Origin of the sequence: Mycobacterium sp. E183 (assembly GCF_001667735.1) — a bacterium.
In the GTDB taxonomy this organism is placed as follows: Bacteria; Actinomycetota; Actinomycetes; order Mycobacteriales; family Mycobacteriaceae; genus Mycobacterium.
In genome coordinates this window covers 114523-156185 of the sequence record NZ_LZJN01000142.1, presented here as the reverse complement: position 1 = coordinate 156185, position 41663 = coordinate 114523, and the positions used below count along the sequence as shown (strand labels likewise).

General features: G+C 67.9%; 44 protein-coding genes and 2 pseudogenes (1 of these 46 running past the window's edge). 27 read left to right on the top strand and 19 right to left on the bottom strand.

Annotated features, from left to right (window positions below; all coding sequences use genetic code 11):
* Both A5691_RS16360 and A5691_RS16355 read left to right on the top strand, forming a co-directional pair.
* Positions 1-557: molybdopterin-binding protein (locus A5691_RS16360; RefSeq protein ID WP_156669966.1), on the top strand; the 557-nt coding region annotated here is incomplete at its 5' end.
* Between the two features lie 91 nt (positions 558-648).
* On the top strand, positions 649-918 hold the full coding sequence (locus tag A5691_RS16355) for a hypothetical protein (protein WP_068266686.1): 270 nt from the start codon (positions 649-651) through the stop codon (positions 916-918).
* 3 nt (positions 919-921) lie between these two features.
* Here the strand turns inward: A5691_RS16355 and A5691_RS16350 are convergent, their stop codons facing one another.
* A complete protein-coding gene (locus A5691_RS16350; protein WP_082950363.1) occupies positions 922-1350 on the bottom strand; it encodes an SRPBCC family protein in 429 nt (142 codons plus the stop codon).
* A 122-nt stretch (positions 1351-1472) separates the two neighbouring features.
* Entirely contained in the window at positions 1473-2030 is a 558-nt protein-coding gene (locus A5691_RS16345; RefSeq protein WP_067750285.1) for a hypothetical protein, read from the bottom strand.
* A 196-nt stretch (positions 2031-2226) separates the two neighbouring features.
* On the opposite strand from A5691_RS16345, the gene A5691_RS16340 reads away from it, so the two are divergent.
* On the top strand, positions 2227-3993 hold the full coding sequence (locus A5691_RS16340; RefSeq protein ID WP_068017301.1) for a DUF4407 domain-containing protein: 1767 nt from the start codon (positions 2227-2229) through the stop codon (positions 3991-3993).
* Positions 3994-4009: 16 nt separating this feature from the next.
* Here the strand turns inward: A5691_RS16340 and A5691_RS16335 are convergent, their stop codons facing one another.
* The gene (locus tag A5691_RS16335; RefSeq protein WP_067750273.1) at positions 4010-4819 is read right to left on the bottom strand and encodes a DAPG hydrolase family protein; all 810 of its coding nucleotides are present in this window, start codon (positions 4817-4819) and stop codon (positions 4010-4012) included.
* A complete protein-coding gene (locus A5691_RS16330; protein WP_067750267.1) occupies positions 4819-6159 on the bottom strand; it encodes an FAD-binding oxidoreductase in 1341 nt (446 codons plus the stop codon). The genes A5691_RS16335 and A5691_RS16330 overlap by 1 nt, the downstream gene beginning before the upstream one ends.
* 67 nt (positions 6160-6226) lie before the next feature.
* Here A5691_RS16330 and A5691_RS16325 point away from each other — a divergent pair, with 67 nt between their 5' ends.
* Positions 6227-6973 carry an IclR family transcriptional regulator gene (locus A5691_RS16325; protein ID WP_067750265.1) on the top strand — a complete coding sequence of 249 codons (747 nt, stop codon included), beginning with the start codon at positions 6227-6229 and terminating at the stop codon, positions 6971-6973.
* 214 nt (positions 6974-7187) lie between these two features.
* On the opposite strand, the gene A5691_RS16320 is transcribed toward A5691_RS16325, so the two are convergent.
* The 3 genes from A5691_RS16320 to A5691_RS16310 all read right to left on the bottom strand — a co-directional run bounded on the left by A5691_RS16320 (position 7188) and on the right by A5691_RS16310 (position 10430).
* Positions 7188-7475, bottom strand: coding sequence for an ANTAR domain-containing protein (locus A5691_RS16320; protein WP_067750263.1), 288 nt, complete (start codon positions 7473-7475; stop codon positions 7188-7190).
* A gap of 242 nt (positions 7476-7717) precedes the next feature.
* A complete protein-coding gene (locus tag A5691_RS16315) occupies positions 7718-9082 on the bottom strand; it encodes a wax ester/triacylglycerol synthase domain-containing protein (protein ID WP_067750261.1) in 1365 nt (454 codons plus the stop codon).
* Positions 9083-9197: 115 nt separating this feature from the next.
* Positions 9198-10430, bottom strand: coding sequence for a CaiB/BaiF CoA-transferase family protein (locus A5691_RS16310; RefSeq protein ID WP_068017283.1), 1233 nt, complete (start codon positions 10428-10430; stop codon positions 9198-9200).
* Between the two features lie 287 nt (positions 10431-10717).
* On the opposite strand from A5691_RS16310, the gene A5691_RS16305 reads away from it, so the two are divergent.
* The 8 genes from A5691_RS16305 to A5691_RS16270 are packed head-to-tail and all read left to right on the top strand — an operon-like array spanning position 10718 to position 19331.
* Positions 10718-11581, top strand: coding sequence for a mycofactocin-coupled SDR family oxidoreductase (locus A5691_RS16305; protein ID WP_067750259.1), 864 nt, complete (start codon positions 10718-10720; stop codon positions 11579-11581).
* A gap of 4 nt (positions 11582-11585) precedes the next feature.
* On the top strand, positions 11586-12569 hold the full coding sequence (locus A5691_RS16300; RefSeq protein WP_067778637.1) for a thiamine pyrophosphate-dependent dehydrogenase E1 component subunit alpha: 984 nt from the start codon (positions 11586-11588) through the stop codon (positions 12567-12569).
* Complete coding sequence (locus tag A5691_RS16295) at positions 12566-13576, top strand: alpha-ketoacid dehydrogenase subunit beta (protein ID WP_067750257.1); 1011 nt, start codon at positions 12566-12568, stop codon at positions 13574-13576. Before A5691_RS16300 ends, A5691_RS16295 begins: the two co-directional genes overlap by 4 nt.
* Positions 13569-13805: a lipoyl domain-containing protein gene (locus A5691_RS16290; RefSeq protein ID WP_067750255.1), complete on the top strand. Its 237-nt coding sequence runs from the start codon at positions 13569-13571 to the stop codon at positions 13803-13805. The genes A5691_RS16295 and A5691_RS16290 overlap by 8 nt, the downstream gene beginning before the upstream one ends.
* A gap of 17 nt (positions 13806-13822) precedes the next feature.
* On the top strand, positions 13823-14695 hold the full coding sequence (locus A5691_RS16285; RefSeq protein ID WP_068266683.1) for an enoyl-CoA hydratase-related protein: 873 nt from the start codon (positions 13823-13825) through the stop codon (positions 14693-14695).
* A gap of 8 nt (positions 14696-14703) precedes the next feature.
* Positions 14704-16236 (top strand): acyl-CoA synthetase, encoded by a 1533-nt coding sequence (locus A5691_RS16280; RefSeq protein WP_067750250.1) that lies wholly within the window; start codon positions 14704-14706, stop codon positions 16234-16236.
* Positions 16237-16245: 9 nt separating this feature from the next.
* On the top strand, positions 16246-17631 hold the full coding sequence (locus A5691_RS16275; RefSeq protein ID WP_067750248.1) for an SRPBCC family protein: 1386 nt from the start codon (positions 16246-16248) through the stop codon (positions 17629-17631).
* Positions 17628-19331, top strand: coding sequence for an FAD-binding protein (locus A5691_RS16270; protein ID WP_067750246.1), 1704 nt, complete (start codon positions 17628-17630; stop codon positions 19329-19331). Before A5691_RS16275 ends, A5691_RS16270 begins: the two co-directional genes overlap by 4 nt.
* A gap of 8 nt (positions 19332-19339) precedes the next feature.
* Here A5691_RS16270 and A5691_RS16265 read toward each other — a convergent pair whose 3' ends face one another.
* The 3 genes from A5691_RS16265 to A5691_RS16255 form a co-directional block, all read right to left on the bottom strand.
* Complete coding sequence (locus A5691_RS16265; protein ID WP_067784675.1) at positions 19340-20698, bottom strand: hypothetical protein; 1359 nt, start codon at positions 20696-20698, stop codon at positions 19340-19342.
* Positions 20699-21010: 312 nt separating this feature from the next.
* Complete coding sequence (locus A5691_RS16260) at positions 21011-21853, bottom strand: enoyl-CoA hydratase-related protein (protein WP_067750242.1); 843 nt, start codon at positions 21851-21853, stop codon at positions 21011-21013.
* A 72-nt stretch (positions 21854-21925) separates the two neighbouring features.
* Positions 21926-22513: a bifunctional 2-polyprenyl-6-hydroxyphenol methylase/3-demethylubiquinol 3-O-methyltransferase UbiG gene (locus A5691_RS16255; protein WP_067784678.1), complete on the bottom strand. Its 588-nt coding sequence runs from the start codon at positions 22511-22513 to the stop codon at positions 21926-21928.
* A gap of 102 nt (positions 22514-22615) precedes the next feature.
* Between A5691_RS16255 and A5691_RS16250 the strand changes: the two genes are divergently transcribed.
* Positions 22616-23179 carry a TetR/AcrR family transcriptional regulator gene (locus tag A5691_RS16250; protein WP_156669965.1) on the top strand — a complete coding sequence of 188 codons (564 nt, stop codon included), beginning with the start codon at positions 22616-22618 and terminating at the stop codon, positions 23177-23179.
* 31 nt (positions 23180-23210) lie between these two features.
* On the opposite strand, the gene A5691_RS16245 is transcribed toward A5691_RS16250, so the two are convergent.
* Positions 23211-24977, bottom strand: coding sequence for an amidohydrolase family protein (locus A5691_RS16245; RefSeq protein WP_067750326.1), 1767 nt, complete (start codon positions 24975-24977; stop codon positions 23211-23213).
* A 154-nt stretch (positions 24978-25131) separates the two neighbouring features.
* Between A5691_RS16245 and A5691_RS16240 the strand changes: the two genes are divergently transcribed.
* The 4 genes from A5691_RS16240 (at position 25132) to A5691_RS16225 (ending at position 27527) form a co-directional block, all read left to right on the top strand.
* Positions 25132-25800, top strand: a complete 669-nt coding sequence (locus A5691_RS16240; RefSeq protein WP_067750236.1) for a TetR/AcrR family transcriptional regulator — start codon at positions 25132-25134, stop codon at positions 25798-25800.
* A gap of 44 nt (positions 25801-25844) precedes the next feature.
* Positions 25845-26312, top strand: coding sequence for a hypothetical protein (locus A5691_RS16235; protein ID WP_068017286.1), 468 nt, complete (start codon positions 25845-25847; stop codon positions 26310-26312).
* 61 nt (positions 26313-26373) lie between these two features.
* Entirely contained in the window at positions 26374-27036 is a 663-nt protein-coding gene (locus A5691_RS16230) for a cutinase family protein (protein ID WP_369827108.1), read from the top strand.
* 23 nt (positions 27037-27059) lie between these two features.
* Positions 27060-27527 (top strand): nuclear transport factor 2 family protein, encoded by a 468-nt coding sequence (locus A5691_RS16225; RefSeq protein ID WP_067750229.1) that lies wholly within the window; start codon positions 27060-27062, stop codon positions 27525-27527.
* 46 nt (positions 27528-27573) lie between these two features.
* Here A5691_RS16225 and A5691_RS16220 read toward each other — a convergent pair whose 3' ends face one another.
* The 3 genes from A5691_RS16220 to A5691_RS16210 all read right to left on the bottom strand — a co-directional run bounded on the left by A5691_RS16220 (position 27574) and on the right by A5691_RS16210 (position 29817).
* Positions 27574-27954 (bottom strand): DUF5073 family protein, encoded by a 381-nt coding sequence (locus tag A5691_RS16220; protein WP_067750228.1) that lies wholly within the window; start codon positions 27952-27954, stop codon positions 27574-27576.
* Positions 27954-28739 (bottom strand): heavy metal-binding domain-containing protein, encoded by a 786-nt coding sequence (locus A5691_RS16215; RefSeq protein ID WP_067750227.1) that lies wholly within the window; start codon positions 28737-28739, stop codon positions 27954-27956. The genes A5691_RS16220 and A5691_RS16215 overlap by 1 nt, the downstream gene beginning before the upstream one ends.
* Before the next feature lie 178 nt (positions 28740-28917).
* Positions 28918-29817: an SDR family NAD(P)-dependent oxidoreductase gene (locus A5691_RS16210; protein ID WP_067750225.1), complete on the bottom strand. Its 900-nt coding sequence runs from the start codon at positions 29815-29817 to the stop codon at positions 28918-28920.
* Positions 29818-30427: 610 nt separating this feature from the next.
* Here A5691_RS16210 and A5691_RS16205 point away from each other — a divergent pair.
* The 3 genes from A5691_RS16205 (at position 30428) to A5691_RS16195 (ending at position 32508) form a co-directional block, all read left to right on the top strand.
* On the top strand, positions 30428-31237 hold the full coding sequence (locus A5691_RS16205; protein ID WP_067750223.1) for a SigB/SigF/SigG family RNA polymerase sigma factor: 810 nt from the start codon (positions 30428-30430) through the stop codon (positions 31235-31237).
* A gap of 121 nt (positions 31238-31358) precedes the next feature.
* Entirely contained in the window at positions 31359-31982 is a 624-nt protein-coding gene (locus A5691_RS16200; protein ID WP_067750221.1) for a hypothetical protein, read from the top strand.
* A gap of 34 nt (positions 31983-32016) precedes the next feature.
* Complete coding sequence (locus A5691_RS16195) at positions 32017-32508, top strand: DUF2231 domain-containing protein (RefSeq protein ID WP_068017292.1); 492 nt, start codon at positions 32017-32019, stop codon at positions 32506-32508.
* 15 nt (positions 32509-32523) lie between these two features.
* Here A5691_RS16195 and A5691_RS16190 read toward each other — a convergent pair whose 3' ends face one another.
* Positions 32524-33000, bottom strand: coding sequence for a nitroreductase family deazaflavin-dependent oxidoreductase (locus A5691_RS16190; protein WP_068017295.1), 477 nt, complete (start codon positions 32998-33000; stop codon positions 32524-32526).
* A gap of 146 nt (positions 33001-33146) precedes the next feature.
* Here A5691_RS16190 and A5691_RS16185 point away from each other — a divergent pair, with 146 nt between their 5' ends.
* The 6 genes and pseudogenes from A5691_RS16185 to A5691_RS16165 all read left to right on the top strand — a co-directional run bounded on the left by A5691_RS16185 (position 33147) and on the right by A5691_RS16165 (position 37834).
* The gene (locus tag A5691_RS16185; RefSeq protein WP_067889120.1) at positions 33147-33824 is read left to right on the top strand and encodes a TetR family transcriptional regulator; all 678 of its coding nucleotides are present in this window, start codon (positions 33147-33149) and stop codon (positions 33822-33824) included.
* A gap of 39 nt (positions 33825-33863) precedes the next feature.
* Positions 33864-35087, top strand: coding sequence for a cytochrome P450 (locus tag A5691_RS16180; RefSeq protein ID WP_068017298.1), 1224 nt, complete (start codon positions 33864-33866; stop codon positions 35085-35087).
* Between the two features lie 39 nt (positions 35088-35126).
* Positions 35127-35273 (top strand): annotated as a pseudogene (locus A5691_RS28360) (short chain dehydrogenase); the annotation flags it as partial.
* Positions 35259-35483, top strand: a pseudogene (locus tag A5691_RS16175) (amidohydrolase family protein); the annotation flags it as partial. The pseudogenes A5691_RS28360 and A5691_RS16175, both read left to right, overlap by 15 nt.
* 1 nt (position 35484) lies before the next feature.
* Entirely contained in the window at positions 35485-36720 is a 1236-nt protein-coding gene (locus tag A5691_RS16170) for a Xaa-Pro peptidase family protein (RefSeq protein ID WP_067783923.1), read from the top strand.
* Positions 36710-37834, top strand: coding sequence for a Xaa-Pro peptidase family protein (locus A5691_RS16165; RefSeq protein WP_067783921.1), 1125 nt, complete (start codon positions 36710-36712; stop codon positions 37832-37834). The genes A5691_RS16170 and A5691_RS16165 overlap by 11 nt, the downstream gene beginning before the upstream one ends.
* A gap of 155 nt (positions 37835-37989) precedes the next feature.
* Here A5691_RS16165 and dmpG read toward each other — a convergent pair whose 3' ends face one another.
* Genes dmpG through A5691_RS16145 form a run of 4 tightly spaced genes read right to left on the bottom strand, consistent with a single transcriptional unit; the run spans position 37990 to position 41415 of the window.
* Positions 37990-39009 carry a 4-hydroxy-2-oxovalerate aldolase gene (gene dmpG, locus A5691_RS16160; RefSeq protein WP_067783919.1) on the bottom strand — a complete coding sequence of 340 codons (1020 nt, stop codon included), beginning with the start codon at positions 39007-39009 and terminating at the stop codon, positions 37990-37992.
* A complete protein-coding gene (locus tag A5691_RS16155) occupies positions 39006-39959 on the bottom strand; it encodes an acetaldehyde dehydrogenase (acetylating) (RefSeq protein WP_082950359.1) in 954 nt (317 codons plus the stop codon). The genes dmpG and A5691_RS16155 overlap by 4 nt, the downstream gene beginning before the upstream one ends.
* 11 nt (positions 39960-39970) lie before the next feature.
* Entirely contained in the window at positions 39971-40759 is a 789-nt protein-coding gene (locus A5691_RS16150; protein ID WP_067889815.1) for a 2-keto-4-pentenoate hydratase, read from the bottom strand.
* A complete protein-coding gene (locus A5691_RS16145; RefSeq protein ID WP_067783915.1) occupies positions 40756-41415 on the bottom strand; it encodes a TetR/AcrR family transcriptional regulator in 660 nt (219 codons plus the stop codon). Before A5691_RS16145 ends, A5691_RS16150 begins: the two co-directional genes overlap by 4 nt.
* A gap of 91 nt (positions 41416-41506) precedes the next feature.
* On the opposite strand from A5691_RS16145, the gene A5691_RS16140 reads away from it, so the two are divergent.
* A protein-coding gene (locus A5691_RS16140; protein ID WP_068016558.1) for a bifunctional 3-(3-hydroxy-phenyl)propionate/3-hydroxycinnamic acid hydroxylase crosses the window boundary here: on the top strand, positions 41507-41663 show its start. The gene runs 1439 nt beyond the window's last position; the window shows 157 of its 1596 coding nt (coding positions 1-157); it begins with the start codon at positions 41507-41509; its stop codon lies off the right edge, out of view.

The following is a 41663-nucleotide window of genomic DNA, read 5'->3' as shown; positions in this document are numbered from 1 at the left end:
CGCATCATTGGCGCAACGGGCGCCTGCCGGAGACCGTCGAGTACAAAGAGCTGGAGGCAAACGACTTCAAGGACTGGCGGCTGAAGGTCTACGGTCTCGTCGAGCACCCGATGGAGTTCTCGCTCGAGGACCTGATGGCACTGCCCTACCACGAGCAGATCAGCCAGCACTTCTGCATCCAGGCCTGGTCGGGCGTCGCCAAATGGGGTGGCGTGCAGGTGAAGACGATCATGGACATCGTCAAGCCGCTGCCGGAAGCCAACTGGGCGGTGTTCTATTCGATGGGCCTGGGCGCGACGGGCGGCATCTACTACAACGCCCATCACATCGGCCAGATGGACCACCACATGACCATGCTGGCCTACAAGATGAACGACCAACCTCTCCCCTACATGCACGGCAGGCCGCTGCGGCTGCGCAACGAATTGCAGCACGGCTTCAAGCTCGTGAAGTGGATCAAGGGGATCGAGTTCGTCGCCGACTACCGCGACATCGGCAGCGGTTACGGCGGCTACAGCGAGGACCACAAGTACTTCGGACGGCATCAGACGCTGTAGTCGGCGTCGACGCGTCGGTCGTTTGTCCCGACGGCATTCCGGGTAGCACAACTAAGCGGCCCAAAGGAATTGACCAGAGGAGACGCCCCCCATGACGCACAGCCCCGCTCACGCTCGGACCAGCCGCCGGGACTCGGCACGCCAGGCTGAACGCACGCCCGGGCTCGTCGTCATCGTGGCCGCCGCCCTGGCATTCGTGGTGTGCGTGGCGACCTTCGCCCTCGGCCACGCCGGCGCGGTCGTCGCCGCGGCGATCGTCGCCCTGCTCGCGTTCGGTGCCGGGCTGGACTGGCTTGGCATGGACCGCAGGCGGATTCGCCAGGCGGAACGGGATTGGCCGATCGGCCACGCGGCGCGGTAGCCCCTATTGCAGAGCGGCCAGGTTCTTCACGGACTTCTCTACATCCGATCGAAGCACCCGGGCCACCAACCCGCCGATCGGCCCGCCGAGCAATCCGCCCCGCAGATCCGCCGTGAGATGAAAGTCGGTTCCGGGATCCTTGCTCGTGACCGTCATGGCCACCCCGAGCCGAATCCCACCGCGACCGCGACCTTGCAGCTCAATCGCTTTCGGCTCGTCGTAGCGGGTCACCGTCCAGTGGATGACGTTGCGAAAGCCCTTGACCTTCACGCACGACGAGACGCAGGTGCCCTCCTCGATCTTGTCGGGAACGGGTCCGCGCCACCCGGCGAAAATCGTCATCCACTCGTCGAACCGACTCAGGTCGGACGCCAGCTTCCAGGCGGCCTCCGGATCCACCTCCGACGACACCGAGACATCTACACGTGCCAAGTTCCCCCGCTCCTCCCCGACGATGATCGCGGTCGGCGCCGGCACGGCAGCACAGGCGACCCGGCGCGCAACCCGCACTGAGTACCCGCGGACGACCGGGGCTATGCGTCGCGCCGGGGGCCCTAGGGCCAGGCCTCCTGCAGTTGTTGCGCCACGTCGATGATCTGCGCGGCCTGCGACTGCGGCGAGTCGATCTCCTCGGCGACATACTGGGCGACGAACCGGCGGATTTCGCCGTCGACGCCGGCGAGGATGCGCAGCACCTCGCCGCGGAAGGACTTCGACGACACGTTGACGGTGATGTCGGAAGGCCGGGGCTTCGCGACGTCGACGATCAGCAACAGCGGCTCGGCGGCCCGCGCCGTGGCCCGCAATGCGATGTCTCCGGAGACGACGAACCGCTGCTTGTCGAGCCGGAGGTCGAGCAGCAGGTCGATCGACAACGGGATGTGGATGCTGAACGTGATGCTGTCACCCAGGCGGCGGGTGACCTTGGGCTCGTGGATCTTGACGTTGGCGCTGACCTTGGCGATTCCGCCGGGGCCCTGCGCGATGGGCTCCATGGCGAACTCGTTGCCGGCGATGTCGGCGAACGCGGCGGCGACACGCTCGGGAGTGACAGCGACCTCGAAGAATCTGCGACCAAACTCTTCGTAGGTGACAAAATCGTGAGTCTCCATAGGCTCATACCGTCTCACGCCGGCCGCCGGAACCGTCGCTGATCTGCACGCGTCGCGCAAATCCGCGACCACCACGGCTCGCCCGCCGGGATGGCCGGCGAGCCGTCGGATTGTGAGGCACGCCACACCCGGGGGGCTTCGATTCGATCCGACGGGCGGTCGCCTGGGAGGCTTGTTGGCTTGGGAGGTGTTTTCGATGTGCGCCCAGGAAGTTACCGAGAAGCGGTCGGCGTGGTGGCCCGCCGGCCTGCTCACGTGGCTCGGCGGCGGGCAATGGCGCGAACCCGCTGATCGCGGCGAGCGCTCCACGCACGCCGCCGAGACCGGCGCCGGCGCGGTGGTGTTGTTCGGGGCGGTGCTGGCCGTGCTCGTCGCGACCCTGGCGGTCGGCGAGACCGGCCGCTGGTCACTCGCCTCCGTACTGCCGCTGACGGTGGTCTTCGGGTTGCTGGTCGGCGCGGTTGCCCGCGCCACCACGTCCGGGTCCCAGCGCGGCCGGGTCGGCACGGCGGGGCGCGCGTCGGTCGCGACCGCGCTCGGGGTCATCGTCGGCGAACTGGCCGCACTCGTCCTGCTTTCCGGCTCGATCGACCATCGCCTCGACGAACGTGCCCTGCGCAATGCCGGCTCGGCGCCGGCCGTCGCGCAGGCGTCGGCGTCCCTGCAACAAACCAGGGATGCGCGGGCCGCGCTCGACGGCGCCGTCGACGGCGCTCATCAGCAGCAGGATCGGGCCCTGGTCATCGCCCGCTGCGAATACCATCCCACTCCCGCCTGCCCACAAACCCGCATCACGGGTGTCCCCGGTGTCGGGCCCGAAACACGAACGGCGAACGAGCTTCTCGCGGACGCACAGCATGAACTGGACGATGCGCTCGCGGTCCGGGATCGACAGGCCCCGGAGCTGGACGCCAGGATCTCCCGCGAGCAGCAAGCACTCGACGAGGCGCGTCGCGGCGCGGTCGCGGGCGCCGATCGCGGCCTGGGCGCTCGCTGGGTCGCGATGAACGACCTCACCCGCACCGACGCCGGGGCGCTGACCTTGCGGCTGCTGACCATCGCGTTCTGCGTGCTGCTCTACGTGTTGCCCCTGATCCTGAGGCGGTGGCGCGGCGAGACCGCGCTCGACCGGCGCGCGGCGGCACGCGCGGATCGTGAACGCGCGGAACTCGAGGCCGACACCGCGATCGCGATCAAGCGGGCAGAGGTCCGCCGCGAGGCCGAAATCCTGTGGGCCGAGCATCAACTCACTCAGGCCCGGCTCGCCATCGAGGCGCAGACCGAGATCGACCGGGAGCAGCAGCGCCGGCGAATCGCGGACGCCATCGATCCCCCGGTGCGGGCGTCGTCGCAACGGCCCATCGAACCGGCCGACGAAGACATCTATCTGCCGATCGCCGCGGAAGCCGAGGCCGCCAGCCGGGCGATTGTCGGCCTTCCCGCGCCGGCGCAGATCGCCGACGTGGAGAATCTGCCGGCGCCCGTCCAGCGCGACGTGGTGGCGCACGAAGAACGCGGCACGTCGCTCATCCCGTCGATTCCCGACGCCACCAAGGCCGCCGCGCGATGGATTCGCCCGTTGGTGCCCCCGTTTGTGGGGCGGGTGATCGACACCACGACCGCACCGCTGCGCACCGCGCGCCAGGTCTTCGAAGAGGTCGAGGAGTTCACCTTCTCGATGCGACGCACCCACAAAGTCACGGTCGACTCCGAAAGCTCCGAGCCTGGCGAACGTGCCGAGCGGCCTTCGGAGACGAGCGAATCCCCCTTCCCTACAAGAGCTTTCGTCGACTCGGCCCGAGACCGAACCGGCCCGTCCCCGCACTCACGGCTGGGCGGTCCGGACCGGCACGCGCGGTCGCTCGGGAAGGCGCGGCGAAGCGACGATCGGGAGCTCGCCAGGCGGGAAGGGCCGGCCGAGTTGGGCGCCCCCGAAGGCCCGCGTCAGCTCCCGCCCGCTTAGCGCGGCGTCCGCGCGCCTACTCGTCGCCGAAGGCCGCGTGGAGCTCCGGCAGGAAGGCCGCCAGATGATTCATCTCCTGGGCGCAGTGCACCAGCAGGTTGCGCGCGCTGGTCTCGGCGTTGCCGAGCACCCGCGAGGCGATGGGGCGCACGGCCCGCGACGCGACGCCGGGGACGTTGCGCACCGCGATGTGCCGTCCGCCCATCCAGAACCGTGACCGCATCTCCGCGCCGCCGGGGGTCGACCGGACGTGGTGGATGAACCAGCCGACGTCCACCGGGGCCTCGCTGGATCCGAGCCGGGCACAGATCGCCACCGCGCGATCGTCGTCGGGCGGGCAGCCCATGCTTGCCGGCTCGACGAATTGGATTGCGCCGTTGAGGATTGTCGAGCCGATGTATTCGCTGATCAGCGACCAGCGGCCGATGTAACGCCGGGCGCCCCGGCGGCCCGTGTCGTCGCCGTCCTTCCAGGCGGCGGCCAGGTGCGCCCGGGGATGCCAGAGCTTGTACCGGCGGGTGTCACAGCCGTGCCAGCCGAACCACCACGACCACATCGCCGGGGTGACCCCCGGCATGTCGGTGCGCACCGACACCTGGTAGCCGCCGTCGTCGAGGGCCCCGTACCCGTTCTCGGTCTGCTGGTACCCGTCGTCGGCCACCCGCGCGGCGTCGTCGAACGACGGCAGCGCCATGGCGCCTTGCGGCCCGTGTTCGAGCGCCTCCACGACGTGGCGTGGCAGCGGGGCCATTTCGGGCGTGAAGAACTTGCCGAAAGGGGTGTTCGCGTCGTCGCCGCGGTAGCCCAGATAGAGGTCGGTGGCCATCAGAGTCGTCCCATCCAGCTGTTGAACAAGCCGTCGGGGTCGTACTCGGCGCGCACGCGGTCGAGCTTGGCCATGGCGGCGTCACTGGCGAACCGCGCGGGCCGCTGGCCGAGGTTCTCGTCGGCGAGCTGAATGCCGATCGCGAACTCTGACATCGCGGCCATGTTGGACCGCGCCCAGTCCGCGTACTTGGCCTCGTCGGCCGGGTCCTTCCACGAACCGTAGAGCGCGAGGTAGATGTCGCCCTCGATGCTGTAGGCCATGTCCTGGCGGGGCGGGCAGGGGCCCCAGTTCAGCCAGAGGAAGTGCGCGGGATGCGGCGGCATCGTGTCCAGGATCGTCCGGATGCCCGGCAGCAGGTCCTCGGCCGGTGCCGACGTCCACATGTTGTCGACGGCGTAGTGGTGGTCGGACAGGTAGTGGCTCATCGCGACGTCATACCAGCTCGGCAAATCGGTTGGCATATAAGGAATCTTGACGAGCGCCCGATCGGCGACCGGGCAGCTGCCGAACAGCGCCAGGGCCTTTTCCGCCTCCTCGTCGGAGTCCGCGAAGGCGGGCGACGCCAGCGAGATGACCGGGGTGTCGATGCCCATGTTCGGTTCACCGCGTGAGGCCACGGCCTGCAGCTCGACGCGGGGGTCCACTTCGGCACTGACCGCGCGGGTCCATGTGAAGACCTCGTCGGCCAGCTCAAACGGGTAGACGTAGACGCTGGTGCCGCAGGCGCCCGGTCGCGGATAGAGCTTGAGGTAGAACGAGGTGACCACGCCGAAGAAGCCGGGGCCGGCGCCGCGGGCGGCCCAGTAGAGGTCGGCGTTGTTGCTGGCGTCGCAGTGAATCTGTTCGCCTTCGGCGGTCACGACGTCGAGGCCGATGACGCTCTCGCAGGCCGGGCCGTAGACGCGGCTGTTCCAGCCGTAGCCGCCCTGCAGCAGGTAGCCGCCCAGACAGACGCCCTTGCAGTGGCCACCGGGAAAGAACAGCCCCTGCGCCTCGAGGTCGGCCATCAGCAGGCTGCCGCCCTTGCCCGGACCCACTTGGGCGAGGCGCTTCTCGGCGTCGATGACGGCGTGGTCGAGCCGGCTGACGTCGAGCAGCACGGAACCATCGCGCAGGTGGCTGGCCGCGAAGCTGTGTCCGCCCGAAACGATGCTGACCTTGAGCCCGTGGGTCGTGGCGTACCGGATGCCGGCGACGATGTCGTCGGCGTCGATGGCCTGCACGATCACCTCGGGGTGGCGCTCGGGCACCCGCTGGTGCCACACGGTGCCCCGGCGGGCCGCCTCGTAGCCGTCATCACCCCGAAAGTAGTGCCGTCCGGCCGGCAGCCCGCTCATCGACCATCCCCTTTGATTCGGAGTTCGGATCTTTGTGATCCGGGATGCGGAACACTATAGTGGAGGAATGCCGTCCACGGGGGAAAATTCGCCAACTGGTCGCGACGAAGGCATCCAGGTGCTACGCCGCGCGGCCGCCGCGCTGGACGAGATCGCCGCCGAGCCGGGGCGGCTGCGTCTGGTCGACCTCGGCGAGCGGCTCGGGCTGGCCAAGTCGACGGCGCGGCGGCTGCTGGTCGGTCTGGTCGAGGTGGGCTTGGCCAGCGTCGACGGGCAGGGCCGCATTGCCCTCGGCGACCGCCTGTTGGGATTCGGCAATTCCGACGGGGCGCACATCACGGCGGTCTTCCGCCCCACGATCGAGCGGGTGGCGCGCGCGACCGACGGCGAGACGGTCGACCTGTCGGTGCTGCGGGGGCAGCGGATGTGGTTCGTCGATCAGTTGGAATCGTCGCATCGCCTGCGCGCGGTCTCCGCGGTCGGCGTCCGGTTCCCCCTCGAGTCGACGGCGAACGGCAAGGCCGCCCTCGCGGCGCTGGACGACGCCGACGCCGAGTCGGTCATGTCCCGATTGGGTGCCGAGGCCGCCGACCGGCTCCGCGGAGAGGTCGCCGAAATCCGGCGCACCGGAATCGCTTTCGATCGCGACGAGCACACCCCGGGGATCTCGGCAGCCGCCATCGCGCGGCGCACCGTGGGTGACAACGTGGTTGCCATCTCCGTGCCTGCGCCCACCGAGCGGTTCGGCGAGAAAGAACAGCGCATCGTCGACGCATTGCGCGCCGCGGCCGAATCACCGGCCTGGGCACGCTGACGTCAGCGGACCAGGTTGATCCCATAGTCGATTTCAGGCGCGGGCCGATTGGCCGCGCGATTTCGCCGAGACCGCCGCACCCCCCGCCCGCGTGCCGGCCACTGCAACCGAAGCCCAAAAGCGCCACCCTCCGCGCGCGCCTTTGCGTCGTTGTGGTTGGGGACGGCCGGGTTACCCCTCGAAAGCTCGGCCGTCCCTGCGTCTCGATCCCCGCTCAACAGGTCACTGCGGCGGAGGAGAACAAACGTCCCCATTCGTGCCGAGCCGCGGATTGCGCGTCGGTGAAGCTCGGTGTCTTCTCGCCATCGCCGGCCAAATGCACCAGGGCCCACGCCATCGCGAATACCGGCACTTTGTGCCGCAAGGCCGCGCTGTGCAATTCGTCCAGGGCGGCTTCGGACGGGCACCGGCGCAGGCCGATGAGTATGCCCCGCGCGGTGTCGAGGATGCGACCGGAATTCGGGCCACACGAAGTCTGGGCAGGGACCCAGTTCGCCGTCATATTGTGGATACCTCCTGCGGCGCCGTCACGAATCCGCCACTGAATAGCGGACGAGGAATTCCTGCGCTACGCATCGTCGCGGCCGCAAACCTCAAAGGCGCCCTGTGCCATGATTTGTCGATTGATCGCGTTGTGCCAGAGCGCCGCCGGGATTGATATCGGGCCGTGACCGTTTCGGGATCGGCTGCTAACCAACGACTCCGGAGGAATTCCGGATTGTGTTGCAATCCGGCTACCGCGAATTAGGTTGCCAACGCGAGTAATTCGTCGAAGCCGCCGACGATGGCGTCGTGGAAGACGTCGTAGTCCGGAATTGCGGTGGTGTCGACGTTCAGGCCGAGCCCGCACGTGTCGACATACGTGAGAAGGGTGACGTTGACTGCGGAGCCGATGGTGGGGCCGAACGCGTATTGCGCTCGCACCGGGGCACCGCCGAGGAAGACCGGTACGGGTACGCCGGGCACGTCGCTCGCCACGAAGTCCACGTGGCGCAGGACCGAGCCGATGTACCACCGGGGCGCCAGATTGAGCATCCCGGCGATCAATTGCGTGTATGGCAGGGATCTTTCGTTGCGCACCGCCGCGGTGCGCTGCCGGATCGCTTGGATGCGCTTCGCCGGGTCGGCCTCGCCGACGGGCACGTCGAAGCGCATCAGTGTGATCCGGTTCCCGCCCATGCCATCGTCTTTGGTCCGCAGGCTGATCGGCATCGTGATGTGCAAGTCGCCGACCGCGACACCGTGCTTCTCGTGGTAGAGCCGCAGCCCACCCGCCACCCCCGCGACGAATGCGTCGTTCAACGCCCCACCGCAACGATGCGCGGCCTCCCGGAGCGGCCGCATCGCCACCTGATGCACCCCGAGCCGCCGGATCAGGCCCCGTTCCGTCGCCAACGGCGACCCGGGGCTGTTTATCGGCCGGACGGTTCGGTAGACCGAAGCGGCGGTGTTCGCCGCGGACCGGATGGTGTCGACGGGCCGCCGAATGCCGTCGTACATCAACCGCGGGACCCGGGTCGCCGCGCCCGTCAGGGCGGTGCCCAGCAGGCCGGAGTCGTAGCGCGCGGCGTCGCGATATCCACCCAGCAGCCCCGACTCCGCCGCCTCCGGCTCGGGCGGCAGGGGTTCAACGCGCGACAGGTCCTCGGAGAGGTCGAAGAGGTGCATCGCGATCTGCACCCCCCCGACCCCGTCGGTGAGCGCGTGGTGAAACTTGCAGATCAGGGCCGCGCCCCCGTTGGCCAGGCCGTCGATGAACGTCGTTTCCCACAGCGCGCGAGCCCGGTCGAAGTCCTGCATCTCGGCCACGCGCGCCATCTCGAGCACGTCGTCGAGCGTCCCTGGTCCCGGAATGCTCGCTCGGCGCAGGTGATAGTCCAGGTCGAAATCCCGGTAGTGCTCCCAGCGCGGCGGGGCCGGCGGGGGCGACTGCACCACGCGCTGCCTGAACATGGGCAGTTTGCGGCTGATCAAGTCGAATCGTCTCCGCACCTCGTCCCAGTCCGGCGACCGGTCCAGAAGTACGACGCTGACCACGGTCGATCGCAGCCGTGGGTCGCTTTCCATTGCCCAGGTGAACGCGTCGCTCGCGCGCATGAATGCAGTCATGTCCGTGCTCCTTTGCACAGAACGTACGACTGCGGGCGTCTCAGGTCACCGGGTTATCGGCAGGCGATGACTTTGGTCCCCACAGTTAGCGCCTTTCGTCGACTAGCGGCGAGGCTCACAGGATCGCCCCGAGGTCCTTGGCCCTGGCGATGTCGTCCCAGTCGACGTCGAGCTCGAGCAGGATCTCCTCGGTGTGCTGGCCGTGTTCGGGCGCACGCGCCGGCGCCGGCGGCGTTTCGTCGAACTGCACGGGCGCCGCCACGACCCGGTACTTCTCCCCGTAGTCGTCGACGTTGGTCACCACGTATCCGTTCGGTTCGACCTGCGGATCGTTGAGGGTCTCCCGCGGCGTCGCCAGGGCGCCCCACACACCGGGCTCGTCCTCGAGCGCCTTCTGCCAGTGCGCGAGGTCGTGTCGGGCGAAGACGTTGGTCAGGATCTCGGTGGCCGCGGCGGCGTTGGCTATCAGGTTGCTCGACGGAACGAATCGCTCGTCGGTCGCCAGCTCCGCCAGGCCCATGCGTTCGCAGAATCCCACCCAGAACTTGTCCGGTTGCAAGAAGACCAACTGGATCCACCTGCCGTCGCGGGTCTTGTACCGGTTGACGAGCGGGTTGATGGCCAAGCCGGGCGGTGCGCCCGGGATCCCGTCGATGTCGAAGAAATCGGCCGCCGAGATGGACGGCGCTATCGCCCACATCGCCTGCGCCAGCAGCGACGAGTCGACGATCGTCGGCTCACCGGTGCGCTCGCGATGAAACAGCGCGGCGCAGACACCGCCGGCGAGCGTCGCGCCACCCTGGAGGTCGCCGAACCCCGGACCCTGCACGGCGGGCGTGTCGGTGCCGAAGGGCGTGAGCGTGTAGGCGACGCCGCCGCGCGCGAGGTAGGTGGCCGCGTCGAAGCCTCCGCGATCCCGATCCGGGCCCCGCACCCCCAGCCCGGTGCCGCGCGCGATGATGATCCTCGGGTTGAACGACCGGATGTCGTCGACGGTCAGCCGGGCCCGCTCGAGTGCGCCGGGCAACCAATTGGTAAGGAACACATCGGCACTCGCCAGCAGGCGGCCGAACAGCTCCCGGCCCGTCTCGGATTTGATGTCGACGGCGACGCTGCGCTTGCCGCGGTTCCCCAACTCGAGGATGAAGTCGGCGTCCGGGCGAGCCGCCTGCCGGGTGAACCCACCGACGACCAGCGCGCGTCCCGGATCGCCGGAGGCGACGCCTTCGACTTTGATCACGTCGGCACCCCAGTCCGACAGGGCCGCACCGGCCGACGGCACATAGGTCCACGACGCCAACTCGACGACCCGCACCCCTTGGAGCACACCCCCGCGCACGCCAGACATCGCCAACTCCCTCGGTCGAACCGCCATTCCTTGCTATTTTAGATATTCTAGCTAGTCTAGGGCGTAGCGGTAGACCCGCTGCAGGTCAGCGCAGTTTTTCGTGGAAGAGATGCGATGGATCCGACCGTCGGCCCGATTCCGACGCCACCCCGCGGTGAACGCGCGCCGTCTCCCAGAGCAGCCACGCGGGTGCCCGATCCGGTTCCGCTCGGCCGCCCGCGGCACCGCTCAAAAATGTTGCGCACCAACGTGGTTCGCGGCATAGCCACACGGACGAAGGACGGGCGATGGGCAGGGTAGCGGGCAAGGTGGCCGTGATCAGTGGCGCCGCGCGCGGGCAAGGCCGTTCGCATGCGCGGATGCTGGCCGCCGAGGGCGCGGACATCATCGCGGTGGACCTGTGCGCCGACATCGAGACCAACGAATATCCCCTGGCCCGGCGCGAAGACCTGGACGAGACGGCCCGGTTGGTCGAGAAGGAGGGGCAGCGCGCGTTCACCGCGGTTGCCGACGTCCGCGACCGCGCCGCCCTGTCCGCGGCGATCGACGAGGGTGTCGCCGAGTTCGGCCATCTCGACGTCGTCGTCGCCAACGCGGGCATCTGCCCCCTGACCGCGGGCCTGCCGCCGCAGGCCTTCGCCGACGCCGTGGACGTGGACCTGGTCGGCGTGCTGAATCTGGTGCACGCGAGCCTCAAGCACCTGCAAGCCGGCGCCTCGATCATCGTGATCGGGTCCAACGCCGCGTTCATGTCGTCGATGAACACCACGGGCATCGACGGTGGCCCCGGCGGGGCCGGCTATGCCTTCGCGAAATTGGCTGCGGCGCACTATGTCAACGACTTCGCCTTGGCGCTCGCCCGGTTCTCCATCCGGATGAATGCGGTGCACCCCACCAACGTCAACACCGACATGCTGCACAGCCCGCCGATGTATCGCGCCTTCCGGCCGGACCTGAAGGATCCCGCCCGCGAGGACGCCGAACCGGTTTTCCCGCTCGTGCAGGCGATGCCGATCCCGTACGTCGAGCCCGAGGACATCAGCGAGGCGGTGTTGTTCCTCGCCTCCGACGCGGCGCGGTACATCACCGGGCAGCAACTCCGCGTCGACGGGGGCGGCTTCCTGAAGGTCAAGCCGTGGTCCGGTGCGTGACCGCATGAGCGACGGGGCCGCCGGTGTCGAGCGCCGCCTGTACGAGCTGATGGTGCTGATGAAGGCCGCCGACGATCGGCTGTCCAAAGGCATTGGCACCGGCGAGTTCATGTGCGTGTACTGGCCCTCACGCGGGCAGGAGGGCATCGCCGCCGCGATGGGTGTCGCATTGCGCCCCGACGACCAACTGGTGACCACCTACCGCGGTCTGCACGACCTCATCGGCAAGGGCGTCCCACTGGAAGAGATCTACGGCGAGATGATGGGCCGCGTCGTCGGCGCGGGCCGCGGCAAGGGTGGCACCATGCACATCGCCAAACCCGATAAGGGCGTAATGCTTTCGACCGGCATCGTCGGGGCCGGCCCCCCGGTGGCGGTGGGGCTGGCGATGGCCGCCAAACGCAAGGGCTCCGATCGCGTCACGGTGGTCAGCTTCGGCGACGGCGCCACCAACACCGGGTCCTTCCACGAGGCGGCGAACATGGCCGCGCTGTGGGACCTACCGGTGGTCTTCGTCTGCCAGAACAACCTGTACGCCGAAATGACGCCGACCGTCGACACCATGAAGCTCGCACACGTCGCCGACCGGGCGGCGGGCTACGGCATGCCCGGGGTGCGCGTCGACGGCAACGACCCGCTGGCAGTCAAAGCCGCGCTCGACGACGCACTGCAGCGGGCCCGCTCCGGCGAAGGCCCCACCTTCATCGAGTGCGTGACGTTCCGGTTCCGCGGCCATTACTTCGGCGACCGGATGCCCTACATCCCCAAGGAGCAGTTGGCCGCCGCGATCCAAGCCGACCCGGTCCCCCGGTTCCGCAACCACCTCGTCGAGGCCGGCGTTTGCAATTCCGAGGAGCTCGACCGCATCGACGATGAGGCAACGGCGACAGTGGAAGCGGCGCTGCACACCGTGATGGGCGCCGACGGCCCGTCGATCGACGAGCTGGACTCCGACGTGTACGCGACCCCGATCGGGTATCCGGTATGAGCGCGCAAGAACAAGAGCTGACCATGCGCGAGGCGCTGAACCTCGCGCTGGATCAGGCCCTGGCGGCCGACGACAGGGTCTTCCTGCTCGGTGAGGACATCGCCGATCCCGGCGCGTCCGGTCCGACCGCGGGGCTGTCGACGAAGTATGGCCACGAGCGGGTGCTGGACACCCCGATCTCGGAGGCGGCGATCGTCGGCGCGGCGATCGGCGCCGCCATCGACGGCCTGCTGCCGGTGGCCGAGATCATGATCATGGATTTCATCGGCATCGCCGCCGATCAGCTGATCAACAACGCGGCGAAGTTGCGCTTCATGACCGCCGGACGCACGACGGCGCCGCTCACCATCCGCACCCAGGTGTACGCCGGGCTGGCCACCGGCGCGACGCACTCGCAAAGCCTGGAGGCATGGTTCATGCACATCCCCGGCATGAAGGTGATCGTGCCCTCCACTCCGCGGGACGGGAAGGGCCTCCTGACGGCGGCGATCTTCGACCCGGATCCCTGCCTGTTCGTCGAGACGATCCGGCTCCAGGGCAAGAAGGGCCCCGTCCCGGTCGAGCCCGGGTTTTCAATCCCGTTGGGCCAGGCCGACATCAAGCGGCCGGGCACCGACGTGAGCCTGATCGGCTACGGACGCTGCGTGCACGACGCGCTGGCCGCCGCGGCGATGCTGCACGATCAGGGCGTCAGCGCCGAGGTCGTCGACCTGCGCACCCTGGTGCCACTCGACGTCGAGACCATCATCGACTCGGCTCGCCGCACCCGCCGGGCCGTCATCGTCCACGACGCCGTCCAGTTCGCCGGTCCCGGAGCGGAAATCGCCGCGATCCTGCACTCGGAGTTGTTCTCCGAACTCGCCGCGCCCGTCGAACGGGTGGCCGCCCGGTTCGTCCCCAACCCGGCCGCGGCGGCGCTCGAGGCGCAGGTGTACCCGTCGCCCGAGCGGATCGTCGCTGCCGCGCAGCGGACCCTCGAAAAGACGGGCGCGGGGGCGCATGGCTGACTTCATCATTCGCATTCCGCGGGTCTCGGTGGCCGTTTCGGAAGCCGAGCTGACCGGCCTGCTCGTCGACGCCGGCCAGCACGTGGAGGCGGGCACACCGATCTACGTGATCGCCACGGAAAAGGTGGAACAGGAAATCGAAGCGGGAGCGTCGGGCACCGTGCGGTGGACGGGGCAGGTCGGGAACACCTACGACATCGGCGCCGAAATCGGCGTCATCACTTCTTGAACGAAAGGTGAGCACGTATGGATCTCAACGAGACTCGCGAGAGAATCATCTACCAAAAAGAGGGACCCATAGCCCGGGTCACGCTGAACTGGCCGGAGAAGGCGAACGCCCAGGATCAGAAGCTTGCCGAAGAGGTCGACGCGGCGCTGCTGGACGCCGACCGCGACTACGACATCAAGGTGCTCGTGCTCAAGGCCAACGGCAAGGGCTTCTGCTCGGGCCACGCCATCGGCAACAACGCGGTTGACTACCCGTCGTTCGTGGAGAACGCCATGGTGACCGGCCACCCGTGGAAGGCGCAGTCGGACCTGTTCGTCAAGCCGACCCTGAACCTGTGGGAGTTCTCCAAGCCCACGATCGCGCAAGTGCACGGCTACTGCGTCGGCGGCGGAACCCATATGGGTCTGACCACCGACATCGTCATCGCCGCTGAGGACGCCTACTTCTCCTACCCGCCGCTGCAGGGATTCGGCATGCCCTCGGGTGAATGTTCCATCGAGCCTTGGGTGTTCATGAACTGGCGCCGTGCGGCGTACTACCTGTTCACCGCCGAGGTCATCGACGCCAGAAAGGCGCTGGAGGTCGGCCTGGTCAACGAGGTCGTCCCGCGTGATCAGCTTGACGACCGTGTCGAGGCCATCGCCCGGCACATCGCCCAGGCACCGTTGACGACGCTGATGCTCACCAAGGCCAACCTCAAGCGGGCCTGGGAGCTGATGGGCATGCGGGTGCACTGGCAGAGCTCCAACGATCTCGTCGCGCTTGCCTCGATCAGCAAGGATGTGCAGCAGCTGATTCAGACGGTGTTCAAGGACAAGGTGCTGCCGTCCGAGCACGCCGGGCGGCAGGCCGCGGCGGCCGCCCAGGCTGACGGCGCCGCAGCCACTTAGGGCCGCCGGTGAATCTCGCCGATCACGCGATCGCGGCCGCTTCGTCGCCGGCCCTGATCGCCGACGGCCGGGCGATCCCGTTCGGCGAACTCTATGCCCGCAGCCAGCGCGTCGCCGCTGCGCTGCATGACGCCGGGCTGCGCCCGGGCGACGGTGTGGCCCTGGTCCTGGCGAACCGGCCCGAATTCCTCGAAATCACCTGGGCCTGCCAGCTTTCCGGTCTCTACTACACCGCGGTCAATACCCACTTCACCCCGGAGGAGGTCGCCTACGTCCTGGACGACTCCGACGCCAAGGCCGTGTTCGTCGACGCCAGCATGCCCGATCTGGCCGAGCACGTCCGCGCGGCCAACGCGGCCGTCACCGTCCATCTCGTGGTGGGGGGCGAGCTGCCCGGGTGGGACGGGTACGAGGACGCGCTGGCGGTGGCCGGCGCCGCGCCGGCCGTGGCGGACGGGTCGGAGATGCTGTACTCGTCCGGCACGACGGGGCGGCCCAAGGCCGTCCGCCGCCCCCTCCCGACCGACGGCAACGGCTCGTGGGCGCAGGCGGTCCTGGAGTTGGCGCTCACCCACAAGTACGGGATGAGCCGGTCGAGCGTGTACCTCTCCCCCGCACCGCTCTACCATGCCGCCGGGGTGAACTACACCATGGCGGTCCACCGCGTCGGCGCGGCTGCCGTCCTGATGCGCAGGTTCGACGCCGAGGCCGTCCTGGCCCTGATCGAGACCCACCGCGTCACGCACGCCCAGTTCGTGCCCACCATGTTCGTGCGGATGCTCAAGCTGCCCAGGGCGGTTCGGGAGCGCTACGACGTCTCGAGCCTGCAATGTGTCATCCACGCGGCCGCGCCCTGCCCGGTCGACGTCAAGCACCACATGATGAAGTGGTTCGGGCCGATTATCCACGAATACTACGGCGGCACAGAAGGATTCGCTGGGACCACGATCGGTCCGGAGGAGTGGCTGGCCCATCCCGGCTCGGTGGGCAGGCCCATGTCGCCGGTGCACGTCGTCGGCGACGACGGCGTCGAGCTGCCCGCCGGGCAGGCCGGGGAGCTGTTCTTCGAGGGCGGACCGGATTTCGAGTACTTCAAGGACCCGGCGAAAACCGTGTCGGTGTCCAACGACCGCGGCTGGCGCACCCTGGGCGACATGGGCTTCCTCGACGAGGACGGCTATCTCTACCTCACCGACCGGTCCACGTTCATGATCGTCTCGGGCGGGGTGAACATCTATCCGCAGGAGATCGAGAACCTGCTGATCATGCACCCCAAGCTCGTCGACGCGGCCGTCTTCGGCGTCCCCAACGACGAGTTCGGCGAGGAGGTCAAGGCCGTCGTGCAGCCGGTCGACGGCGTCGCTCCGGGCCCCGAACTCGAGGCCGAGCTGATCGAATACTGCCGAGCGCACGCCGCCGGCTACAAATGCCCGCGCACCGTCGAATTCGTTCCCCAATTGCCCCGGGACCCGAACGGAAAGCTGTACAAGAGACGCCTCCGCGAGCGTTACTGGCAGGGGCGGGCATCGCGGATCCTATGAGGGGATGAAATGGTCACCACCCAGAGCACCGATAACAGCCAACTGAACTGGACCCCGCTTCCGGTGCCGTGGGCGGTCCAGGCCGTCGATCGCATTCCCAAGCAGCGCTACTACGACCCGGAGTTCTACGCGCTCGAAAGCGAAATGCTCTGGCCGCGCGTGTGGCAGATGGCCTGCCGTCTGGAAGAGATTCCCAAGGCCGGCGACTACGTCGAGTACGAGATCCTTGACGAGTCGATCATCGTGGTCCGCCTGGACGCGGAAAACGTTCGCGCTTACCACAACGCCTGTCGCCACCGCGGGGTGAAGCTGGTGGAGGGCAACGGAAACCGGCGCACCTTCGTGTGCCCGTTCCACGGCTGGTGTTGGGGCATCGACGGCCGCAACACCTTTGTGCTCAGGCCCGAGGAGTTCGACGAGCACAACCTGGACCCGGAGGATCTTCGCCTGGTTTCGGTCCGCTGCGAGGTCTGGGGTGGATGCGCGTGGATCAACCTCGACGACGGCGCACCGCCGTTCCGTGACTGCTTCGAGCCGTTCGCATCGATCTACGACGCGTGGAAGGTCGAGTCGCTGCGGGTCGAGTGGTGGCAGTCGTGCCGGCTGCCGGTGAACTGGAAGCTGGCGACGGCCGCCTTCATGGAGGGCTATCACGTCCCGCAGACCCACCCGCAACTGCTGCCGTCCAGCATGCCGAAGCGGCCCGGCACGGCCGAACCACCCGGATTGGCCCAGACCAACCTCTATTTCATGCGGACGTTGGGCGAAGGCATGGCCGGCATGACGCACGAGAACGATGTCCGCATCGCCGAGGGCTTGCAGGACCTCGAACTGCCGGCCGACCCCGCCGAGGCGATGGCCGTGTGGCGCCGCACGCTCAACGACGCGATCGTGCACTGGCATCGAGCCCGCGGCTGCGACATCCCCGACCTCAACGAACTCGAGCGGCGCGGCATCACCGAAGCGATCAATTTCGGCTTCCCCCACTACTTCCTGCTGCCCCAGTACAGCAGCGCCTCGTCGTACCGGATCCGGCCGCTCGGCCCGGAGGAAACGCTGTTCGAGATCTGGTCACTCACCCGCATCCCGCCAGAGCAGAGCACGCCAAAACCGACGCCGCCGGTGCCCATGGCACCCGACGACCCGCGCTGGCCTCCGATACCGGCCCAGGATTTCTCGAATCTGCCCCGACAGCAAAAAGGCTTGCACTCCAAGGGTTTTGAGTACATGCGACTGTCCAGCAGGATCGAGGGCCTGATCTCCAACTTCGAACGGGTGATAGACGGCTTCCTCGCCGGCCTGCCGTACGACGCCCTGGTGCCCGCCATCCAGAAGACCAACACCACCATCGACGTGCCCGTCGCCGACCTCGGTTTCAGCGGGGGGGCACGATGACCGGCCGGTGGGACCGCACGGTCGATCTGCTCATCGCGGGCAGCGGCGGGGGCGGCATGGTCGCGGCGCTGGCGGCGCTGGACTCCGGCATCGAACCGCTGGTGATCGAAAAGCAACCCCTGGTGGGCGGTTCCACCGGCCTCTCCGGCGGCATGGTGTGGCTGCCCAACAACCCGCTGATGCGCGCCGACGGCATCCCGGACTCACACGAGGACGGGCTGGCCTACTTCGACGACGTCGTCGGTGACATCGGCTCCGCCTCATCGCCGGCGCGGCGCGAGATGTTCCTCACCGCGGGGTACGAGATGATCAACTTCCTGACCCGCAAGGGGGTTCGGTTCGTGCGATGCCCGGGCTGGAGCGACTACTACCCGAACCACAAGGGCGGCAACGAAGCCGGCCGCGCCATCGAGTGCGTCCCCTACGATGCGGCCGCGCTGGGAAGCTGGAGCGACAAGGTCCAGCCCTCGATGGCCAAGAGTTACGGCGGGTTCGTCCTCAAGACGAACGAGCTGCGTTCGGTGCAGTACTTCAATCGGTCGCCGCGCGCCTTCGCGGTGGCCATGCGGGTGTTCGCGCGCACCAGGGCGGCCAGGCTCCGCCGCCGCGAAATGCTGACCAACGGCGCATCCCTGATCGGGCAGATGCTCAAAGCTTTGATCGACCTGCGCGGTGAGCCGCCGATCTGGACCGGCGCCGCCATCGAGGACCTGATCGTCGAGGACGGCCGCGTGGTCGGCGCGCGCGTGGCCCGCAACGGCACCGTTCTCAACGTCGAGGCCCGCAAGGGCGTGCTACTCGCCGCGGGCGGCTTCAGCCGCAACGCGGACATGCGCCGCCGCTACAGCGGGGACCAGCCCAACGAGGGGCACTGGTCGATCGCGAACGCCGGCGACACCGGCGAGGTGTTGCAGTCCGCGATCGGCCTGGGCGCCAAGACCGACCTGATGGACGAGGCATGGTGGCTGCCATCGGTTTTCATCGCCGACGGCGGTGACGCCGCGCGGGCGCTGGGCAGCGGCCGGCAGCGGCCGGGCGCCATCTACGTCGACGGAACGGGCCGACGGTTCTGCAACGAGTCCAACTCGTACGTCGAAGTCGGCAAAGCGATGTACGCGAACAAGGCCGTGCCGTGCTGGATGGTTTTCGACGAGGGCTACATCACCCGATACGTGTCGGGTGCCAACCCGTTCAAGAGGCGCCGCCTCCCCGAGGAGCTGGTCACGCGGGGCGCGGTCGTGCGGGGCGAGACCGTCGGCGACCTCGCTCGCCAGATGGGCGTGCCCTCCGACGCGCTTGAGCAGACGATCAAGCGCTTCAACGGGTTTGCGGTCAAGGGCCTCGACCCGGACTTCGGGCGCGGCCAGTCGGCGTACAACGACTGTCTGGGCGATCCCGGGTACCGCCCCAACGCCGCGCTCGGCCCGCTCGAGCGGGCCCCCTTCTATGCCACCAAGGTCGTTCCCGCCGATGTCGGGACGTGCGGCGGGGTGATCACCAACGAGCACGCGCAGGTGCTCGACGAGGACGACTGCGTGATCGACGGGCTGTACGCGACGGGCAACCTCACGGCGACGGTCATGGGCCGGAACTACCTGGGCGCCGGCGGAAGCATCGCCTACACCATGGTTTTCGGTTATGTCGCCGCCCGCCATGCCGCGGGCCGCAGGGTCGCCGGCGAGAGAAGCCGCGCCCGCTAGGACGTCACCTAGAGCACCACGCCTGACGGCGTTCCCCCGGGGGTGGTGGCCCCGGGCTGCCCCGCGGCCGGTGGCTCGGTGGGGGCGTTGCCCGACGCCTGGTCCCCGGCCGCCGCGCCTTCGGCGACCGTCGTCGCCTCGTCCTTTTTCTCTTGGTCCTCTTTGTCCTTGTCCTCGTCGTCCTTTTTCGCTTCGTCGGCGGGCGGCGGCTCCGGGGTGGTGTCCGACGCGAGCTGCGCGGGCGTCGACGCGCCGCCCATGCCCTGGGTGAGCCCCTGGATGCCCTGCATGGCGCCCTGCATGCCCTGCGCAGCACCCTGCAGCGCCGGCGCCATGTTCCCCGCCAGCTGGCCGAGCTGCGCGGGCGTCGGGGTCGGCGTCGGCGACGGCGCCGTCCCCTGATCGGGCTTGGGCTCGGGCTTGGGATCCGGCTTCGGCGTTTCCCCGGGCGCCTTGATGACGTGGGCCTTGGGCGGAGCGTCCGGGTTCAACGGCTTCAGGGGAATGTTCGCGTACTGGACGTAGTACTTCAATGCCGATTCCGAGGTCGCCTGAAGTTTTTCGTACCAGTCAATGGCCGAAGCGATGTATTCCTGGTAGCCGTTTTCCACGTAATACCGATACCAGTAATCGCATTGCGACACTTCGTAGGTCGTGGGATGCGCGCCGCCCAGGGCGTGTTGATTCATGTATCCGGTGGTGGCGGTGACTTTCTTGTGCACGTCGACGACCCGGTCGGCCTGCTGTCCGAGGTCGGCGCACAGTTTCGCCATCTTGTAAATCCACTCTTTTTGTTGCTGGAAATTCCGTTCGACCTGCTCCGTCGCCTCACCCTCCCAGCGGCTGAACAGCCGGAACCGATAGGTCTGTTCCTGAAATGACTGCTGAAACGCTTTCCACTCCTGCGCAAACGCCCGGAACGACGTGCCCTGGTCCCCCGTCTCGATGTCCTCGGCTGCCTGCCGGACTTCGTAGTAGGGGTATTCGAACGGCGGCGGCGCCGCCATCGGCTCGGGCGCCGTCCAGGGCTCCTCGTCCGCGGCCAGCGTCGGCGCCGCCACCCCCGCAGCGGAAGCGTCGTTGTTCAGGATGTTGCCGATGTCCTCCGCGGCCCCGGTGTCGACCTCTTCGTAGGCCTTGGCCGCGTTCCTCAGGGATTTCGCCAGACTCCTCCATTCCCGTTCGCAGCCCTTGAGGTACAGGCGCAACGTGTCAGCGGTGAGCGCGAGTCGGGTCGCGGTATCGCTGATGAACGAAAGATTGCACGGCCCTTGTGGATTGGAGGACGGAACGGTCGGCAGCGGTTGCTCAAGTTCGGCGGCTCGCGTCAGGAGTTCCTCGTACTCCACATTCAACGTCTGCGTCATGTCGGGTCATTCTCCTTGTGCTGAAGCGAACTTCGCCGGTAAGTCACGCCGGGGAGAGCGCCGTGCCGACATCCTGGACGGGCGGGCACTTTCTCACGGTCTGGCCCGACGGCACGGGCACGCGCCGGGGCATGGGCGGTCCGATACGCTGCAGCCACCAAGCACCCCTCTCGTTGTGCCGGCCATGCGGGTGGTGCAGTGGCGCGCCAGCCGCTACCAGGTGCAATCCTAATTCACCGACCGGGGCTGTCATGCGCCAATTTTCACGGCTCTCACCGGGTCTTCACCGGCTCGCGTTGAGCGGTGATCGGGCTACGGGTTCTGCGGGTCGTCCTGGCCGACGAACTCGCGCGGCTTCATGCCCGACTGCTTCAGCTCGGCCCGCCGGGCCTGCACATCGGTGGCGGCGCCCACCATGTTCGTCAGGATGTGACTGACCTGCAGGTGGACCCGCATCCCCATCAATTCCCACGCACGCTTAACGTTGTTCTTCACCGCCATCAACGTGGTCAACGGGATTTGGCCGATCTTGCGCGCCATCTCCTCGACGGTGTCCTCGAGTTCTTCGCGCGGCACCACCTTGTTGAGCAGGCCCCAGTCGAGGGCTTCCTGCGCGGACAGCGTCGGGGCCAGCAGCAGCCAATCCATGGTGCGATGCCAGTTCATCAGCAACCACGGCTCGATCATGGTGTGGCCGCCGGGCTCGCCGAGGCTCTGGGCGAGCGGCATCTGGAAGTACGCGTCCTCGGATGCGACGCAGAAGTCGGTCAGCAGGCCGAGGTAGATCCCCCCGCCCATGCAGTAGCCGTGAATCGCGGAGATGGTCGGCTTGGGGAATTCCCACAGATACAGCGTCGGCCACAGGAACAGGTCGGCGGTGCCCTTGTACAGGTCCTCGAAGGTCTCACCGAAATCCGGATACGGATTTTCGTCGGGGCCCCAGCGGGCCACGTGTCCCCCGCAAAACCCTTTTCCGTTCGCCTTGAGGATGACGACCTTGATCTCCTTGTCACGGTCGGCTTCGTGCAGGCACTCGTCGACTTCGGTGACCAGAACCGCGTCCTTGGTGTTGGCCTTGTCGACCCGGTTCAGGATGATCCGCGCAATCGGCGGCTCGCGCTCGTAGATCACCGCTTCCAGGACGCGCCGCTCCATGCGCGTGACATTACCTTCAGACCGCCGGGCCGGAAGCCGATTCGTCCTGCTCGATCGCCAATGCGCTGCGCGCTATGTCCGCGGCGGCGAAAAAGCTTGCCTCCCAGCGGCGTCGGCCGCGCGCGCGAGCAGCCAGGCGCAACCCGCACCCTCACCGGACGCGACCCGCTCGAGGTCGGCGAACGCCGCGGGTAGCTCACCGGCGACCGCGCGAAACGGCCCCGGGGAGCCGCCGACTTCGCTCAGCACGGCCATCGCCAACAACCCGCCCGGCGCCAGGCGCTCGACGATCGCGCGATCGAGGCGACGGTCCCGGAATCGGTGGCAGAGGATGACATCCAGGGGCGGCCCGGCCGGCAGTCCGTCGTCGAGGTCGACGACCTCGAACCGGCACCGGTCGCTGACCCCGGCGCGGTGAGCCAAGTCCCGGGCATGGGCGACGGCCACCGGCGAGACGTCCACTCCCTGCACCGCAAGCCCGCGCGTCGCGAGCCACACCGCCGCCAGCCCCGCCCCGCACGCGAGATCGAGGGCACTGCCCGCGGCGGGAAGCAGCTCCGCGTGGGGGGCCAGGAATTCGGGCGGTCCCACGGCCTCCACCGGAGGCGGTGCCTTCGTGGCGTACCGCTCGTCCCAGCGCCGCCGGTCCGCCTCGGCCATGGGCGCCACTCTAGATCCTTTTGGACGGCCGCCCGCGGTTCCGGGCCGGCGGCCGACAGGTTGCCCTGCCGCGCCCGGGCGAAGCCTTCCTACACTGGACGGGTGTCTAAAGATGCGGCGCGCCGGTCCGACCGCAGGCCGGGCCAGACGATCCGCAAGGTCCTCGACGCCGGGCTGGAGGAGCTGCGCGAATCGTCGTACGCGAATCTGACGATGCGTTCGGTGGCGACCCGCGCCGGGGTGTCGCCGGCCAGCGCCTACACCTACTTTCCGTCGAAAAGCGCGCTGGTGGCGGCGGTGTACCTGCGGTTCCTGCGCGAGCTCCCGCTGCATACCGACGTCAACGAGACGACCAAGGCGCGGGTCAGCGCGACGCTGCGCGACATGGCCGTGGTGGTCGCCGACGAGCCCGAGCTGACCGCCGCGTGCGGCGCCGCGCTGATGGCCGACGACCCGGCGGTGCAACCGATCCGGGAGCAGATCGGGCAGGAGGTGTCCGCGCGGATCGGGGCCGCCCTGGGTCCCGGCTGGCCGCGTGCGGTCAAATCCACACTGCAGATCACCTTCTCCGGCGCCCTGATGACCGCCCGGTTCGTCAGCTTCGACGAGATCGAGGGACAACTCGAAGAGGCCGTCAACCTCATCCTTGGCGCCTCCGTCGCCTAACCGGCGGTGCCGCAAATGATTAGGCGGCGCGTCACGCCACCGGCGTCAGGCTCCGGGAATCCTGACCGGCCCGCAGAAAACGGCCGAACTTCTGCCTGCCCAGTGCCGGTGCGGGCTCGCCCGCACCGAACGCGAACCGTCCCGCCACGAGCACGGCGCTGACGGTTTCGTCGTTGCGGTTGACCATCCGCGACAACCCGCCGTAGGACTCCACCGGATGCTCGGCGTAACGATCCAGCGAAGCGTCGAGCTTGTCCGGATTGATCACGACGAGGTCGGCGCGATCACCTTCGCGCAGGGTGCCTGCGTCGATTCCGTACCAGGAGCCGAGCTCGCCGGTGAGCCGGTGCACGGCACGCTCGACCGACATGAACGGGGTGCCGTGCTTTTCCGCCTCGTGCACGTGCCGCAGCAGGCGAAGCCCGGAGTTGTAGAAGGCCATGTTGCGCAGGTGCGCCCCGGCGTCGGAAAAGCCCATCTGCACGGTTTCACTTCGTGCCAGCTTCTTGAGCACCTCGGGGCGATGATTGGAAATCGTGGTGCGCCAGCGCAGCTGTTCGCCGTGCTCCACCACCAAGTCGAGAAACGCGTCGACCGGATGCAGGCCGCCGCGGTCCAGCCCCACCTGCCCGAAGGACTTGCCCACCACCGTCCGGTCGGGGCAGGCCACGATCTCGGCGTCGAAGAAGTCGCGGTGCCACACCCTGGGCCCGAACTTGCGGTCGTAGTCCTCGCGGAACCGGCGGCGGTAGTCCTCGTCGCGCATGAGCTGATTGCGCTCGATCTCGCTTTGCAGGTGCAGCGCCGCTGCGCCCGCGCCGAACTCCTCGAACACCACCAACGAGATCCCGTCGGCGTAGACCTCGAACGGCACCGGCAGATGCTGCCAGCGGAAGTCGCCGCCGAGGCCGTTCACCACCCGCGCGAGCCGGTCCATCAGGTGGATCACCGGGGGTATCGCCTTGATGTCGGCCGCCGAGAGCAGGCTGGTCTTCAGCCGGGGACGGCCGAGGCCCAGCGACGTCGCCAGCTGCGAGACCACCGACAGTGGATTCTTGATATCCGGCCCCGACTGCAGGATCTTGTTGCGCCGCCGCAAGATCGCGTTCAACCGGCGCAGTTCGCGGGTCTTGGCGTACGTCGACGGCAGCGTGCGCGACCGGCAGACGTCGCCGTCGAGTTTGTCGAACAGCAGTTGTTGTGAGGACATCCCGACGAATCCCTCGTCGAGCGCCTCGTTCAGCATCGACTCCATCCGCGCCAGCTCCGCCGCGGACGGCCGGACGTCCTTGCGCGTCGCCCGGTCCAGGCCCATCGTCGCGGCACGCATGTCGGAGTGGCCCATGAAAGCGGCCACGTTGGGGCCCAGGTTGCGCCGGTCGAGTTCGGCGACGTACTCGGCCGGATTGTTCCAGGAGCGCGCCGCGTCGAGATGCTCGATGACATAGCGCCGCGGAATCGCCTCGACCCGGCCGAAGATGTCCCCCGCGTCGACGTTGTCCAGATAGACCGTGGACAACGAACACGATCCCAGCATCACGGTCGTCACCCCGTGTCGCAGTGATTCGGAAAGTGCTGGCTCACAAAGTATTTCGACGTCGTAGTGCGTATGGATGTCGATGATGCCGGGCATCACCCACTGTCCCGTCGCGTCGATCACCTCGGCGCCCGTCGTGTCGAGCGATTCCGGGGTGACGATCGCGACCCGGCCGTCGCGCACACCGATGTTTCTGCGCGCCGACGGCGCGCCCGTCCCGTCGAACCAGCGACCACCTGTGATTACGGTGTCGTAGTGCAAAGTCCCGCCTTCCTGCCGCGCGGCACCCCCAGATTCGCAGCGATCATACATAACGGCAGAAGTGTCCGGCCGTGTTAACCAGCACCGATCGCCTGCTTCCAGCCGCTATGATCCGGCTGTGGGGATCACCGGCTACGGCGTTGCCGCTCGATAGATGCGCAGTCACGGTTGGGCAGGAAATGCGCCCGCCTCCGACGAGGAGGCGATCGAGCGCATCCTCGATGCCGCCGACCGGATCATCGACGAAGGCGGCTCGGCGATGCGGATCGCCGACGTGGCGCGGGCGCTCGGGGTGACCCGGCAGACCGTTTATCGGTACTTTCCCGGGACGCAGGCTCTGTTGGTGGCGTCGGCCATGCGGTCGGCCGACGGCTTCCTGGATCGGATGGCCGCCCACCTCGAGGGCGTCACCGACCCGGTCGTGGCGATGACCGAAGGGATGGCCTTCGCCATCGAAGAGTTGGCCTCGGACAACCAGGTCGAAGTCGTGCTGAGCCAGCGCCACCGGGGCGGGCAGAAGGTGTCGATCATCTCCGATACCGCTCTGGCGTTCGGGCGGTCGATGCTGCACCGCTACGACATCGATTGGGAAAGCTACGGTTTCGACGAAGCCGGCCTCGACGAGCTGAATGAATTCAGCCTTCGGGTGCTGCACTCGTTCCTCGCCGACCCGGGGCGGCCGCCGCGCAGCGGTGCCGATCTGCGCCGGTACCTCACCCGCTGGCTGGGGCCGGCGATCGCCTATCCGCAGTTGGTGCGCGCGATGGGCGCGCTGCAGACGCCCGAGCCGCGCACGCGGCGGCGCCCTTCCAAGGCATCGTGACAATCGGCGACGGGCTCGGTTGACGACAACCACAAGGAGCGGGCATGACCGGCCTCGGACAGATCGCGCTCAATAGCGCGCCGGTATTCGGTGGGGCGATGCTGGCCGTCGCCGCCGGCCAGTTCCGCGGCCCGGATTATCGGGGCATGATCGCGCAGGACATGGACCTGCTGGAGCGGTTGCCGCCGGAGGCCGCCGGGCGACGCGCCGAATTGCAGCGCACCATCGACGCCCGCATCGACGACCTGATCGAGACCTCCGACCGGGGGCGGGCGTTGCGCAAGGCGGCATTGTCTTACCAGGGCAACTGGCGGGACTTGGTGCTCCTGGTCTGCGCGGTGCTGTTCACCATCATCTGGTGGGACGTCGACCACGACAGGGGCAACTGGCTACCCATGTTCGTCCTGCTGATCCTGCTGACCATCGTGACCGTCGCCTACGCGTTTCGCGGCGCGCTGCGCGCCGCCGGTTCGTTGGTGCACAGACGATCCCAGGCTCCCGGGTCGCGGTAGCCCGGTGTGGGCCCCCGCCGCATAACGCGCGCGTTTGGTCAGCCTGTGACAAGATCGCGCTGTGAAGGCGCATACCCTCGGCGGTCTGATTGGTGCTGTGCTGGCGCCCTTTTGGGCGCTTCCGGTTGCCCCGCTGACGGCGGCCGACCCGTGCCCCGATGTCGAGGTGGTGTTCGCGCGGGGCACCAATGAGCCGCCCGGCGTCGGCCGAATCGGTCAGAGTTTCGTCGACACCCTGCGCTCGCACGTCGGCGGCAGGTCCCTGGGCGTCTACCCGGTCGACTACCCGGCGACGACGGATTTCCCCAAGGCCGTGGACGGCATCAGCGATGCGGGCGCGCACGTCGAACACATGGCGGTCTCCTGCCCGCGAACCAGGATGGTGCTGGGCGGATACTCCCAGGGCGCGGCCGTGATCGGCTTCGTCACCGAAAGCGCCGTCCCCGACGGGGTGCACCTGGTGCAGGCCCTGCAGCCAATGCCGGCGGAGGTTTCCAACCACGTGGCCGCGGTCACGCTCTTCGGCAAGCCGTCGAGCCAGTTCATGAACATCATCAACGAGCCGCCGGTGACGATCGGTCCACCGTATGCGGGCAAGACCATCGAGTTGTGCGTGCCCGGCGACCCGATCTGCTCGGACGCCACGAACCCCATTGCCCATCGGCAGTACGTCGAAGCTGGCATGGTGGATCAGGCGGCGGATTACGCGGCCGGCCGCATATAGCTCAAACGCTCGGGGAGGCCACTGTGGCCGCTGACGGAGATCCGATCGACGGCGTCGGAAGCGCGGCCTTCGATGTCGCCGATCGGCTGGCGATCATCAACTTGTTCGGCGCCTACGCCTACACCTACGACCACGACCGGCTCGACGAGTTTCGCGCCTTGTTCACCGAATCCCCCGAGCTCGTCCTGCTGCACGAGGGCCGACCGCTGTCGGCTGACATCGACACGGTGATGAGCCTGCTCGCGGCCCGGAAGGCAGCGTTTCGGGCCGAGCACAATCAACGCCGCCATGCGCTGAACTCGTTCTGGTTCTCCAGCCAGGGCGCGGACGAAGCGACCGGGCACTGCTACGTTCAGGTCTTCGCCATCTCAGACGGTGGGCCGCCCCGTCCCGACCTGACCGGATGTTACGACTTCACCGCGGTCAAACAGGACGGCCGCTGGCGGTTCAGCCGGTGGGTGGTGGGCATCGACCAAACGCAAACCCAGTGAACGTGCGCCCTGGCCCAAACCCCGTTTGTCGCAAGGTAATTCGCCCTCAGCGTGGCCCGGCCCCCGCCTCCAGGACCTCGAGCGCCGCATCGATGTTGGGCATGATGGTCGGGCCGTAACTGTTCACCAGCTGTCCGAGCGCGCGGGCGATGTGCGGTCCGACCGCGCCGGCGGCGAGCACCTCCTCGGCCAAGACGATGCCGTTCACCAGGTGGGCGGCGCTCAAGCGGCCGTCCGGGGTGACTTCGTAACGCCAGTCGCCGATCTGCACCCGCTCGGGCTGCGACCGGAAGAAGCCGCGCCGCGCCGGGACGAGGATCACCCCCGGAACCCCGCAGAAGACCCTGAGCACCAGCCCGACTCCCCCGGGACCGGCCAGCGTCGTCCCGATGGCGTGGCCGACCCGCTGTTGATCAAGGCTTGTCATCAATCACTCATGGGCAGGACGAACGACGGCGTGAGGGTTTGCGGCTCGCCGCCGCGACGCACCGCGGTTCCGGCCACGTAGAACTCGACGGTGTGATGGCCCCACGCGTAGTTCGAGATGGCGAAATGCACGCCGACGACGCCGGTTCCGCCATCGCGTTCGGCTTCGCTCTGCATACGCGACATGGCCAGCTCGCGAGCCTGGTAGCTCCCCTGCGTCCACTGCGGCATCTCGGCGTTGCGGCCGACCTGGCTGAGCGTGCGCAGGAACCCTTGCACGGCAATGTGAAACACGCAGTTGCCCATGACGAACGCCACCGGGGCGAATCCCGATCGCAGGAGCGTGGTCAGGTCTTGCCCGGACAGGTGGCTGGTGAACGCCTGCCCGTTGGGGCGCCGGTAAACGCCGGGCTTCTCCGTGTAGCGCACCGCGGTCCCGACCGCGATGAACTCCAGATGCTCGCCCTCGCCCTGATGGCGCCATTCGAGCCGGACGCCGACCACGCCGTCCGCGCCCAGCGAATCGGCCTCCGCCTGCATCCGCGACATCGCGTTCCAGCGCGCCCGGTAGGTGGCGTCGGTGAGCACGGGCAGTTCGGATTGCTGCCGAATGCCGGTGAACTGGTAACCGACGTGGTAGACCGAGACGCCCATCACCAGTTCGATCGGCTCGAACCCGGCCCCGTGCAGCAGCGCGAATTCGTTGATGGACAGGTCGGAAGTGAACACCTTGCCTGCGTGCGACAGTCGTTCGCTGGCAACTGGGTCGAGCGGGTTCGGTTGCATTGTCAAAACACCCTCCTGCGGTTCGCAGGACAGCGTATGTCGCGCGACCGCGACGCACACCCCCAACGTGCGACTTTCCAGTGGACCCCGGGCGACATGACGGTGGTCCGCGATCGTGGGACCCGGCGCCTCGCGGAGCCGGCCGGCCCGCGGCGAGATCGATTTGCTGCCGGGCCGTTCAGCCCGCGGCTTGCTTGGCCCCGATCATCCTGTGCAATTCGTCGACCGACCACGGTTCGGCCTGATGGTGGTCCCGGTAGCCCAGCAGCCGCGGCGTCGGCCGGTCGAAGCTCCCGACGAATCCTCCTGCGGCAACGAAGATCTGGCCCGTGACGGCCCGGGCGAGGTCGCTCACCAGATACGCGTAGAGCGGGGCCACGAAGGCCGGCGGGGCGCTGTCGAGGGAGGCCCGCATGGTCATTTCGTCCAGCAATCCGCGGCGATGCAGGTCCTCGATGTGTCGTTCGTATTCGGCGCCGGTGGACAGCCGCGTCCGGGCACCGGGACACACCACGTTGGCCCGCACCCCATGCGGCTTCAGTTCCGCGGCGATGGCCACGGTCAGGGCGTTCACCGCTCCCTTGCCCGCGGGATAGCCGGTGCCGCCGTAATCGCCCAAGAAGGCGACCGAGCTGGTGGTGACGAGCGCGCCGTGCCCCTGCGCGGCCATCACACGACCGGCCGCCCGGCACGTGTGGAACGCCGAACCGAGGTGAGCGCTGATCAGGCGGTCGAACTCGTCCGGCGAGATGTTCAGGATCGAGGACCCTGGCGGCTCGGCAACCCCGGCGCAGTTGATCAGGGCGTCCAGCCGCCCATGAGCGCGTACACACTCGTCGACCAGCGCCCCGGCGACGCGCTCCTCGTTCGCGGGTCCGACCACCGCGGTGGCGCACCCGCCGGACGCCGTGATCGCGGCGACGGCCTCCTCGACGGCGTCCTCGTCGCGCCCATTGACCACGACATCGGCGCCCAGAGCGCTCAGCAGTTCGGCGATCGCGCGCCCGATTCCCCGGCTGCCGCCGGCCACCACCACCCCGCGGCCCTCCAGCAGGCGGTCTGTGTCGTTCACCGCCATCGGCGCCGGAAAACGTTGTGCGCGAGAGGCTCTCGACACCGGTCGACGGCGCGTCGCGCGAGTTTGGTCACGAACATTAGGCGAACAGTACCCAGCGAGCGTACAAATGAGAACCTCACCCTCCGGTTGCTCGCCGCCGGTCCCCGCACCTTTGCGGCTAACCGGTGAGGGCGTCAGAATGGCTGGCCAACGCTCACTTGGCTATGTTCTGGCGGTTTGCTGTGATCGTCCTCGTTGCCCGGCGGCTGCGGTTGCCGACGCGTTTCGGCCCCAATCGGGCCAAGCGATCGCGGGCGTGTGCGATGGGGCGTATAGTCAAGATCGAAGTCCGTTCTGGACGTGTCGCCGTTTAGCTCAAAGCGGCCAGTCAGCCGCACGGCTACTGAGCATGGTATGGCTCCGGCGAAACGACCCGAGTCATCTCTCTCGTTGGTAATCCGTGCGCGTTGTCTAAACGACCCAGTCCTGCGGATAGAGGTGGAGTGAGGCGATTCTGCGCATGACCGCATGCCTCGCTGCACACGACTCAGAGGAGTGAGTCAGCAATGCAAAAATCTCTGTGCAGCAAAGGTTTCAGGATCGACCGCGCCAACATCGGGCGCGTGCGCCTATGACTGATGTGATAACAACCCCGCGCCCTGCCGAGTGCCGCGACAAGAAATCCGACGATTCCTACGACGACGTGGTCGAAATGTTCGTCGAACTGCGCCAAATGCCCGCCGAGTCGCATGAGTACGGCCGCCAGCGCGAACGCATCGTGGCCCGTTGTCTGCCTCTTGCCGACCACGTGGCAAGCCACTTCGCCCGCCGGGGTGAAGGCATCGACGACCTCGTCCAGGTGGCGCGCCTGGGTTTGATGAACGCTATCAACCGGTTCGATCCCGCCAAGGGACCCAGCTTCATCGGCTTCGCGGTCCCGACCATGATGGGCGAGGTCCGTAGGTACTTCCGCGACTACAGCTGGGGGATGCGGGTCCCCCGGCGGCTACGCGAACTGCACGTGCAGATCAGCAGGACGACCGGGGACCTGGCTCAGAAGCTGGGCCGCGCGCCCACCGCGGGCGAGCTGGCACAGGTGCTGGAAGTCCCCCGCGAGGAGATCGTCGAATGCCTCGTGGCGGGCGACGCCTACCGGCTGGATTCCCTGGATGCCCCGGTGGGCGCCGACAGTTCGGGCACGCCCCGACTGGTCGCCGACGCCGTTGGCGGCCTCGACCCGCAGATCGAGCACATCACCAACCGCGAGGCGCTGCGTGTCCTGGTTGCCGGCCTGCCCGAACGCGAACGCGAGGTGTTGCGCATGCGGTTCTTCGAATCGATGACGCAGAGCCAGATCGCCGAGCGCATCGGGGTGTCACAGATGCAGGTCTCCCGCATCCTGGCCAGCACCCTGCGCTGCTTGCGCGACCAATTGGAGTAAACAACTCATCGCCCGCCAGGGGCCTTGGGCGCCACGCCCGCGCCACGCCGCAATGTACTGTGCGATTCGGGAACGAACTCGACTGCGGCGCCGAAGGCGGCCTGGGAAGGGAGCTCGAACGATGAGGACTTCACGGACGGTGGCCGCGGGAGTCGCGGCGACGACGGCGCTGGCGGTGGCGGTGTCGGGGTGCGGCGGGAAGAATTCGACGCCTTCGACGTCCAAGCCGGGGTCGTCCAGCTCGGCTACCAGCGCCCAGAGCTCGGCGCCGGCATCGTCGGGCCCCGCCCAGCCGAGTGACTACACCGGGTTGCTGATCCAGGCCAGCGACATCAACGCCCCGATTCCGTTCACAGCCACCCCGCCGACCACCAACCCGAACGGCCAGCCCGGCGTCGCGACGACGTTCAAGGACGAGGACGGCAGCCACGTCATCAAAGACACCATCCAGGTGTTGGCCGACCCTGGCGCCGCAACGAACGCGTTGAACGCGGCCAAGGGCGGTCAGGGTGACGTGATCAAGAACCCGACCACGCAAGCCGCCGCCGTCGGGACGGGCGGAACGACCCTGCTGGGTAACTCCCCCGACCACAACAAGGGTGTGACCCTGCTGATGTTCACCGAGGGCAGGGCCTTCGTGACACTGCAGTTCGACGGACCGCCCGACACGCTGGCCCCCGCGGATTTCGTCAACGACGTCGGCCAGAAACAGGACGCGGCCATCAAGAAGGGGCTCGGCGGCTGACCGAGAGCTGACCGCCCACAATCCGAGGAGCCCGATGACCGTAATCAACGGCATGCCGGCCCATGCGCTGCTGCTGCACTTCGTCGTGGTGCTCGTACCCGTGACCGCCCTGCTGGAGATCGTCTGCGTGTTCTGGCCGACGGCGCGGCGCGGCCCCCTGTTGTGGCTGGCGGTGATATCGGCCATCGTCACCATGGTGCTCACGCCGATCACGGTGGACGCCGGGGAATGGCTGTATGACCTGCGGACCAAACCCAGCGCGATCCTGCAAAAGCACGCCGCCCTGGGCGGCACGATGACCTACTTCGCGGCCGCGCTGCTGGCGGCCGCGTTGGTGCTCGTGGCGATGCGCCTGATCGAACGCCGCTCAGACAAGAGCCGTGTGGCCGTCCGGGCGACCATCGCGATACTGGTGCTCGCCGTCGCCATCGCATCGACGATCCAGATCTACCGCGTGGGTGATGCTGGGGCGCAATCGGTTTGGGGTGACGAGATCGCGCGTCTGCAGAAATCGCACCCGGGTTAGCGGTTATCGCGGCGCCTATGCGGTTGGCGTGAGGAGAAAGAGCCGGAATGTGCGCCGGCCCGCGCGATCCTGGGCGACCTGGTAGTTCGGCCAGTGCGTTACCGCCGTGGACCATGCTTGGTCACGTTCCGCGCCGGTGAGCAGCCGGACCGATGCCACGAAGCGATGGCCGCGCCTGCGGACGGTAACGCGTTGTGTCGCTTTGAGGTTCGCCGACCACGAGGGATGGCGCTCTCGGCCCCAGTTGGAGCCGACCAGCAGCAACCCGCCGTCGAGCGGCACGTACTGCACGGTCGCGGTACGGGCGAGGCCCGTCTTGCGGCCCGACGTGGTGATCTGTACGTTCGGCAAGCCCACGAGATCGAGTACACCGAACCGTCCAGTCGTCGCGAAGCGAAGCAGCGCCTCAAGACTTTCCGCGACTGGCCGGCCAGTCAGGACGAGCCGGCGGTAGGCCGCCGGATTCCGGGCCACCCGCTGCAGCGGATTCATACGCAGACTGTATTCCCGGCGGCCCCAGCGCGGGCATCGGAGCGGTGAAATGACCCTGACGGCTGGGGTTTCCGATGCCGGCGCTCGGTCACGCCTTCCTGGCGCCGCACCGATTAAATAAATTGCTTGATTTAATATGATGGTCCGTGTTCACTTGGGCGATGACCGCCGAACGGGCCGCCCGTTCCGACAGGTCGACGGGCACCCGGGAGGCGATCCTGTCGGCCGCGGAAGTGCTGTTCGCCGAGCGCGGCATGTACGCGGTATCGAACCGGCAGATCAGCGAGGCGGCCGGGCAGGGCAACAACGCCGCGGCTTGCTATCACTTCGGCACCAGGACCGACCTGCTCCGGGCGATCGAGGACAAGCATCGGAAGCCGATCGAGGCACTGCGCGCGCACCTGCTGACCGCAATCGACGATTCGGCCGACCTGCGCGACTGGGTGGGCGCGCTGGTGCGGCCACTGACCGATCATCTGCATGCGCTGGGCACCCCCAGCTGGTACGCCCGCTTCGCCGCCCAGGCGATGGCCGATCCCACGTACCGCCACGTCGTCACCAAAGACGCGCTCGCGTCGCCGCTGCTGGTGCAAACCATCGACGGCATCAACCGTTGCCTTCCCGACCTGCCCAGGCGGGTGCGGTCCGAACGGATGGTCATGGTGCGCAACCTGCTCATGCACACCTGCGCCGAGCACGAAGGCGCTCTGGCCGAGCACGGGCCGCGTTCGCGTTCGGCCTGGCCGGTCGCCGGCGAGGGCCTGATCGACGCGATCGTCGGCCTCTGGCGCGCACCGGTCCATGTGAGCGCGGCGCGCACCTAGCCCCGCCGCACACCAGAACAGGCCAAACCGAGGAGCACGATGACCGACGTCTCGACCGACACCGCTATTCCGGAGTTCCCCATGTCGCGGGCGCCGGGTTGCCCGTTCGCCCCGCCGCCAGAAGTGCTGCAGCTCAACGCCGACAGACAGTTGAGCCGGGTCCGGATCTGGGACGACAGCACGCCCTGGCTGATCCACGGCTATGAGGCGACCCGGGCGTTGTTCACCGACTCGCGGACCAGCGTCGACGACCGGCTCCCGGGCTATCCGCATTGGAACGAGGGCATGCTCGCGACGGTGCACAAGCGGCCGCGTTCGGTGTTCACCTCCGACGCCGAGGAGCACACCAGGTTTCGCCGGATGCTCTCAAAACCGTTCACCTTCAAGCGGGTTGAGGCGCTGCGGCCTGCGGTGCAGCAGATCACCGACGACCACGTCGACGCGTTGCTGGCCGGCCCAAAGCCGGGTGACATCGTGAGCACATTGGCGCTGCCGGTCCCCTCCCTGGTCATCAGCGAGTTGCTGGGCGTGCCCTACCAGGACGCGGACTTCTTCCAGACCCAGGCCCAGCGCGGCATGGACCGCTACGCCACCGAGGAAGACACGGCGCAGGGCGCGGCGTCGCTGGCGAAGTACCTGGCGAACTTGGTGCGGGCCAAGATGCAAAGACCCTCCGAGGATCTGGTTTCCGACCTCGCCGAGCGGGTCAACGCCGAAGAGCTCACCGTGCGCGAGGCGGCCCAGCTGGCCACCGGTGTGCTCATCGCCGGTCACGAGACGACGGCCAACATGATCAGCCTGAGCGTCGCGGCCCTGCTCGACCATCCCGACCAGCTGGCGCTGATGCGCGACACAGACGATCCGCAGGTGATCGCCGTCGCGGTCGAGGAATTGATGCGCTACCTCAGCATCATCCAAACCGGCCAGCGGCGGATCGCGGTCGAGGACATCGACGTGGGTGGCGAGACCATCCGAGCCGGCGAGGGCATCATCCTCGACGTCGCTCCGGCGAACTGGGACGGCCGGCAGTTCCCCGACCCGGACCGCCTGGACCTGCGCCGCGAGGACGGACCGCACGTCGGGTTCGGCTACGGTCGCCACCAGTGCGTCGGGCAACAGCTGGCCCGGATGGAATTGCAAATCGTCCTGCCCACGCTCCTGCGTCGCGTCCCAACCCTGCGTCTCGCGGCGCCGCTGGAAGAACTGCCCTTCAAGCACGACGCGCTGGCTTACGGTCTCTATGACCTGCCAGTGACATGGTGAAACCCGACCCGGGCCCGCAGGTGCCCGACTTGCGGGCGTTCGCTGGAAAGCGTTGCGCCGCTGGGCAACGAGCTGACGGCCGAGGCCCGGCCCGTTGACATCTTGCTCAACAACGCCGGCATCATGACGCCGCCGCAACGCCAGGAGGCCCGAGGCGGCTTCGAATTGCAGTTCGGGGACTCCCACACGTGCGCCTCGTTTATGGTGGATGGTCTGGGGCTCGCCCAGGTCGACGAGATCGGAATCGACAAGGTGATGTGGTCGTCGGACTACCCGCACAACGAGAGCACCTACGGCTACTCGGAGCGGTCGCTGGCCGCGGTCGTCGACGCCGTCGGTACCGAGAACACGGTCCGCGTCGCCAGCGCAAACATCAGAACGTTCTCGGACCTGTGAGATGACCGAATCACTCAGTGTCCCGGGCACACTCATCGACATCCCCGATGAGCCGGATAGGGCGCGCATGCGTTCCGAGACTGGCGCTAGGCTGCGGTCCGCGATGGCCGATCACGGCGTGGACGCGCTGATACTGCTGATGAACGGCTACGTCGGATACGCGACGGGCGCCAGTTGGCCGCTCTTGGACGCGGGGCTGTCGCACGTGGAGCGCCCGGTCGCGGTCGTGCTCGCCGACGACGAACATCCGCACCTGTTCATGCCGTTTCGCGGCGGAGCGTCCGCGGAATCGCCGGTGCCCGACGACCATCTGCACGGGCCCGTCTACCTCGAATTCGACCATGGCGTCGAGCAATTCGCGCGTGAGCTGGCTGGGCTGATCCCACCGGGCGCGAACGTCGCGGTCGACGAACTGACCGGAGCGATGCGAAGGGCCGGCCGCAGGCTGTTCCCCGGGGGCGAGCCGACGGATGCGGCGATCGTGGTTGGTGCTGCGCAATTGGTGAAGACTCGCGATGAGTTGTCCTGCCTTCGCCGGGCCACCCGCATCACCGAACAGGCGATCGTGGACGTGCAGCGGGCGTTGGCGCCGGGGGTCCGCCAGATCGACCTGTCGGCCACGCTGGTGCGTCGCGCCTTCGAGCTGGGTGCCACCACGAACATGCTGGAGGCCATCTGGCAGGTGATGCCGAGTTCGCGAGAAGCCGGAGTGTGGACGACACATGGCGATCTGGCGCTGCCGCTGCTTCCCACCGATCGTGAACTGGCCGCCGGCGACGTGCTATGGACCGACATCAGCATCACCTATGCCGGGTACTGCTCCGATTTCGGCCGGACCTGGGTGGTCGGTCGCCCGCCCACCCAGCGACAGCAGGACCAGTTCCGACAATGGCGTTCGATCATGGACGCGGTGCTCGCGGTGACCAAAGCCGGTGTCAGCTCCGGCGATCTGGCGCGTGCGGCGATTGCCGCCAACGGCGGCCGCAAACCCTGGTTGCCGCATTTCTATCTGGGCCACGGTATCGGGACCTATCCCGCCGAAGCTCCCATGATCGGAACGGATCTCGGCGAAGAGTTCGACGACAACTTCGTCTTGCCGGTCGGAACGGTTCTGGTGCTGGAACCCGTGGTGTGGGAAGACGGGACGGGCGGTTATCGCAGTGAGGAGATCGTGGTGATCACCGAAGACGGCTACCTGCCGATCACCGACTACCCCTACTCCCCCTATGGCGACTGAAGTTCTGCCCGACCCCACGGCGCTGCGGATGGGCCGCCGGGACCGCGCGTTGGCGCAGATGGACGCGCACGGGCTGGACATGCTGGTGCTTGGGCGTCAAGCCAACATTCGTTACGTGACCGGCGCACCGCAGTTGTGGATCGCCGGGACGCGACCGTTCGGCCCGATGTGCGTCGTGGTGCGCGGGTCAGGCGAGATCTATCTCAACAGCACCGACGACGAGGGGGTGCCGGAGGAGATCGGGCACGATCACCTGTACGGGCTGGCCTGGAACCCGATGACGCTCATCGACGTGCTGACGAAGATCGATGGCGCCCACACCGCGCGTCGGGTCGGAACCGATGCGATCACTCCGACTTTCGCCGCCCTGCTGCCGGAGGCGTTCCCGAACGCCGAGCTCGTCGACGCGGAGCCCGCGATGCGGGCGGCGCGGCGCGTCAAGACGGCCGACGAGATCGCGGCCATGGCGACGGCGCTCCGGGTCGCCGAGCGCGGACTTGCCGCCGCGCTGGCCGAATTCGCGCCGGGCGTGTCGGAACGAGCGCTGGCGGGGGCCATGATGGAGGCCATGGCCGCGGGCGGTGTGAGCACGCCCGCCACCCAGGACGCGGCGTGGGTGACGTCGAAGGAGCACCCGTGGCGTCGCGCCGGATCGGGCGAGGGGCGGCCGGGTGATCTGGTCGCGTTCGCCGCGGGGGCCCTGGCGAACGGCTATGTCGCGGAAGTGGGCCGGACGTGGCCGGCCGGCGACCACGCCGACCGGGCTACGCGCGACCTGTTCGAGCGGTCGAACACGTTGTACGACAACATGCTTGCGGCCTGCCGGCCCGGCGCGCCCACCTCGGACTTGGTGGCCGCCTATCAGGCCGCCGGCGAGCCGATTCCGCCGATGCCGATCGCGCACGGATTGGGGCTGGGATTCGATCCGCCGGTGGTGTCCCAAACCCTGCTGGCAGCGGGCGAATTCGACCAACTGGAGGCGGGGATGGTGTTGGCCATCACCGCGTATGTCTGGGAAAAGGGTGTCGGGGCGCTATTCAGACGGGACACCGTTCACATCACCGAGGGCGGTCCCCACGTGCTGACCGCCAGCCCGTCGTGGTCGGGTCAATAGAATCACTTGCGTCACTGGGTGAGTTCCGTGATCCCGATATCACTGCGGTCGGCCGAGAGCCCAGCCGGGCAGCGTCGGCGACACAGGAGGGCAACCTCGGAGACACCTGCGGGTCGCCTCTCGATGCCTTCGTTGCCACCTCAAAACCTCCGGGGTTACCCGGAAACCCGTTCCCCGGTCAGGTCGAGGGCGATATCGATAAGCACGTCCTCCTGGCCGCCGACCAAGCCCCTGCGCCCGGCTTCGACCAGAAGCGTGCGCGCATCGACGCCGAACCGTTCGGCAGTTGCCTCGGCATGACGCAGGAAACTTGAGTACACGCCCGCGTATCCCAGCGTCAACGTCTCCCGGTCCACGCGCACCGGACGCTGCTGCAGGGGCCGCACAAGGTCGTCGGCGGCGTCCTCGAGCGCGTTGAGGTCACAGCCGTGTTGCCAGCCCATCCGGGTGGCCGCCGCGACGAAGACCTCCAGCGGCGCGTTACCGGCGCCGGCGCCCATACCCGTCAGTGATGCGTCGACGCGGTGAGCGCCATGCTCCACGGCGACCATCGAATTCGCCACACCCAGCGACATGTTGTGGTGGGCATGGATGCCGACTTCGGTTGCACTGTCGAGGCTTTGCCGCACCGCGTCGACCCGTTCGGCGACGTCGCGCATGGTCATCGCGCCCCCGGAGTCGACGACATAGACGCACCCGGCCCCGTATCCCTCCATCAGGACGGCCTGCTCGGCGAGCTTCTGCGGGGTGGTCATGTGGCTCATCATGAGGAAACCGACGGTGTCCATGCCGAGTTCGCGCGCCGCGACGATGTGGTGCGCGGAGATGTCGGCCTCGGTGCAGTGCGTCGCGACGCGTACGACACTCGCGCCCGCCCGGTGCGCGGCGGTCAGGTCGCGGACGGTCCCGATGCCCGGCAGCACGAGGGTCGCCACCTTGGCCCGCTCTACGGTCCCGGCCACGGCCTCGATCCACTCCAGGTCGGTGTGGGCGCCGAATCCGTAGACGCAGCTGGACCCGGCCAGCCCGTCTCCATGGGCGACCTCGATAGAGTCCACCCCCGCCTGGTCGAGCGCCCGGGCGATCTCGGTGACCTGCTCCAGGGTGTAAGAGTGTCGCACGGCGTGCATGCCGTCACGCAGCGTGACATCACTGATGTACAGCGGCTTGCTCATTTCCTCACCCCCACAGTCGTCATCGAGTGCGCGGCGATTCGTTCCGCGGTGGCCAGGGCGGCCGACGTCATGATGTCGAGGTTGCCCGCATAGGCGGGGAGGTAGTGCGCGGCGCCCGTCACCTGCAGCATCACGGTGACCCGGGTGCCCATGAACTTCCCGGTCTCCGGGATGTGCAGCGGACGGTCGGCGTCGAACGTCTCGAACTGGACGGGCTTGGTGAGCTTGTAGCCCGGCACATACCGGGTGACCCGCTCCACCATCTCGGCGATCGAGGCGCCGATGGCCTCGTGGTCGCAGTCGCCCTCGACCAGGCAGTAGACGGTGTTGCGCATGAGGATCGGGGGGTCGGCCGGGTTGAGGACGATCACCGCCTTGCTGCGCTGCGCTCCGCCAACCACTTTGAGCGCGGTGGCGGTCGTCTCGATGAACTCGTCGATGTTCGCGCGCGTGCCCGGGCCGGCCGACTTCGACGAGATGGACGAGACGATTTCGGCGTACGACACCGGGGCCGCGTTGTTGACGGCGGCGACGATCGGCACGGTGGCCTGCCCCCCGCACGTCACCATGTTCAGGTTCGGCGCGTCGATGTGGTCCTCCAGGTTCACCACCGGCACGCAGAATGGTCCGACGGCCGCCGGCGTCAGGTCGAGGACGCGAATGTCCTTGTCGCGCAGAAAGTTCCAGTGCCGGACATGGGCGCCGGCGCTGGTGGCGTCGAACACCAGCCGGATCTCGTCGAAGTGGGGCATCGCGAGCAGGCCCTCGATCCCTTCCGAAGACACGGGGACGCCAAGGCGTTTCGCCCGGGCCAGCCCGTCGGACCCCGGGTCGATGCCGATCATTGCCGCCATCTCCAGCGGCCCGTCGCTGCGGAGGACCTTGATCATCAGGTCGGTGCCGATGTTGCCCGACCCGATGATGGCGACCGGATATCGTTCGTTACTCACTGAACTGCTCCCTACTCGAAAGTCACGCTAACGGCGCCGAGCCCGCTGACCGCCGCCGACGCCCGATCTCCCGCGCCGACGAACGGCGCCGTGGTATACGAGCCGGACATGACGAACGCGCCGGCCTCGATGGCAGTGCCGTATTTCGCGACCGCGTTGGCCAGCCAGGCGACGGCGGCGGCGGGATGACCCAGCACGGCGGTGCCCGCGCCCGTGGCGACGGTCACGCCGTTGACGACGAGTGTCGCGGTGGTCTCGGGGAGCGCCGGCGCCCGGCCGATCGGCACCCACTCGCCCAGCACCACCGCACCGGAGCTCGCGTTGTCGGCCACGGTGTCCGCCAACGTGATCCGCCAATCGGCGATCCGGCTGTCAACGATCTCCAACGCCGGGGCGACGGCCTCGGTGGCGGCCAGCACGTCGCCGATCGTCACGCCCGGCCCGCGCAGCGGCGCGCGCATCAGGAAGGCGACCTCAGGCTCGACGCGCGGCGCGCAGAACGCGGTGACCGGCACGGTCGCCGCGTCGGGGAGCACCATGCTGTCGAGGACGTAGCCGAAATCGGGCTCGTCGACCCCCAGCAGCTGCTGCATGGGCGCGGAGGTGATGCCGATCTTGTGGCCGCGCAGCGTGCGACCCTCGGCGAGATAGCGGACCATGTTGGCGCGCTGCACCGAATACGCCTGGGCCACCGTCATATTCGGATACATCTGCGTCAGCGGCTCGATCGGGACGCGGGTGCTCTGCGCGTCGAAGAGCAGTTGTGCGGCGTCGGTCAGCTGAGCGGATTGAACGGTCATGCCGGCTCCCCCGGTTCGAGCAGCTTGGCCGCCATGTCGAAGACGATGCGGACGTGCAGGTCCAACAGCCTGACCAGATCGACGGAGTCCCCGCCGACTTCCTTGGCGATGAACAACCCGTCGGCGCCGGCAATCGCGTAGGTGGTTAGCAGGTGCACACCTTCGTCGCCGAGCTCCGGGGCAAGCTGCCGCACCATCTCCGCGAACCGGTGGAACGCGCGATCGCGCACCTCGAGGAACATCTCCCTGGCCCGCGGTTCGACGGGCCGACGCTCCAGGCTCAGCATCAGCCCGAGGCGGAGGAAGTCCGGCGCATCGAGCAGGGCCTTGGCGACCCGGCCGCCGAACTCCGTCATCCACTCGCGGTCCGGCGTCACTTCTGTCAGGTCGAGCTCGGCCAGCCAGCGCTGGAAGCTGCGCTCGATGACTGCCGCGATCAGGTCGTCCTTGTCGGCGAAATGCCAGTAGATGGAAGTCGGAGGCAGGCCGCTCTTCTTGCTGACCAGTGAGATCGTGGTGCCGTCGTAGCCGCGTTCCGTGGCGACCTCGGTCGCCGCGTCCAGGATCCGCTCGCGCGACTGCTCGCCATTGGCCCGCGTGCGCCGCTGAGCACGGGGTTCGGCGGCCTCAGGACCGGCCGATTTTTTCTGTGCCACATTCCCTCCTCCGGGGTGTTGACGATCACGCTATCGAGAGCTTACTGTATGGAGCACTACATTAACAACTTCTCCACCGAAGGTTCCCCTCATGTCAGACCAACCGATTCATGACGTAGCGATCGTCGGGTACGGGCCGGTCGGCGTCACCGCCGCCAACCTGCTCGGCCAGCTGGGCCTCAAGGTCGTCGTCGTCGAGCGCGATCCGAACATCTACGTACGCGCGCGGGCCATCTCCACCGACGAAG

What these genes read in the sequence shown, in the direction of transcription:
- A5691_RS16355 (WP_068266686.1), top strand. Translation starts at nt 649, where the DNA reads ATGACGCACAGCCCCGCTCACGCTCGGACCAGCCGCCGGGACTCGGCA.
- A5691_RS16345 (WP_067750285.1), bottom strand. Translation starts at nt 2,030, where the DNA reads ATGGAGACTCACGATTTTGTCACCTACGAAGAGTTTGGTCGCAGATTC.
- A5691_RS16340 (WP_068017301.1), top strand. Translation starts at nt 2,227, where the DNA reads ATGTGCGCCCAGGAAGTTACCGAGAAGCGGTCGGCGTGGTGGCCCGCC.
- A5691_RS16335 (WP_067750273.1), bottom strand. Translation starts at nt 4,819, where the DNA reads ATGGCCACCGACCTCTATCTGGGCTACCGCGGCGACGACGCGAACACC.
- A5691_RS16330 (WP_067750267.1), bottom strand. Translation starts at nt 6,159, where the DNA reads ATGAGCGGGCTGCCGGCCGGACGGCACTACTTTCGGGGTGATGACGGC.
- A5691_RS16325 (WP_067750265.1), top strand. Translation starts at nt 6,227, where the DNA reads ATGCCGTCCACGGGGGAAAATTCGCCAACTGGTCGCGACGAAGGCATC.
- A5691_RS16320 (WP_067750263.1), bottom strand. Translation starts at nt 7,475, where the DNA reads ATGACGGCGAACTGGGTCCCTGCCCAGACTTCGTGTGGCCCGAATTCC.
- A5691_RS16315 (WP_067750261.1), bottom strand. Translation starts at nt 9,082, where the DNA reads ATGACTGCATTCATGCGCGCGAGCGACGCGTTCACCTGGGCAATGGAA.
- A5691_RS16310 (WP_068017283.1), bottom strand. Translation starts at nt 10,430, where the DNA reads ATGTCTGGCGTGCGCGGGGGTGTGCTCCAAGGGGTGCGGGTCGTCGAG.
- A5691_RS16305 (WP_067750259.1), top strand. Translation starts at nt 10,718, where the DNA reads ATGGGCAGGGTAGCGGGCAAGGTGGCCGTGATCAGTGGCGCCGCGCGC.
- A5691_RS16300 (WP_067778637.1), top strand. Translation starts at nt 11,586, where the DNA reads ATGAGCGACGGGGCCGCCGGTGTCGAGCGCCGCCTGTACGAGCTGATG.
- A5691_RS16295 (WP_067750257.1), top strand. Translation starts at nt 12,566, where the DNA reads ATGAGCGCGCAAGAACAAGAGCTGACCATGCGCGAGGCGCTGAACCTC.
- A5691_RS16290 (WP_067750255.1), top strand. Translation starts at nt 13,569, where the DNA reads ATGGCTGACTTCATCATTCGCATTCCGCGGGTCTCGGTGGCCGTTTCG.
- A5691_RS16285 (WP_068266683.1), top strand. Translation starts at nt 13,823, where the DNA reads ATGGATCTCAACGAGACTCGCGAGAGAATCATCTACCAAAAAGAGGGA.
- A5691_RS16275 (WP_067750248.1), top strand. Translation starts at nt 16,246, where the DNA reads ATGGTCACCACCCAGAGCACCGATAACAGCCAACTGAACTGGACCCCG.
- A5691_RS16270 (WP_067750246.1), top strand. Translation starts at nt 17,628, where the DNA reads ATGACCGGCCGGTGGGACCGCACGGTCGATCTGCTCATCGCGGGCAGC.
- A5691_RS16265 (WP_067784675.1), bottom strand. Translation starts at nt 20,698, where the DNA reads ATGACGCAGACGTTGAATGTGGAGTACGAGGAACTCCTGACGCGAGCC.
- A5691_RS16260 (WP_067750242.1), bottom strand. Translation starts at nt 21,853, where the DNA reads ATGGAGCGGCGCGTCCTGGAAGCGGTGATCTACGAGCGCGAGCCGCCG.
- A5691_RS16255 (WP_067784678.1), bottom strand. Translation starts at nt 22,513, where the DNA reads ATGGCCGAGGCGGACCGGCGGCGCTGGGACGAGCGGTACGCCACGAAG.
- A5691_RS16240 (WP_067750236.1), top strand. Translation starts at nt 25,132, where the DNA reads ATGCGCAGTCACGGTTGGGCAGGAAATGCGCCCGCCTCCGACGAGGAG.
- A5691_RS16235 (WP_068017286.1), top strand. Translation starts at nt 25,845, where the DNA reads ATGACCGGCCTCGGACAGATCGCGCTCAATAGCGCGCCGGTATTCGGT.
- A5691_RS16220 (WP_067750228.1), bottom strand. Translation starts at nt 27,954, where the DNA reads ATGACAAGCCTTGATCAACAGCGGGTCGGCCACGCCATCGGGACGACG.
- A5691_RS16215 (WP_067750227.1), bottom strand. Translation starts at nt 28,739, where the DNA reads ATGCAACCGAACCCGCTCGACCCAGTTGCCAGCGAACGACTGTCGCAC.
- A5691_RS16210 (WP_067750225.1), bottom strand. Translation starts at nt 29,817, where the DNA reads ATGGCGGTGAACGACACAGACCGCCTGCTGGAGGGCCGCGGGGTGGTG.
- A5691_RS16205 (WP_067750223.1), top strand. Translation starts at nt 30,428, where the DNA reads ATGACTGATGTGATAACAACCCCGCGCCCTGCCGAGTGCCGCGACAAG.
- A5691_RS16200 (WP_067750221.1), top strand. Translation starts at nt 31,359, where the DNA reads ATGAGGACTTCACGGACGGTGGCCGCGGGAGTCGCGGCGACGACGGCG.
- A5691_RS16195 (WP_068017292.1), top strand. Translation starts at nt 32,017, where the DNA reads ATGACCGTAATCAACGGCATGCCGGCCCATGCGCTGCTGCTGCACTTC.
- A5691_RS16190 (WP_068017295.1), bottom strand. Translation starts at nt 33,000, where the DNA reads ATGAATCCGCTGCAGCGGGTGGCCCGGAATCCGGCGGCCTACCGCCGG.
- A5691_RS16180 (WP_068017298.1), top strand. Translation starts at nt 33,864, where the DNA reads ATGACCGACGTCTCGACCGACACCGCTATTCCGGAGTTCCCCATGTCG.
- A5691_RS16170 (WP_067783923.1), top strand. Translation starts at nt 35,485, where the DNA reads ATGACCGAATCACTCAGTGTCCCGGGCACACTCATCGACATCCCCGAT.
- A5691_RS16165 (WP_067783921.1), top strand. Translation starts at nt 36,710, where the DNA reads ATGGCGACTGAAGTTCTGCCCGACCCCACGGCGCTGCGGATGGGCCGC.
- dmpG (WP_067783919.1), bottom strand. Translation starts at nt 39,009, where the DNA reads ATGAGCAAGCCGCTGTACATCAGTGATGTCACGCTGCGTGACGGCATG.
- A5691_RS16150 (WP_067889815.1), bottom strand. Translation starts at nt 40,759, where the DNA reads ATGACCGTTCAATCCGCTCAGCTGACCGACGCCGCACAACTGCTCTTC.